This window comes from Dactylosporangium salmoneum, from assembly GCF_039532525.1.
Classification (GTDB): domain Bacteria; phylum Actinomycetota; class Actinomycetes; order Mycobacteriales; family Micromonosporaceae; genus Dactylosporangium; species Dactylosporangium salmoneum.
This window is the reverse complement of the sequence record NZ_BAAARV010000025.1, coordinates 326044-380678: the sequence shown is the minus strand read 5'-3', so window position 1 is coordinate 380678 and position 54635 is coordinate 326044. Positions and strand designations below refer to the sequence as shown.

Below are 54635 nucleotides of genomic sequence, written 5' to 3'. Positions count from 1 at the left end.
CCAGCCTGCGCAGATACGCGCAACGCGTTGTTAACATTGTCGTAAGTTGATGTTACTCGACTTCGGACAAGGCTTACTCAAGAGGGTTGACGCGAACCATTCGGTCCCGCAAGATCGCAGGCGATCACTTCCCCGAATTGCCGAAGGGACGTCAGTATCGTGACCGAAACCCCCCTGTGGCTGCAGGGCCGTTCGGCCGTTGTGGATGCCGCGGACCCGCAGGACTGGCGCGACGGCACCCCCGATTACCACCTGTCCCACACCGTCATGCCCGGACAGCGCACGCACCAGTTCGCGCCGGATTCGCTCGAGGCGATCGTCGAGAGCATCGTGCAGGTCTTCGAGATGGAGGTCTCGCACAAGAAGGACCCCGCGACCTGGGTCTCCATGGTGACGGAGCACTTCCGCACCAACGTCAACGGCGGCCCGTGGGCCACCGCCCAGGACATCGCCGACATCGGCAGCTACAACATCCTGATCGGCGACAGCGCCTTCTACAAGGCGGGCGAGGAATCGTTCGAGTCGTCCCACCACATCTTCCACAAGGCCTTCCCCGGCGGTTTCTACTGGGAGGTCCTGGAGGTGCTCAGCCCGCCCCCGGTCGTCACCTTCAAGTGGCGCCACTGGGGCGCTTTCACCGGCGAATACCACGGTTTCGCGCCGAACGGCGAAACCGTGGAGATGTTCGGCATCAGCGTGGCCAAGGTGAGCGACGACCTGAAGCTGCTCGAGGTCGAGCACTACTACGACCCGAACGCTTTCCTGGGCAAGCTGACCGGCGGCTGCCCGGTCGCGCACTAACGCATTTGCGAAACGACGAACGGCGTCATTCCAGCTCGTGTCCGGCCGTGCGGTCGACGTGGGCGGGGATGGCGCCGTCGGGCACGTCCCCGGTGCTCAGGGTGCCGGACGGCTCGAACATGAGGATGGAGCCGCCGGGCGAGGACGGCTTGTGCTCGGTGCCGCGGGGCACGACGAAGGTGTCGCCGCGGTACAGCACCACCGTGTGCTCGTGGCCGTCGGCGTCGCGCAGGGCGATGTCGAAGCGCCCGTCGAGCACCAGGAAGAACTCGTCGGTGTCGGCGTGGGTGTGCCAGACGTGCTCGCCGCGGGTGTGGGCCACCCGCACGTCGTAGTCGTTCATGCGCGCCACGATGCGGGGGCTGTACACGTCGGTGAAGGACGCGAGCGCTTCGGTCAGGTTCACGGGCTTCGCAGTCATGATGCCGATTCTGCGCGCCCGGGCGGCCGTCCGCCTTGTACGAAGCTGATCCTCGCCCGGTGCCCACTTCGCAGGTAGCCTCGCGCGGGTGACCGATCGCTGGCTGCTCGACCCCGACCTCTCGCTGCGCCCGGCCGCCAGCACGCCCGAGGTGCGCTTCGACAGCGCCGGGGAGACGCTGCTCGGCGTCCTGCACGTGCCGGCCGGCCCGGGGCCGCACCCGATCGCCGTGCTGCTGCACGGCTTCCCCGGCAACGAGCGCAACTTCGACCTGGCCCAGGCGCTGCGCCGGGCCGGCTACGCCGCGCTGGTGTTCCACTACCGCGGGTCGTGGGGCGTCGGCGGCACCTACTCGTGGACCGGCGTCCTGGCCGACGCCGCCCGCGCGGTCGCGGCCGCCCGTGATCTCGCGCCCGCGCACGACCTCGACCCGGACCGGCTCGCGCTCGTGGGCCACAGCCTGGGCGGGTTCACCGCCCTGCACACCGCCGCCGCGGACCCCTCCGTGCGCGCGGTGGCCGCCCTCGCCGCCTACGACTTCGGCGCCGTTTCTCAGGCCCCGGATGCGGTACTGCGCCAAGCCCACGCCATGTTCGGCTCCGACCTGCTGCCGTTGCGCGGCACCTCGGCCGACGCCCTGTTCGCGGAGATGCTGGCGGCGGGCGCGTCCTGGCGGCTGGACGGGCTGGCCGACGCGCTCGGCCCGCGGCCGGTGCTGCTGGTGGCGGCCGCGGATGACACCGTGGCCCCGCCGGCGCTGCACCACGAGCCGGTCGTCGCGGCGTACGGCGCCCTGCCCCGGTTCTCGCACCTGGCGCTGCCGGCGGACCACGCGTTCTCGGGCCGGCGGGTCGCGCTGACCCGCGAGGTCATCTCATTCCTGGACCGAAGCTTGGCGTGAGGCGCGCCGGCACGCGAGGTGACCTCGTCCCTGGACCGAGGCTTGGCGTGAGGCGCGCCGGCACGCGAGGTGATCTCGTCCCTGGGCCGAGGCTTGGCGTGAGGCGCGCCGGCACGCGAGGTGATCTCGTCCCTGGGCCGAGGCTTGGCGTGAGGCGCCCGAGGCGCGCCGGCACCCGGCTCCTCACTGCGCGGGCAGGTCCGCGCGGTGCCGGGTAGGCCGCTCCACGGCCAGCGTGCCGTCCGGGTTCTCCGCCGCCGGGGCGTACCCGGCGTGCCGCAGCGCCGCCAAGGTCTCGGCCGGCGACAGCGCGCTGGACAGCACCGTCGGGGCGAGCTCGGTCAGCTCCAGCCGGGCCAGGCTGCGCACCGACCGGATCTCGCCCAGCAGCGCGGTGTCGTCGCTGCGCAGGACGCAGCCGACCGTGCGGACCCGCACGACGCCGTGCTTGCGGCCGAGGTCGCCGATCATGTACTCCAGCGCCTGCGGCACCCGCCCGCCGGCCGCCGCCGCGCGGACCCGGGCCAGCAGCTCCTCGGCGGTCGAGCCGGCGTCGAAGGCGCGGCGCACCGAGGACTCGGTGAACCGCCAGGTGTAGCCGCCGCCGCGCGACTCGCGGTCGGCGGCCAGGTCCAGCAGGGCGCTCAGGGCGCCCGAGGGGGCTCCGGTGGCGACGGCGGTCAGGTCGCTCTGGAGCAGTACCGTCTCCTCGGCAGGGGGAAGGAAGCCGCGCAGGGCCTCGGCTAATCGCTCGCGATCGGCCGCGGCCAGGGCGTGGCACAGCGTCGTCGGGGCGTGGTGCGCGCCCACGCCCATGAGCTCGTACTCCCGCCAGAGCGCCGCCATCATCGGCATGACCTCGCCGGCGTCGCCGGCCACGAGCGGGCGCAGGTACGCCACCATGGCCGCGAGCCCGTCGAGGCCGGCCGCGCCCCGGCCGGTGCGCAGCGAGGACAGCACCCCGGCGAGGGTCACCCGCAGCAGCGCGCTGCCGGCGTCCTGCTCGCTGCCGACGAGGGCCGCGCGGCCGTCGAGCAGCAGCGGGGCGGCCGGCATCTGGAACCACCCGTCGACGAGCCAGCCGAACTGCTCGGCCGGCTCCAGCTTGAGCCAGTTGTCGAACTCCGCCGACGGGGCCACCCTGTCGCCGGCGATGCCGATCAGCCCGTTCATCCCCGCGACGGTGAGCCAGAAGCGCACGCCCTCCTCGTCCGAGCCGACGAGCCGAGCCAGCTTGCGTACCTCCCGCAGCCCGATGCCGCCCGCCTTGAGGATCGGCACCGGGGTCCGCCCGCACTCCTCCAGCAGTGCGGTGACCGACGACAGCGCGGCCCGGGCCGCGGCCGAGCCCTCCCGGTCCACCGTCTCGGCGCTGATCGTCACCGACGGCGGTGCGGGCGGCGACGGGTCGAACTCGGCCCGGAAGTCCGGCCGCAGCGCCACGCCGACCTCGCTCGGCATGGAGATCGCGGCGCCGTAGTAGGCGTTGAAGACGAGCAGCCCGTGGTCGACGGCCCAGCGCAGCGGCGAGGACTTGTTCCCGGTGCGCAGCGCCATCATCGCGTGCGGGTCGGCGTAGAACGGCTCGCCCACCGCCATGTCCAGCATGATGTCCCGGGCCGCCCGCGGCGCCGACCGGAAGAGGTCGCGCACCCGGTCGGGGTCGGCCAGCGCCGCGCCGATCGCCCCGAGCAGCCGCCGGTGCTCCCGCCCGACCGGCGCGCCGAGCCCGTAGGCGATGCGCTGCAGGTGCTCCACCGGCAGGTACTGCAGCTCGTGCTCGGCGGCCCGGCCGAAGCCGTAGCTGTTGGCCAGCACCTGATGCAGCGCGACCGTGCGGATCCACTCCGGGTCGTCCTCGTCGGGCTGGGCCAGCCCGGCCTCGTGCAGCGCGCGCAGCGCCGCGGTGAGCCGGCGGTCCTCCACGCCGACCCCGATCGCCCGCGCCAGGTCCCGCAGGCGCGTGCCCGCGGCGCGCAGCGACAGGACCTCGGCGACCTGTAGCTGCGGCAGCGTCAGCAGCGACGCGGCCTGCAAAATCTGGGGCGACTCCACCGGCGCGAATCTACCGCTCCGGGGTCTCCATCGGCTGTGTCCGCCGTCGCAAGCGTTGCTACGTAACGGTGTCGCTGCAGTCGGTGACAGGCGAAAGCATCGATCTTCATTATTTTTTCGGATGATTCGGTCATATCCGGATGTCTCGCGATATCTCGATGGCCGGATGGCTGTTGCACACCTGGCGATCGGCTCTATGTTGTGTCGTCGCTTAGTTCCACCCCCGTAGGAGACGACGTGAAAAACACGCTGCTCAGGAGGGTCGCGGTCGGCACGTTCGCCACCGTGGCCGCCGTCGGCCTATCGACCCTCTTCGCTGACGCCGCCAGCGCCCACAGTGCGAACCCGGCGGGTGTCGCGGATTGTCGCAACGGCAAGTACGTCATCACCTGGACGGTCGAGAACGACTACGGCACCAAGGTCACGCTGTCGAACATCCACATCATTCCCGACGGCGGCAAGCACGACGACATCGTGCTGGGCGGCAAGGGCAGCCGCGACAACGAGCCCTCCAAGCAGACCTTCACCACCGAGTACACCACCGACAAGGCGACCGACCTCCAGCTGAGCGTCGACGGCCTGTGGCAGGACGGCCCGCACAAGACGTGGCCGGAGGACGGCAAGCCGCACACCTTCGTCAGCAGCAAGGTCCACCTGGACGGCAAGTGCAAGCCGGAGACCCCGCCGCCGACCACCCCGCCGCCGACCACGCCGCCCGCGACCACGCCGCCGGCGACCCGCACGCCGACGCCGGAGGCCTCCTCGCCGACCCCGGGCCTGCCGGTGACCGGCTCCGACACCACGTGGCCGACGGTGGGCACGGGCGCCGCCCTCGTCGCCGCCGGTGCCGTGCTGGTCGTGACCCTGCGCCGCCGTCGCCGGGTGACCTTCACCGCCGAGTGACCCTAACCGCCAGGTGACCGAACCGCCGAGCGGCCTTCACCGCCAGGTCACCGAACCGCCAGGTGACCGAACCGCCGAGCGGCCTTCACCGCCAGGTCACCGAACCGCCGGGTCACCGAACCGCTGAGTGACCGAACCGCTGAGTGACCGAACCACGACGAACACGGCGTCTGTCCCATGTGGACAGACGCCGTGCTCGTTCACAGCCCCGCGGCCCGCTCCAGCAGCTCCTCGCCGACCAGCTCGAGCGGCTCCAGGCTGCGCTCGGCCCGGCACAGCACGACGGCGCCCTCGGTCGCCGCGATGACCGAGGTCGCGAACCGCGCCGCGGCCGCCGGCTCCACCCCCGCCGCGGCGTAGAGCTCGGTGAGGCGCGCCCGCCAGGCCCGGAAGATCGCCGCCGCCCGGTCGAGCAGCGGCTCGGAGTCGGCCGCCACGGTCACCGCGAGCACGGCACATCCGGCGCGCAGCCGCGAGCGGTCGAGCACGAATCGCCAGGCCCCGATGACGTACCGCGTGATCTCCACCGCCCCGCGCCCGTCCAGCTCCCCGAGCCCGGCGAGCATGCGCCCGGCCACGAGCTCGAGCGCCGCGTCGACCAGCTGGTCCTTGCCCTCCGGGAAGTGATGGTAGATCGACCCGCGGGGCGCCCCGGTCGCCTTGAGCACCTCCGAGAACGACGTCGCCTGCAGCCCCTGCTTGGCCAGCAGCAGCGCCGCGCCCTCCACCATCTTGCCCCGCACTTCGCCCGCCATCTGCGGCTCCTTGACTATGACGGTCAGCATAATCTACGTTCTATGACGACCAGCATAGTTCCCGCGAACGGAGCCTGCCGCCATGCCCATGATCGACGTCTACGCGCCCGCCGACCTCTTCCCCGCCGGCTCCGACCGCGAACTGGCCGCCCGCCTGACCGCGGCCCTGCTGCGGGCCGAGGGCGTGGCCGAGCCGGGCCCGGCCCACACCGGCAACACCGGCGCGTACATCCACCGCCTCCCCGCCGGCGCCGTCCACACGGCCGCGACGGACGCCGCCCGCACGGTGCGCGTCCAGGTCCTGACCCCACCCGGAGTGCTGACCCGCGAGGGCCAGCGGGAGCTCGTCGCCGAGGCGACCCGGATCGTCACGGAGGTCAGCGGCGACCCGACGCAGTCCGCCCGCACCTGGGTCCTGCTGACCGAGGCCGCCGAGGGCGGCTGGGGCATCGCCGGCACCGCTTTCGGCCGCGCGGAGTTCGCGTCCCTGCTCGCCTGACCGACGCGACCCGCGAGCCCTGGCCGGCGCTACCCGCGAGCCCTGGCCGGCGCTACCCGCGAACCCTGCCCGACGCGACCCGCGAACCCTGACTGGCGCGAACCGGGCAGCGCGCACCCGACCGCCGCACGGCCTCGGTACCGTGTCCGACGATGACCACGATCCCACCGCTGCACGTCGGCTGCGCCATGTGGACCCACCCGGCCTGGCCGTGGCGCTCCGGCGATCGGCTGCGCGCGTACGCCGAGCACTGCGACGCCGTCGAGGGCAACACCACGTTCTACGCCACCCCGTCCCACGACACGGTGGCGTCCTGGGCGAGGCAGACCGGCCCGGACTTCCGCATGGTGCTCAAGCTGCCCCGGGCCGTCACGCACGAGCAGCGCCTGCGCGACGGCGGCGAGACGCTCGCCTTCCTGCGCACGATCGAGCCGCTGGGCCCGCGGGTGCACGCCCTGTGGATCCAGCTCCCGGCCTCGTTCGGGCCGCCGGACGTCCCCGCCCTCGACGACTTCCTGCGCGGCCTCCCGGCGCGGCACCGCTACGCCGTAGAGGTCCGCCATCCCCGGTTCTTCGAGCGCCCGGACGAGCTCAGCGGCGTGCTGGCCCGCCACGGCGCCGAGTGGATCCCGTTCGACACCACGACCCTGTTCAGCAGCCCGCCGACCAGCGAGGCCGAGCGCGACGCCTGGGCCAAGAAGCCGCGCAACCCGCTGCGCACCGAGGCCCTCACCGAGTTCCCGATCGTGCGGTACATCGGCCGCGACGACCCAGCCGAGACGGTCCAGGGCTGGCAGCGCTGGATCGCCGTCACCAAGGCCTGGCTGCTCGAGGGCCGCTCCCCCACCGTCTTCGTGCACACCCCGGACAACGCGGACGCCCCGAGGCTGGCCCGCGAGTTCCACGCCGCCGTGCGGCGCGAGGTCCCGGACCTGCCCCCGCTGCCGGACCCGGAGCCCCTCACGCTGTTCTGACCCGCACCTCGGTCCCGTCCGGCAGCTGCAGGAACGCGAGCAGCCGCAGGGCCTCGGCGTGCACCGCCGCGGCGTCGGGCAGGTCGCGAAACGCCACGACCTCCAGGGCCCCGGGCCGGATCGACCAGGTGCCGGCCACGAAGCCGTCGACGAGGAACGTGGGCCGCACGATCGAGTAGCCGGGGCAGACCACCGCGCGGTCGGCGTCGGACAGGATGATCCGGCCGCGGTCCGCGTGGCTGAGCACGGCGTTGTCGAAGTCCGGCAGGAAGCGCACCGGCGCGGGGAGGTCCGGGTCGGCCAGCTCGAGCTCCGGCAGGTCGTAGAGCTCACGGCCGGTCGCGTCGCGGTACACCCGCAGCCGCATCGAGTCGAGCACCGGCCGCTGGCGGCGAAGCCCCGACCACGCCTGCAGATCGGCGGCGGTGGCCGGCCCGCACGACGCGAGGTACCGCCGCACCAGCTCTTCCGGCGAGGGCGACGAGGACAGCGGCCCGCCGAGCCAGTCCGTGGCCAGCGCGACGTGGACGTGCCCGCGCCGCCGCCAGATCCCGGACGGCGGCGGATGGATGAGCGAGAGCTGGTGCTGCGCGGCCCACGCCAGCGCGATCGACTCCCGCCCGGGGAACCGCTCGCCGAGCGCCTTGGCCAGCTGCGGCCGCGTCATCGTGCGCCCGGCCAGCGCGGCGGCGGCCGCGGCGGCGATGTCGTCCAGCTCCAGCCCCGCGATCTGCTTGCGGAACGCCGACAGCCCGGCGGCGCCCATGCCGGCCCGCAGCAGCGGCCGCAGCCACCGGTAGTCGGCGCCGGTGGTCAGGTGCTGGGTGCCGCGCAGCAGTCCGCCCCGCACCACCGAGCGGTCCTCGAGCGCGGCCGTGAGCCGCTCGTGCGTGAACCCGGGCAGCCGCGTCCACAGCCCCACGTACGGCGCGTCCACCTCCTGCGCCTGCACCGCCACCAGGTGCCCCACCGCCTCCGGAACGGTCAGGGCGACGTCGTCGAGCAGCAGTTGCCGGCGCAGGTACGTCCGGTTCAGGGTCCTCGCGGAGATGTTCACGCCGCGACGGTACGGCGAGTTGCGGTCAGAAACGGTCCGCAAAGGGCCGGCGCCCCGAAAGGACGCCGGCCCGGTTTGCGAAAGCGACTCAGCAGTGGCCGAGGTCTTCCCAGTTGGCGGTCCAGCCGGGCTCGGAGCCCTGGGTCCACCACTTCGCGCGCCACAGGTGCTTGCCCTGGCCCGACGCCGGGCCGTTGGGGTCGCCGTTGGCGCTCTTCTCGTGCTTGACCGTCTGGCCGGTCGTGTAGACCGCGCTGATGGACCACTCGGGGGCCTGGGCGCAGTTGGTGGCCGGCGGGGTGGACGTCGACGGCGTCGGCGACGCGGTCGGGGACTTGGACGGCGACGCCGAGGTGGTCGGGGTCGCGGAGCCGGTCGGCGTCACGCACGGGCCGGACGAGTCCACCGTGTCGGTGAACGCGTTGCCCGCGCTGCGGTAGGCGGCCGCCTGTGCCGTCGCCTGGCTCGGGGTCAGGACCTGGTTCTTCGCGTACAGCACCCAGTCGACCTGCTCGATGTACGTGCTCAGGCCGCCGGAGTGGGCCGCGGTGTCGATGAACCACAGGTTCCAGTTGATGGTCATCGTCTGGCGCGGGTAGAACTTGCCGGAGTGGTCGCCGACCTGCTGGCCGTCGATGTAGTAGATGACGTGCCCGCCGGAGACGGTGATGACCAGGTCGTGCCAGCCGTCGAAGCTCTGGCGCTCCTCGGAGTGCACGTTGTCGGCGTACCACGGGTCGTTGCGGTAGGTGTACCAGGTGGTCTGGTAGTTGATCGGGCCCGTCTCACCCCACCCGCCGTTGGGCAGGTACTCCGAGAAGTCCAGCTCGCTGTACGTCGGATCGAGGTCCCCGTTGAGCGGGCTGATGGTGAAGAACGTCTCGTTGATGTGGTCGCCGTCGTTGCCGCTCTGCGGCGCGTCGGTGAAGCGGATCCGGCTGGCGTAGGTGCCCTCGAGGTACCGCTTCTGGCTCGTGTAGAGCTCGGCCTGGTTCGTTCCCCCGCTGGTGCCGTCGGTGGACGCGGTGAGCTGCATGACCTTCTGACCGCCGTTGGTCGGGAAGGAGATGCTGTTGGCCGACCAGGTGGCGCCGGGCACGCCCGGGCCGCCGGAGTAGGTGCGCGGCACCCACCCGTGCGAGGTCAGCGACGCGTCGGCGGACGAGCTGTAGTTGAAGTCGTCGAACAGGTACCCGCAGTTGTTGGCGGCGGCACTGGCGGTGCCGACGGTGGCCGCGGTGATGGCGACCGCCCCGACCGCGCCGGCCAACGCGACGGCGGACGCGATGCCGATAGATCGACGTTTACCGATGGACATGAGCAGGGTCCTCCTTGAGGGGGATCAGGAGCGCATGGACCTCTTACTTGACCGCGCCGGCGGTCATACCGGCTCGGATGTGCCGTTGGAACGCGACATAGGCGATGAGCACCGGCAGCATGGCGATCGTCAGGCCGGCGAACAGTCCGCTCCAGTCGCTGCGATACCCCTGGCTGACCGACAGGGAGGCCAGGCCCTGCGCCAGGACGTACCGGTCCGGGTCGGGGTTGAGAACCAGCGGGAGCAGGTACTGGTTCCAGAGCCCGAGGAAATTGAAGATGCCGACGGCGACCAGGCCTGGGCGGGCCATCGGCAGCATCACGCGGAAGAACACGCCCGCGTGCGAGCACCCGTCCATGAACGCGGCCTCGGCCACCTCGCCGGGCAGCGTGCGGAAGAACGAGTGCAGGAAGAACACCGTGAACGGCACCGCGTAGGCGGCGTAGACCAGGATCAGGCCCGGGTACGTGCCGAGCAGGCCCAGCTGCTGCACCACGAAGAACAGCGGCACCAGCGCCAGGAACACGGGGAAGAACATGGCCGCGACGAACGTGTAGTAGATGATCCGGTTGCCGCGGAAGTCGTACCGCGCCAGCGCATACGCCACCAGCGCGCCCAGCAGCATGGTCAGGATCAGCCCGCCCCCGACCACGATGAGGCTGTTGAGGAAGTACCGGCCGATGTCGGCCTGGGTCCAGGCCCGCGACCAGTTCTCCACGTGCGGGGTGGTGGGCAGCGACCACGGGTCGGTGAGGATCTGCTGGTCGGTCTTGAAGGAGCTCAGCACCGCCCACAGCAGGGGCAGCGCGGTGACCACGCCCCAGCAGAGCATCGCCACGTGCGGCAGGACGCGCTTCACGCGAGTTCGACCCTCTCCTTGCGGCCCGCCCGCAGGGCGAGCACGGCCAGCGTCAGCGTCGCGAAGAACAGCGCGACCCCCATCGCCGAGGCGTAGCCGAACTTGCCGTAGGTGAAGGCGTTGCGGTACAGCGACAGCCCGATCACCTCGGTGGCCCCGTCCGGACCGCCCGGCCCCGCCGTCATGACCTGCACGACCGCGAAGCCGTCCAGGGCGGTGATGCCGAGGTAGACGAACCCGACCTGCACGGTGTCGCGCACCAGCGGCAGCGTCACCCGCCGGAAGGTGGCCCACCCGCTCGCCCCGTCCAGCAGCGCGGCCTCGAAGAGCTCCTTGGGGATCGCGTCGATCGCCGCACTGAACAGCACCATGTAGAACCCGGCCGAGGACCACACGAGCACGGCCATCACGGCCGGCAGCGCGAGGTCCGGATCGCCCAGCCAGCTGCGCGCGAGCGAGCCCAGCCCGACCCCGCGCAGCACCCCGTTGAGCAGACCGGTGTTCGGGTTGTAGATGAACGACCACAGCACCGCGATGATGACCAGCGACAGCAGCTGCGGGAAGAAGTAGACGATCTGGTACACCTTCGAGCCCGCGATGCCGGAGCGGCCGTCGCGCCCGCCCAGGTGCAGCATGCTCGCCAGGAACAGGCCCAGCGCGATGGTGACGATCGGTACCACCACGAGCATGACGGCGTTGTTGCGCACCGCGTCGAGGAAGAGGGAGTCGCCGCCGAGGCGGGCGTAGTTGCCCGCCCCGACGTAGTGCGCCTCGCCGGCCACGCCGGTCCAGTCGGTGAGCGAGAGGTAGAACGCCTGCGCGTACGGCGACAGCACGAACACGACGTGCAGCACCAGGGCCGGCACGAGCGCACCCAACAGGAACCGGAGCCGACCGTGCTTCATCAGCGGGTGTACTTCTTGACGCTGGAGTCCTTGGCGAGCGCGTCCGCCGCCTTCTGCACGCGGTCGGCCCACTCGGCGGGCGTGGCGCGCTTGTTGACCAGCTCCCCGGTCGCGTCGTCGACGGCCTTGGCCAGCGGCGCGTACCAGGTGCGGAAGCGGTACGTGAAGGTCTCCTTGCCGGCCGCGGTGACCGCGTCGCGGGTCGAGCCCAGGCCGCTGGACAGGGTCAGGCCGTCCGTCGCCCCGGCCACCGCCGGCAGCGTGCCCGCGCTCTGCGCGAAGGCCTTCGCCGACTGCTTGGAGAACAGGATGCGCAGGTACTCCAGCCCGCCCGCGGCGTTCTTGGCCTTCGACGGCACCAGGAACGACTCGGAGCTGGCGGCCTGGACCGCGGTCTGGGCCATCTTGTCACCGGAGGTGCGCGAGGGCACGGCCCCCATGACCATGTCGAAGCCCTTGGGGGCGACGTCCTTCTGCTCCGCCTCCAGCCACGAGCCGGACGGGATGAACGCGGCCTTGCCCTGGCACCAGGCGGCCTGCGCCTCGGTGTGCGACAGCGCCTCGGAGCCGCTCATGATGTAGCCCTTGGCGGCCAGCTCCGCGAACGCCTCGGCGGCGGACTTGAGCCCGTCGGCCTTCCAGGCGTTGGGCTCCAGGTTGTCGACGGCCTTGATCAGGTCGACCCCGCCGATCTTGGCGGCCATCGACAGCATCGGGTCGTTGATGTACTCCGGGTACTTCCCCTGGTAGGTCCAGGGCGCGATGCCCGAGGCCTTGATGGTCTCGCACAGCGCGAGCATCTCGTCCCAGGTCTTCGGGTAGGCCCAGCCCTTGCTGGCGAAGAGCGGCTTGGAGTACCACAGGCCCCAGGCGGTGTAGGTGAAGTTCAGCACCAGGGGCGCCTTGTCGAAGGTGCCGTCGTCGACCACGCCCGGCAGCAGCGTGTCGCGGAACTTGGTGTTCGGGTCGTCGAACGAGGGCGCGTCGAGCAGCTCCGAGAGGTCGGTCAGCTGCTTGGTCCCGACCAGGGCGGAGATGTCCAGCCGGCCGGCGCCGGTGTTGTCGACCACGTCCGGCGGGGTGTTGGCCACGAACCGGGGCTGCAGCGCCTCGCCGACCTTCTGGATGCCCTTGTGGTCGATCGTCGCCTTCGCGTACTTGCCCTTGTAGAGGTCCTCGGCGTGCTTGGCGTAGTCGTCGCCGTAACCGCCCTTGAAGATCACGACCTCGAGCGGGGCGTCGTCCTTGACCCCGAGCGGGTTGTCGGCGCTCTTCGCCCCGGCGTTCGCGGCCGGCTTGCCGTCGTCCTTGCCGCTCGTCACGCAGGCGCTGAGCAGCGGCACCGCGGCCGCCGCCCCGAGCGCGGTCTTCAAGATCGTTCTACGGTTGGGGTACGTTGAAGTGGAAGGTGAGGGGTTCATATCGGGCCTTCTCTCTTTATGCGGTACGCCGGATGCGCCCGGCGTACCGCGCCTCGAGTGCTGCGTTGTGCTCCCGCCCGCCAGGCACGTTGTCGGACAGGTAGACCGGCGGCGTGACGCCGAGCGCCAGCAGGCGCGCCACCACCTCGGTGACGATCTGCTGGGCCAGCAGGGCCGCGGTGATCGAGGAGACTGCCCCGACGGCGCCGCCGCCGGGCAACGGCAGCGACGCGTCGCCGTAAGGGGCCCCGTTGTCGAGCACCACGTCGGCGAAGTCGCCGAGCTTCATGCCGCTGGGGTGGCGCGAGTCGACGCGGGAGGAGTGCTCCAGCGACGTGATCGCGATGAGCGCGTGCCCCCGCTGCTTCACCAGCTGCGCCATCTCCACCACGGCGCCGTTGACGCCGGAGTTGGAGGCGATGACGAACGTGTCGTCCGGCTTGACGGGGGCCAGGTCATAGAGGCGGTGCGCGACGCTCGCGGTGCGCTCCAGCTGCGGGTCGGCCAGGGCGCTGAGCGGCTCGCCGCCGTAGAGCACGATGTCGCGAAGGGCGATGCGGCTGGTCGGGACCAGGCCGCCGGCCCGGCCGGCGATCTCCATGGCGAGCGCCTCGGAGTGCCCGCAGCCGAACGCCTGGATCACCCCGCCCGCCTGGACCGTCGCGGTCATCAGGTCGGCGGCGTGCGCCACCTTGTCGCCCTGGGTGGTCCCGACCCGGTCGATGGCGGCGCGGATCACCTCGACGTAGTCGGCACTTCTGATGGTCACAGCGGCTTTTCCCTCCGTGGTCGCTTGCGGATGTTGGTCGTGTCGGGCACCCGGTGCGCGTCCACCGCGCGCACGGTGAGCTCGAGGGCCTCGGCGGTGCGCTCGTAGGTGCGCTGCGCCACCGCGACGTAGATGAGGTCCAGGACCAGCAGCTGCGAGTGCAGCGCGGAGAGGGCCGCGACCCGGAAGGTGGTCTCGTGCACCGACGTGGTGAACACGACGTCGGCCACCTCGGCCAGCGGCGAGCGCCCGAACGACGTCACCGCGACGGTCGTCGCCCCGTGGTCGGCCGCCTCGGCGAGGGTCTCCAGGACCTCCCGCGTGCGGCCGGAGTGCGACAGGCCGATGGCGACGTCCCCGGGGCCCAGCAGCGCGGCGTTGGTGAGCGCGGTGTGGCTGTCCGAGCGGTACCAGACCGGGACGCGGATGCGCTCCAGCCGGAACGCCATCTCCCGGCCGGCGGTGCCACTGGAGCCCAGCCCGAAGATCTCCACCCGCCCGGCCCCGGCGATCGCCTCGGCGACCCGCTCGACCGCGGCGACGTCGAGCCCGGCCGCGGTCGCCTGGATCGCCCGGGTGTCGGCCGCGGTGATCACCCCGAGGACGTCGCCCAGGGGGTCTCCCGGCGCGATGTCACCGCTGATGTCGGTCTCCCAGCGGGCCTGCTCGGCCCGGCCGGTCTCGGTCGCGATCGCCACCCGCAGGTTCGCGTACCCCTTGAAGCCGAGCGTGCGGCTGAACCGGGTGACGGTCGCCGTCGACGTGCCGGAGCGCTCGGCGAGGTCGACGATGCTGGCGTGCGCGGCCGTCTCCGGGTCGCCCAGGATCGTCTCGGCGATCTTCGCCAGGGCGTCCGGCATCGTCGGCGCCTCTATGCGCAGCCGCCCGAGCAGCCCACCACTCTCACCCGTCACGCCGAGCCACCTAACACCGTAGTCATCCTTTTCATCGTCCCGCCTTGGCGATGAAAATTACGACCACTTCAACTTCTAGTCAATAAGAACTTTCTATGTTTCCATCGACGCCATGGCTGTGGTGGTAGGTGTTGATGCCGGCGGTACCGCGTCGAAGGCCGTGGTCACGGACCTGGACGGCACCGTGCTGGGCCGCGGCTCGGCCGGCCCTGGCAACCCCTCGGCCACTGGAGCGCCGGCCGCACGCGCCATCGGGTCGGCGCTGCGGTCGGCGCTCGGCACCATCGACCCGGCGTCGGTGACCGCGGGCGTCGTCGGCGTGGCCGGCGCGAGCGCGGTGGCCGACCCGGCGATCCGGTCCGCGTTCGACGAGGAGTGGGCCGCGCTGGGCCTGACCTGCGAGATCCCGATCGTCGGGGACGCGGTGACCGCCTTCGCGGCGGGCGGGGACTGGACCGCGGGCGCGGTGCTCATCAGCGGCACGGGCGCGGTGGCCGCGCTGGTCGACGACCTGGAGGTCACGCGGGTGGCCGACGGGCTGGGCTGGCTGCTCGGCGACGAGGGCTCGGGCCTGTGGCTGGGCCTGCAGGCGGTCCGCCGGGCCGCGCGGGCCTGGCACACGCCGCTGGCCCGCGAGGTGGCCGCCCACGCGGGCGCCGCCACCCCCGACGACCTGGTGCACTGGGCCCAGGCCCTGCCGCCCTTCGGCACCCTGGCCCCGCTGGTCTGCGAGCTGGCCGGCGGCGGTGACCCGGACGCGGCCGCCATCGTGTCCGACGGCGCCGCGCGCCTGGTCGCCACCCTCGACGAGCTGGAGGCCCCGGACGCCCCGGTGGTGCTGGCCGGCGGCCTGCTGACCGCCGACACCCCGATCCGCCGGGCCGTCGCGGCCGGCCTGCAGGCGCGCGGCACGGCCCTCGGCACGGCGGGCGACCCCGCGCTCGGGGCCGCCCGGCTGGCGCTCAGAAGGAGGTGAGGAAGTCCCGGGTCGCGAGCGCGGCCGCGGTGATGCGCACGTCGCCGATCCAGCCGTAGAAGCCCTGGCCGAACTGCTCGGCGAACTGGGTGGCGCCGATGACGAACGGCTTGCCCAGGGTGGAGATGCGAGTCATGTTCCGGCCTCTTGTCCGGAACTGACCGTCAGGTGCCGCCCAGCGAAACACGCCGGTACCGTCGCGAGACATCGAGGGCGACCAGCGCGAGCACCACCGCGTTGAGGCAGTGCCAGCCCCAGTGCAGGCCGATGGGAATCCGGTCGCACAGCGGTTCGTCCAGCGTGCGCAGGGTGAGCGAGACCGTGAACACCGCGGCGGCGACGATCAGCGGCCGCGACCGCAGCGCGATCGCGAAGCCGGCCAGCCCGAGCAGGGCCGGGAGATAGCCGCCCAGGGTGTACTGCCGCCCCGCGACCGCCAGCAGCACGTCGACGAGCGCGGCGAACGCCACGAACGCGGGCGCGGCCAGCCAGGCCCGGCCCGGGCGCACCCCGAGCCCGTCGCGGGCCAGCAGGACCACGGCGACGAGCACGAAGACGAGGATGGACAGCGAGTCCAGGGCCGCGGTCGGGCCGGTGGCGAACGTGTGGAACGACAGGCTGCACAGCCCCACCACGCCCAGCAGGATCGGCAGCGTCCGCGGGCCGCCGCGCACCAGCAGCCAGGCCGCCGCGATCAGGAACGCCGCGTTGGAGACCGCGTTCAGCGGCTCGGCCCACAGGCCCGGCCCGAGGCGCTCGCAGTAGCCGTCCATCGCGGCGACGCTAGCCCGCCCACGTGTCCGGCCGCTGAACGGCTCGTCACCCGCAGGCGGCGGCCCGGCCCAGCAGCAGCTCGCGCTCCTTCTCGTTGCGGGTCATCGCGGCCGCCCGCTCGAACTCCGCCCGCGCCTCCCCGGTGCGCCCGAGCCGGAACAGGAAGTCCCCGCGCACGGAGGGCAGCAGGTGGTACTCCCGCAGCGACGGCTCCTCGAGCAGCGCGTCGAGCACGGCCAGGCCGGCCTGCGGCCCGTCGGCCATCGACACCGCCACGGCCCGGTTGAGCTCCACGATCGGCGACGGGGCCAGCTCGGCCAGGCGCGCGTACAGCCCGGCGATTCGCGCCCAGTCGGTCTCCGCGGCCGTGCGGGCCCGGGCGTGGCAGGCGGCGATCGCGGCCTGGAGCGTGTAGGTGCCGCCGCCGAGCTCCTCGGCGCGGGCCAGCGCCGCCAGGCCCCGGTCGATGAGCAGCCGGTCCCAGCGGCGGCGGTCCTGCTCCAGCAGGGTGATCGCGGCGCCGTCCGGTCCGGTGCGGGCGGCCGAGCGGGAGGCCTGGATCTCCAGCAGCGCGACCAGGCCGTGCACCTCCGCCTCGCCCGGGGTGAGGCCGGACAGGACGCGGCCGAGGCGCATCGCCTCCTCGCACAGGGCCGGGCGCATCCAGTCGTCGCCGGCGGTGGCGGAGTACCCCTCGTTGAAGATCAGGTAGATGACCTCGAGCACCGAGGTCAGCCGGGCCGCCCGGTCGGGCCCGGCGGGCAGCTCGAAGGGGACCTTGGCGTCGGCAAGGGCCTTCTTGGCCCGGCTGATGCGCTGCCCGACGGTGGCCGACGGCACCAGGAAGGCGCGGGCGATCTCGTCGGTGGACAGGCCGCCGAGCAGGCGCAGGGTGAGCGCCACCCGGGCCTCGGGCTTGAGCACCGGGTGGCAGGCGGTGAAGATCAGCCGCAGCAGGTCGTCCTCGATCGCGTCCTGCTCCAGCACCGCCTCGAAGCCGGCCTCGTCGGTGCGCTCGTCGATCGCCAGGGCGGGCAGGTGCTTCTGCAGCACCTGCTGGCGCCGGATGGTGTCGATGGCGCGGCGCTTGGCCGTGGTCATGAGCCACGCCCCGGGGTTACGCGGGACGCCCTCGGCCGGCCACTGCTCCAGCGCCGCCACCAGGGCGTCCTGCGCCAGTTCCTCGGCCAGGCCGACGTCGCCGACGAGCCGGGCGACGCCGGCGATGACCCGCGCCGCCTCGATCCGCCAAACCGCCTCGATGGCCTTGCCGGCGTCGGTAACCGTGGTCACCGACCCAACATAGCGGCCTACTCGAACTCGGAGACCCTGCGCACCTCGATCTCGACGTTGTCGAAGAGCGCGGCGAAGCGCTTGGCCCACTCGACCGCCTCGGCGTGGTCGCGCACCTGCAGGATGCCGAAGCCGCCGATGACCTCCTTGGCCTCGGCGAACGGCCCGTCGGTGACCGTGGCCTGGCCGTCGGTGACCCGGATGATGGCCGCACCGGCGGAGCTGGGCCGCAGGCCCTCGGCGGCCAGCAGCACGCCGGCCTTGTTGACCTCCTCCATGTACTCGCCGAACTTGGCGATGAACTCCGGGTCGGCCTCCCACAGCGCCGGGTTCGAGTCGTCGAGCTTGTGCATCAGCATGTACCGCATCGCGGTTTCCTCCTCGGTAGGGTGGCTGGCCGTTGCCCAGCCTCTACCACCGCGTCGAGCGGCGCCCGGCCTCTTCGACAGCCGCGCCGGATTTTTTTTCCAAGGAGATTGCGATGCGCATCCTGTTCGCGTTCGCCGGCGGTGCCGGCCACCTCCAGCCGATGCTGCCGCTGGCCCGGGCCGCCGCCGCGGCCGGCCACGCCGTGGCGGTGACCGGGCGCCCCGGCGCGCTGCCCAAGGACTTCGAGGGCTTCCCCGCCGGCGCCGACGAGCCGCCCGGCGAGCGCCGCCCGCTGCTGCGCCTGGACCGGGACCGGGAGGCCCGGGAGTTCCGCGACGGCTTCGGCGGCTGGATCGCCCGCGAGCGGGCCGCCACCACGAAGGCGGTCGCCGAGCGGTGGCGGCCGGACGTCGTCGTCTGCGACGAGGCCGACTTCGGAAGCATGATCGCGGCCGAGGCGCTGGGCATCCCGCACGCCGTCGTGGTGGTGCTCGCCGCCGGCACCTTCGGCCGCCCCGACGGACTGGCCGCGCTGCTGGACGAGGCCCGGGCCGCGCACGGCCTGCCCGCCGACCCGGACCTGGCCATGCTCGAGCGGCACCTGGTGATCTCGCCCGTGCCGCCGAGCTTCCGGGCCCGCGGCGGCGCGCGGTTCATGCGGCCGATGCCGCTCGTCCCGCCGGCGCCGACACAACCGCCGCAGGTGTACGTCACCCTGGGCACGATCTTCAACACCGAGTCGGGCGACCTCTTCACCCGCCTCCTCGCCGGCCTGCGGGAGCTGCCGGTCGAGCTCGTGGTGACCGTCGGGGCGGCCATCGACCCGGCCGAGCTCGGGCCGCAGCCGGGCAACGTGCGCGTCGCGCGGTACATCCCCCAGGCCGAGCTGCTCCCCCGCTGCTCGGCCGTCGTCTCGCACGCCGGCTCCGGCACCGTCGTCGGCGCGCTGGCCCACGGCCTGCCGATGGTCCTGGTGCCGATGGGCGCCGACCAGCCCGACAACGCCGATCGGGCCGTGGCCCTGGGCGCCGGCGTGGTCCTCGACGCCACCGACGCCACCCCGGCCGATGCCGCCGAGGCGCTGCGCGCGGTGCTCACCGAGGACTCCTACCGGGCCGCGGCCGAGGCGCTGCGGACGGAGGTGGCCGCCATGCCGGCCCCGGAGGAGCTCGTGGCGAGCCTGGCCGGCCTTCGCTGACGCGCGTCCCGGCGCGGGCGGGTAGCGTGCGGATCATGCCGAGCCTGACCCGCGCCGAGGCGGTCCAGCGCGCCCGATTGCTGCGCGTGCACTCGTACACCGTCGAACTCGACCTCACCGGCACCGAGCGGTTCACCTCCCGCACGGTCGTGGACTTCGCCTGCACGGACCCGGGCGCGGCCACCTTCGCCGAGGTCAAGGGCGCGGAGACGGTGCGCGCGCGGCTGAACGGCCGGCCGCTGGACCTCGCGGCCGGCCCGGCCGGCGACCGGCTCCCGCTGGCCCCGCTGGAGGCCAGCAACCGGCTGGAGGTGGAGTTCTCGGCGCCCTACTCGGGCACCGGGGAGGGCCTGCACCGCTTCGCCGACCCGGAGGACGGCGAGGTCTACCTGTACGGCCAGGCCCCCATCGACGACGCCCCGCGCATGTTCGCCTGCTTCGACCAGCCCGACCTCAAGGCGCCGATCGCGCTCACCGTGCTCGCCCCGCCGGCGTGGACCGTGCGCGCCAACGCCCCGCTCCGCGCGCGGCTCGACGGCAGGTGGGAGTTCGAGGCGACGCCGCCGCTGTCGACGTACCTCTTCAGCCTGATCGCCGGCCCGTGGCACGTCCTGTCGCGCGAGCACGACGGGATCCCGCTGGGTCTCGCGTGCCGGCGCAGCCTGGCGGCCGCCCTCGACGCCGACGCCGACGCGCTGTTCGCGGCCACGGCGGCGAGCTTCGACCGCTACCACGAGCTGTTCGGCGTGCGGTACCCGTTCGGCAAGTACGACCAGACGTTCGTCCCCGAGTTCTCCGGCGGCGCGGTGGAGAACCCGGGGCTGGTCAACTACCGCGAGGAGTTCCTCTTCCGGGCCCGTGCCACCGACAGCGAGCGGCAGCGCCGGTTCGTCGTGATGGCCCACGAGATGGCCCACATGTGGTTCGGCGACCTCGTCACCCTGCGCTGGTGGGACGACATCTGGCTCAACGAGGCCTTCGCCGAGCTGATGGGCTGGCAGGTGGCGGCCGACACCGGCCGGCACCCGGCCGCCGCGGCCGACTTCGCCATCTGGCGCGAGCGCTGGGGCTACCTCGCCGACCAGCGGCCCTCCACCCACCCGGTGGCCCCGGACGGGGTCACCGACACCGCGGTCGCCACGCAGAACTTCGACGGCATCTCCTACGCCAAGGGTGCGGCCGCGCTGCGCCAGCTCGCGGTGCACCTCGGCGAGGACGTGTTCCTGGCCGGCCTGCGGGAGTTCTTCCACCGGTACCGCTTCGCCAACGCCGAGCTGACCGACCTGCTCGCGGTGCTCGGCGCCGCGGCCGGGCGGGACCTGACCGGCTGGGCCGAGCTGTGGCTGCGCAGCAGCGGCGCCAACACGCTGCGGCCGCTGCCCTCGCGGGCGACCGGCGCACCGGCCGGGCTGACCATCGAGCAGACCGGGCGGCCGCTGCGCCCGCACCGGCTCACCGTCGCCGCCTACGCCTCCGACGGCTCGGTGCGCCGGATGCCGTTCGCCATCGACGGCGCGACCGCGGTCGTGGCCGGGCCGGCCGCCCGCCCCGGCACGGTGCTGCTGCTCAACGACGGTGACGAGACCTACGCCAAGATCCGCTTCGACCCGTCGAGCCGGGCCGCCCTGCCGGCCGTGCTGCCCGACCTCGATGAGCCCCTCGCGCGGGCCGTGGTGTGGACCGCGGTCATCGACGCCGTGCGCGACGGCGAGCTGCCCCCGGCCGAGTTCCTCGCCCTGGTGGTGGCCGCGCTGCCGACCGAGCACCAGGAGGGCGTCTTCGAGGAGGTGCTCGCCTTCGCCCGCGACGCCCTGGGCCGCCGCGGCCTGGTGCCGCTGCCCCAGCTGGCCGAGGTGTGCGCGGCCGCGCTGGCCGGCGCCGCCCCCGGCAGCGGCCGCCAGCTGGCCGTGGCTCGGGCCCTGGTGAGCGTGGCCGGCGACGCGCCGCTGCTGCGCTCGTGGCTGGCCGGCCCGGGCGCCCCCGAGGGGCTGGAGATCGACCCGGACCTGCGCTGGGCGGTGCTGCTGCGGCTGGCCGGGCTGGGCGCCGCCGGGCCCGACGACATCGCGGCCGAGGCGCGGCGCGACCCGAGCGCCATGGGGGCCGAGCGGGCGGCCGCCTGCCGGGCCGCGCTCCCCGACCCCGGGACCAAGGCCGAGGCCTGGGAGACGCTGGTGCACCACCCCAACCCGCGGCTGGCCATCGCCAACGCCTCCGCCTTCTGGCAGCCGGGGCAGGAGGCGATCACCGACGCCTACGTCGAGCGCTGGTTCGCCGACGCGCCGGCCATGCTGGAGGGGCGCTACCTGCCCGCGGCGCTGCAGGTGGTGCGGCTGAGCTTCCCGCAGTACAGCCGGAAATCGGTGGAACTGACGGCGGACCTGCTGGCCCACGCGGACCTGGACCCCCGGCTGCGCCGGGAGCTCATGGACGGCGCGGACGAGCTGCGGCGCTGGGCCTGAGCCGCCCGCGGCGGATCACCCACTCGGCCACCCCCAGGTTGATCACCCAGGCGGCCCCCATGGCCACGGCCCGCCAGGCCGGGTAGCGGGGGTCGGAGGAGCTCAGCGCGATCGCCAGCGGGATGCTCGTGAGCGCCTGCGTGCCGGCGCCCAGGCCGATCGCGTAGGCGCGCAGCATCCAGGCCCGGTGGGTGCGGATGTCGCGCCGCAGCGCCGCCCGCAGGCCCAGGACGAGCGCGACGAGCATGAGGCTGCCGAAGACGTACCGCTGGGCGTTGAACGCCGCGTTGTCGCTGTCCGGCAGCGCGTACGTCGCCGTCATCCACAGCCCGGAGAGGGCGACCGCGGCGCCGGCCCCGAAGACCACCCGGCCGGCGAGGCGGTGCCAGCGGCGGTGCCGGGCCCGCACCCCCGGCGCCAGCTGGAAGGCGCCGAGCACGGCGAAGAGCACCGCGCCGAGCACGTGCACCAGCACCGGGACCGGGGCGTCGACGAAGCGGGCGTTGTCCGGGGTGCGGGCGGCGCCGCCGGCCAGCGTGGCCACGCGCACCGCGCCGGCCACCGAGGGGACGAAGGCCAGCAGGAGCAGGCCGGTGACGATCGGCCAGTCTCGCGTTCTCATGTCCACCGATGGTGGGCATCGGGCCCGGCCGGCTCATCCGACCAAAGTTCAGCCGCCGGGTCTGATTCTTCCCGTCTCGTACGCCCACATCGCGATCTCCACCCGGTTGCGCACGCCGAGCTTGAGCATCAGCGCGGTCACGTGCGACTTGACGGTGCTCAGCGTGATGAACAGCTCGTCGGCGATCTCATTGTTGGTCCGGCCCCGCGCCACCCGGGCCAGGACCTGCTCCTCCCGGTCGGTGAGCGGCTCGATCGGCTGGCGGGGCGGCGCCTTCGGGCCGGTGTCGGCGAAGGCGCGCAGCAGCCGGGTGGTGACGCTGGGCGCGATGAGCGCGTCGCCGGCCGCCGCGGCGTGCACGGCCTGGGCCAGCAGGGCGGGGCCGGCGTCCTTGAGCAGGAAGCCGCGGGCGCCGGCCCGCAGGGCGGCGTAGACGTACTCGTCGAGGTCGAAGGTGGTGATGACGACGACCGCGAGCGGGTCCTCGACGGCCGGCCCGGCCAGCTGCCGGGTCGCCTCCAGCCCGTCCATGACCGGCATGCGCACGTCGAGCAGGCACACGTCGGGGCGCAGCCGCCGGGCCAGCTCCACCGCCCGGCGCCCGTCGGGGGCCTCCCCCACGACCTCGATGTCCGGCTGGGCGTTGAGGATCATCGTCAGCCCGGTGCGGACGATCTCCTGATCATCCGCGACCAGCACCCGCACGCTCACCGGCCAATGCTATTGGCGTCCCCGTACCGTCAGATCCGCCGAAAGTACGACCGGCGACCCGACCCGCGACCCGGCCGGCGACGAGGATGCCGGCGAGCGCGGGCAGCAGGGCGACGCCGAACGCGGCGGCGTAGGCGACCGGGCCCGCGTCGACCAGCGCGGCGAACAGGGAGCCGCCGACGGCCAGCGCGGTGGTGGTGAGCAGCGCGTCGGACACCTGCAGGGCTGAGCTGTTGGCGCCCTGGTCGGCCGGGGTGGAGTAGCGCAGCACGAGCGCGGCCGACGCCGGGGAGGCCAGGCCCATGCCGAAGCCGCCGAGGCACCAGCCGGCGACGACGACGGCCACCGGTACCGCCGGAATCGTCAGGGCCAGCGCGGACAGCACCCCCGCGGTGATGCCGGTCAGGCCGAGCCGCAGCCTGGCCCGGTCGGACAGGCGCTGGCCCTGCCGGGCCTGGACCCAGCTGCCGGCCGACCATCCCAGCGCGCCGAGGGTCACCGTGAGCCCGGCCATCGCCGGACTGAACCCCCGCTCGCGGGTGAGCATGAGCGGGATGAACACGTCGGTCTGCATGAACGCGGCGCCGGCCAGGCCCCTGAGGAGCACCACGCTTGGCAGGCCTCTCGCCGCCGTGAACGTGCCCTTCGGCAGCAGCAGCACGGCGGACACCGCCGTGATCGCCGCCCCGACGAGCTTGATCACCGGGGTGCCCGTGTAGAGCAGGGCGGCGCCGGTCGCGGCGCCCAGGGCCGGGGCGATCCGGATCTTCGCGGAGGTGCCGGACGCGCCGCCCCGGATCGCCCTGATCCGCGGCCAGATGAGCAGCATCGCCGGCGCCGCGGCGATGACCACCAGCAGGAAGACCCACCGCCAGCCGAGGTACTGCACGATCACCCCCGCGGCCGCCGGGCCCACGATGGCCGGCAGCACCCAGGCGGCCGACAGCGCCGAGAACACCCGGGCGTGCTGTTCGGCGGGGTAGGCGCGGCCCACGACCACGAACAGCGCCAAGTTCACCAGGCCGCCGCCGAACCCCTGGACCAGCCGCCCGGCCACCAGCACCCACATCGCCGGGGCCAGGCCGGCCAGCAGCAGCCCGGCGCCGAACAGCGCGACGCCGGCGGCGGCCGGGCCCGCCGGACCCGCGCGGTCGCACCACGCGCCGGCCAGCACCATGCCGACGATGCCGGTGGCCAGGGCGCCGCCGAACGCGAACCCGTAGAGGGCCAGGCCGTCCAGGGCGCGGGCCACGGCGGGCATCGCCGAGGTGATGGCGACCGCCTCGAAGGCGACCAGTGTGACCAGGGTGACCATGCCGAACGTGAGCGCGCGTCTGTTCTCCACCGGCCGAACCATCGCACCTCAACAAGGCTTCAGGTCAAGCCCGGCGAATATTTCAACAGTCGTTGACATTCGCCGCGGCGGCCCGTTGTATTGGTAGTCATGAAGACCGTCATCGCCGGGGCCGGCCCGACCGGCCTGCTACTGGCCGGGGACCTCGCCGCCGCCGGGGCCGACGTGACCGTGCTGGAGCGCCGGCGCGAGGAGTCGAATCTCACCCGGGCCTTCGCGGTGCACGCGCGCACCCTGGAGCAGTTCGACGCGCGCGGGATCGCCGAAGAGGTCATCGCCACCGGCACGAAGGTGTCCGCGCTGCGGCTGTTCAACCGGATCGCGCTCGACCTGGGCTCCCTGCCGTCGCGCTTCCCGTTCGTGCTCATCACGCCGCAGTACAACGTGGAACGGGTCCTGGAGGAGCGGGCCCTGGGCGCGGGCGTGCGGATCGTGCGCGGGGCCGAGGTGACCGGCGTGCGCCAGGACGACGGCGGCGTCGAGGTCGTCACCGAGGACGGCGGGCGGCACGAGGCCGACTTCGCCGTGGGCGCCGACGGGGCGCACAGCGGCGTGCGCCGGGCGCTCGGCCTCGGCTTCCCCGGCAAGGCCGTGGTCCGCTCCCTCATGCTGGCCGACGTGCGGCTGGCCGAGCCGCCGGAGGAGGCGATCACGGTCGCCGCGGTCGGCTCGGCGTTCGGCTTCGTGGCGCCGTTCGGCGACGGGTGGCACCGCGTCTTCGCCTGGAACCGCGAGCACCAGGTCCCGGACGACGCCCCGCTGACGCTCGACGAGGTCCGCGAGACGGTCCGCCGGGCCTTCGGCACCGACTTCGGCATGGGCGAGTGCCGGTGGATGTCGCGCTTCCACAGCGACGAGCGCCAGGTCGAGCGGTACCGCACCGGCCGCGTCTTCCTGGCCGGCGACGCCGCCCACGTGCACTCGCCGGCCGGCGGCCAGGGCATGAACACGGGCCTGCAGGACGCGGCCAACCTGGGCTGGAAGCTCGCCGCCGCGGGCGCCGGCTGGGCGCCCGCCGGCCTGCTCGACTCCTACCAGGACGAGCGGCACGCGGTCGGCCGGCTCGTCCTGCGCACCAGCGGCGGCATCATCCGGCTGGCCCTACTGCACTCCCGCGCCGCGCGGCTGGGCCGCGACGTCCTGGCCGGCCTGGCGATGCACCTCCCGGCGGTGGCACACAAGGCCACCGGCACGGTCTCCGGCCTCGGCATCGACTACCCGCACGCGCCCCGCCAGCAGGACGTCGACCTGGGCGGGACGCGCCTGTACGAGCTACTGCGGGCCGGGCGGCACGTGCTGCTCGGGCCGGGAGCGCCGGAAGGGTACGCGGACCGGCTGGTGTGCGCCCCGTTCGAGCGTTGCGTCCTGGTCCGGCCCGACGGTCACACCGCCTGGACGGGCACCGAGGGAGACGTCCCCGTCGCGCTCCGCGCGCATCTCGGCACCCCCCGGTGATCCCCGACACCCTTCCCTTGACACGACAGCGTCGATCGATGTGTCATGCCGGTCACGGAGCGGTTCTCGTTGGGTTGCGGCCGGCAGACGGTGCACAACACGGGGACGACGAAACGCTTGCGAGACGTGCCGGGCCCCGCGCCGCCACGGGGGGCCCGGCACCCTCTCATGGCCTTTTCACGGCTTCTCCACCACGATGAACTGGCCCATCATGCCCTCGTCCTCGTGCCTGAGCACGTGGCAGTGGAACATGTAGGGCGTGTCCGGGTCGGCGTAGTCGGCGAACCGGGCGATGATCCGGTACCGCTGCTTCGGGGCCATGAACAGCGTGTCCTTCCACCCGCCCAGCTCCGGCGGCGGCGCGCCCCCGTCCACGGCCAGCACCTGGAACTGCACGTCGTGGATGTGGAAGCTGTGCGGGGTGTCGTGCCCGTTGGCGACGTCCCACACCTCGACGGTGTCCTTGACGACGACGGCGTCGTTGCGGTGCATGTCCATCTTCCGCCCGTTGATCTCGCGCCCCTGGAAGGTGAACGACCGGGTCTGCGCGGCGCTCGCGGGGTCCAGCCGCGGCGTGGCGACCAGCGTCCCGGGCAGCGTGGCCGGGGTCAGGCTCGCCGCCGCCCGCAGCTGCAGCACGTCGAACGCGTCCTGCCCGCCGTTGAGCTTGGCGTCGAGGTCCCCGCCGAGCGATTTGACACTGCGCAGCGTGGCCCGCTCGCCCGGCCGCACCGAGACCACCACCTCGGCCCGCTCCCCGACCGACAGCCGGATGTGGTCGGTCGCGTACGGCCGCTCGAGCAGCCCGCCGTCGGTCCCGACCAGTGCGAACTGCCGCTTGTCGGCGAACTGGAAGTTGTAGATGCGCGCCGTCGAGGCGTTCAGCAGGCGCAGGCGGACCAGCTCGGAGCGCACGTCGAGGTACGGCCCGGGCGTGCCGTTCACCAGCAGCTCGTCCCCCAGCACCCCGATGCTGGAGCCGAACCGGTCGGACATGCTGAGCTGGTCGCCGTCGAACACCCTGTCCTGCACCATGACGGGCACGTCGTCGACGCCGTAGTCGTGCGGCAGGGCCCGCTGCGCCGGCTCGTCGTCGTCGACGATGAACATCCCGGCCAGCCCCCGGTAGACCTGCGTCTCCGTGCGTTCGCCCGGGTGGGGGTGGTACCACAGCGTCGCCGCCGGCTGGTCGACCGTCCACGCGGCCCGGTAGGACCCGCCTACCGGGATCGGGCGGTGCGGCCCGCCGTCGACCGCGGCCGGCAGGTGCATCCCGTGCCAGTGCACGGTCGTCGGCTCGGGCAGCGCGTTGCGTACGTCGACGACGACCTGCTCGCCGCGCGCGGCCCGCAGCGTCGGCCCGAGGTACGCCCCGTTGTACCCCCACGTGCGGGTCGCCGTCCCGTGCCCGAGATCGCTGTCCCCCGGCCGCGCCTGCAGCTCGAACACCCGCTTGCCGTCCCGGACCGTCGACGCCGCCAGCGGCGGCACCCGCAACGCGTGCCGGAAGTCCGCCTTCTTGTCCAGCGGCGGCCGCGCGAGGAACCACACGAGCGTCGCCGCCCCTCCCCCGCAGCACAGCACCAGCAGCACCAGCCCGCCGAGCAGCCACTTACGCACGCCCCGACCCTCCTACATGTAGTTCAGCTACATGTAGGCTCGCTGCCGCCGCGTCGGCCGCGCCAGACCCGGCCGTCGAACCGGGGGAAACCTCAGGGTCTCCCCGGACCCCCGCGCCCGCCGGGCCCGCCGATACTGGGTTGGTGGTAATCGCCGGCCCGATCGACGCCTACGTCACCTCGCTGCGCGGCGCCCTGCGCGGCCCCCGGTCCGCCAAGGCCGACCTGCTGACCGAGGCCCGCGACGGCCTGACCGACGCCGCGGAGCACTACGAGTCCACGGGCCTGCCCCGCCTGGCCGCCGAACGGCTGGCGGTCGCGGACTTCGGCCCGGTGGCCGACATCGCCCCGGAGTACCAGCGCGAGCTGGCCCTGACCCAGGCCCGCCGCACCGCCGCCCTGGTGGGCGCCGCGGTCGCCGCCCAGTCCCTGGTCTCGGAGCTGGCGTGGCGCCACGAGTCGACGTCGTGGACCTGGCAGCCGAACAACCTGTACGCGCTGCTGGCCAACACGGTGGACTACGCGGCGTACGCGGTGGTGGCGGCCGCCCTGCTGGCCGCCCTGGCCTGCGGCATCGGCGCCCGCTACGTGACGGTGGGCCGCTCCTTCGCCCGGGCGACGGGCATCGCGGCCATCGTCGTCGTGGCGTTCTTCATCGCCGGCGGCATCCTGTTGTCCGCCTTCAGCCCGGCGTGGACCTCCCACTCGGGCACCGGCATCTCGGCCTGGAACGCGGCCGCCTCGGCGGCGACCATGACCCTGCCGGTGTGGATGACGGTGTCGGGGCTGCGCTGCGTGCGCGCGGCGGCCGCGTGACCGGGCCTCAGGGCACCTGGTCGACGGTCCCGCGGGGCGTGGACGGGTTGCAGCGGCGGATGCGGGCGGCGGTCAGGCGGGAGCCCTCGACCAGGCCGTAGCGCTGGACCGCCTGCAGGCCGTAGTTGCTGCACGACGGCACCTGGCGGCACCTGGTGGGCAGGTGCGGGGAGAGCCAGCGCTGGTAGCCGCGGATCGCCACCATGCCGGCCCGGCCCGGGCCCGACGCGGCGCGCCTCGGCGGGCGGCTCGGGGCCGACAGGGCCATCAGGGACAGCAGCGGGGCGATCATGAACGGGCCGCAGTCGCACGCGCCGCAGTCCCAGTCCGGGCCGCAGTCGTTGTCGCGGCGGCGGCGATCCCGGCGGGCCTGCCGGTTCGCCTGTTTTTTACCGATTCGCATGGCGGAATTGTCGACGCCGGGCCTCGCGGTGATCAAGGATTCGGTCATGGTTCCGACGGCCGGCACCGGCTTCGTGCCGGCGCCCGGTCACAACAGAACGCACCCGAGGCCGACTTCGTGCCGGCGGCCGGTCACGACAAAAACGCACCCGAATGGCCGACTTCGTGCGGGCGGCCGGGAACGTCCGGACGCTCCCGGACACCCGCACGAAGTCGAACAAACGAGTGCGTTGCCATGACCGTGCTGAGCAGGGCCGTCGGTGGCCGAACCGGCCGGCGGGGCTGAACCGCCGGCCGTCGCGCGAGCCACACCATGAACGGCCGGGCTTACTTGGACGCGATCTCCGCCTCGCCGCCGTGGAACTCGGTGCCGTTCATGAACGCGGAGTCGAAGCGCGCCTGCAGGGCGTCCATCTCGCCGAACTCGGCCTGGTGCGCGTTCTCGCTGCCCTCGGCCGCGAAGACGTGGTCGTCGACGTTCGCGTCGTGGCTGTAGTTGGTGTACTCGTCGGCCTCGTAGTGCACGGCCGGCCCCTGGTCGAACTCGACGTGGGTGCCGTGCTGGAAGGCGGTCGCCTCGTTCGCGTGGTGGTCGGCCTCGTACACGCCGTACTGGTTGTTGTAGTCGGCCTCCGAGCCGTGGGCCTGGTGCAGCTGGTCCAGGGCGCCGTGCTCCTGACCGGCCTCGTAGTGGCCGTAGTCGACGTCGCCGTGGCCGCCGTCGTAGCCGGTGTCCATGTCGCTCATGGTGCTCTCCTTCGGTGGGATCTGGTGTGTGGCCTTGCGATGCATCAAACGTTACGGGCGCGCCCGACCCCCCGAATCCCGGAAACGTGCCACGCGGCGATGGGGCACTTCTGGCCGGAGGGTGCGCGGGGATGAAAGACTTCCTTGCCGTGGACAGCGATACCTTCTGGTCGATCATCGACGGGTCCCGGGCCGCTGCCGGGGAGAAAGTCACGCCGGGCTTCGCCGAGCGGTTCACCGCCGCGCTGCGGATGCGGCTGGCCACGCTCGACAGGAGCGAGCTGCTGGACTTCGACGCGCACCGCACCCGGCTGCAGGCGCGGGCCAACTCCTCGGCGATGTGGGCGACGGGCCGGGTGGTGGCCCGCTACGCCGACGCGTTCGTCGACGGGCTGATCGCGCGGGGCCGGGAGCACTACGAGCGGGCGGTGCTGAGCCCGGACGACCTGGCCGACGACCCGGTGGTGCGGGCCGTGGCCGCGGGCGAGCTGGCCGCGCACGAGCTCGCCCCGCGGGAGGTCGAGGACCTGGCCGAGGAGTTGTACGGCGAGACCGACGACTATCCGATGCTGCTGCGCGCGCGGACCGGCCAGGTCGCCCCGCTGGTCGAGGACGACTGGGACGACGATGACGACCAGGCCGTGCGCCAGCACCTACCGAAGATCGCCGCGCTGTTCCTGAAGTGACCGGGCGAGCTCCTCGATCCCGGCGGTGACCTTCCTGGTCTGCTCGACCTCGTCCCCGAGCGCCTGGACGACGGTCCCGCCGCGGGACAGCGGCATCGCCGCCCACGTGTCCGACCGCCCCGGCAAGCCGGGCAGGTCGGCCGTCGTGATCAGTGTGGACAGCACGCGAGCGCCGTGCAGGATCGCGGGTCCGTCCGGGTGCGACGGGCCGACGGCGACCTCGGAGCGATACCAGGGCCGGGCGTTTCGCACGATGCTCGCCGAGAGGCGCAGGTCGCCGCCGGGCTCGCCGTGGCGGCCGAAGACCGCCTCCTCGCGCCACACGAGCGCCGCGCCGCCGGCGAGCGCGACCGTGGCCGCGTTGTGGTGCCGGCAGCGCGCGGCCGCCACGATCGGCTCGGGCAGGAACGCCAGGAACCCGCCCTCGGCCACCGTGGCGTGCACGGCCAGGCGCGACTCCGCCCCGTCGCGGCCCGGCAGGGCGATGCTCGCCGCGACCGTGCGCACCCACAGCTCGGCCCCCGGCCCGACCTCGATCTCCAGGCTCAGGTCGTCGCCGCCGAGCGGGCCGGCCGCCCCGCCGACGATGTGCACGGCGCACGGGCCGGTGCGCCGCGGCAGCAGCGGCGCCTCGCCCTTGAGCACGCGCAGCACCGAGCGGTGCCCCTCCCGCTCGGCGACGATCCGGGCGGCCGCCCTCACGGGACCAGGCCGCGGATCCACTCCTGGACCGGCTTGGCCGCGCGGTCCTCGACCAGCGACAGGAACACCGTCGGCAGGTCACCGCGGCGGGCCGCGGCGTCGCGCTGCATGACGCCGAGGTCGGCGCCGACCAGCGGGGCCAGGTCGGTCTTGTTGATCACGAGCAGGTCGGCGCTGGTGACGCCGGGGCCGCCCTTGCGCGGCACCTTGTCGCCGCCGGCCACGTCGACCACGAAGATCTGCCGGTCGACCAGCCCGCGGCTGAACGTGGCGGTGAGGTTGTCGCCGCCGCTCTCGACCAGGATCACGTCGAGCGGGCCGAGGCTCTCCTCCAGCTCCTCGATCGCGTCGAGGTTGGCCGAGATGTCGTCGCGGATGGCGGTGTGCGGGCAGCAGCCGGTCTCCACCGCGCGGATGCGCTCGGCCGGCAGGACGCCGTTGCGCAGCAGGAAGTCGGCGTCCTCGGTGGTGTAGATGTCGTTGGTCACCACGGCCACCCGCAGGTCCTCGGACATGGCCCGGCACAGCGCCGCGACGAGCGCGGTCTTGCCCGACCCGACCGGGCCGCCGATGCCGATCCGCACCGCCCGCCGGGTGTCCGGCAACGGGTTGTGGGGGTCGTCGTGCGGGTGGGGATGCGTGTGTTCGTCCTCAGCTGGCAAAGAGTCTTACCTCCCATGCGGCGTGGTCCTCGGCGGAGACGTCGAGCAGCGGCGCCGATGCCGCCGGCAGGTCCGCCGCGGGCCCACGGGCGTGTGTCGCGGCTTCCCGGGCCACCTCGTCGCACTCGTCGCCGAGCTCGGCGAGGAGGGCGTGGACGTGGTACGGGTCGAGGCCCAGCAGGCGGACCGCCGCGCTCGCCGGGCCGGAGATCGCGTGGTACGCGGCCAGCAGCGCCGCCTCGTCCGGGGTCAGCCCGGCCGCCCCGGCGGCGACGCCGAGCGCGATGGGCTGGCAGACCCGGGCGCGGGCGGCCCGGGTCACGTGCTCGCCCGGCCAGACCACCTGCGCGGCCCGGCACAGCGAGCGGCCCTGCCGGCGGGCGGCCAGGCGCAGCGCCGGCGAGGGGGTGCGGGCGTCGAGCTCCTCATCCAGCTCCTCGATCGCCTCTGGCCGGGCACAGGCGGCGGCCGCGAACGCCGCCGCCACCAGGCCGCCGGTGCGCAGCCGGCCGCGCAGGAACGCGCGCAGCCCGCCCAGGTCCCGCACCCTTCCGCGGGCGACGGCCGCCTCCAGCCCGGACGAGTGCGCGTGGCCGCCGGACGGGAACCGGCCGTCGGCCAGCAGCAGGAGTTGGGTGAACGCGCGCATCTAGAACAGGAAGTACCGCTGGGCCATCGGCAGCTCGGTGACCGGGTCGGGCTCGACCACCTCGCCGTCGACGCGGACCGTGAACGTGTCGGGCTCGACCTCGATGCGCGGCAGGGCGTCGTTGCCGGGCAGGTCGGCCTTGCCGCGGGAGCGGGTGTCGGCCACCGCGGCGAGGCGCCGGTGCAGGCCGAGCCGGTCCGCCAGCCCGTCGTCGATGGCGGCCCGGGCGACGAAGGCGAGGCTGGTGGCCGGGGCGGTCCTGCCGTACGCGCCGAACATCGGACGGGACAGGATCGGCTGCGGCGTGGGGATGGACGCGTTGGCGTCGCCCATCGCGCCCCACGCGATCGCGCCGCCCTTGACCACGACGTGCGGCCGCACCCCGAAGAACGCCGGGTCCCACAGCACCAGGTCGGCCAGCTTGCCGACGGCGACCGAGCCGACCTCGTGGTCGATGCCGGAAGCCACGGCCGGGCAGATGGTGTACTTCGCGACGTAGCGCTTCGCCCGCTCGTTGTCCGCCCGCCCGTCGCCGGGCAGCGGGCCCCGCCGCCGCTTCATGACGTGCGCGGTCTGCCAGGTGCGCAGCACGACCTCGCCCACCCGGCCCATCGCCTGGGAGTCCGAGCCGATGATCGAGATCGCGCCGAGGTCGTGCAGGAGGTCCTCCGCGGCCATCGTGGACGGCCGGATCCGGCTCTCCGCGAAGGCCAGGTCCTCGGGCACGCTCGGGTTGAGGTGGTGGCACACGATGAGCATGTCGAGGTGCTCGCTGAGCGTGTTGCGGGTGTACGGCCGGGTCGGGTTGGTCGAGGACGGCAGCACGTTCGGGTGCGAGGCCACGGTGATGATGTCGGGGGCGTGACCGCCGCCGGCGCCCTCGGTGTGGTACGCGTGGATGGACCGCCCGGCGATGGCGCGCAGGGTCTCCTCGACGAAGCCGGCCTCGTTGAGCGTGTCGGTGTGGATGTTCACCTGCACCCCCGAGGCGTCGGCGACCCGCAGGCAGGCGTCGATCGCCGCCGGGGTGGTCCCCCAGTCCTCGTGCAGCTTGAAGCCCCCGGCGCCCCCGCGCAGCTGCTCCCACATCGCCTCCTCGGAGACGGTGTTGCCCTTGCCCAGCAGCAGCACGTTGAGCGGCCACGGGTCGAGCGCCTCGAGCATGCGGGCCAGGTGCCAGGCGCCCGGCGTGACGGTGGTCGCCTTGCTGCCCTCGGCCGGCCCGGTGCCGCCGCCGACGATCGTGGTGATGCCGCTGGCCAGAGCCTCTTCCAGGATCAACGGGGCGATGAGGTGCACGTGGCAGTCGATGGCGCCGGCGGTGAGGATCCGGCCGTTGCCGGCGATGATCTCCGTGCCCAGGCCGATGACCAGCGCCGGGTCGACGCCGTCCATGATGTCGGGGTTGCCGGCCCGGCCGATGCCCACGATCCGCCCGTCGCGGATGCCGACGTCGGCCTTCACCACGCCCCAGTGGTCCAGGATGATCGCGCCGGTGATGACCGTGTCCGGGGTGCCCTCGGCGCGGGTGGCCCTCGACTGGCCCATCGACTCGCGGATCACCTTGCCGCCGCCGAAGACGGCCTCGTCGCCGCCCGCGCAGTGGTCCCGCTCGACCTCGATGAACAGGTCGGTGTCGGCCAGCCGGACCCGGTCTCCGGTGGTGGGGCCGTAGAGGTTGGCGTACCGCCGCCGGTCGAGCTCGCTCACAACCGCCCTCCCGCCTTGCCGCGCAGCCCCGGCACGATGCGGTTGCCCGCCAGGGGCACCAGGGCTACCTCGCGGGCCACGCCGGGCTCGAACCGCACGGACGTGCCCGCGGGCACGCCCAGCCGGTGGCCCCAGGCGGCCTCGCGGTCGAAGTCGAGGGCCTCGTTGGCCTCGGCGAAGTGGTAGTGGGAGCCGACCTGCACCGGCCGGTCGCCGGTGTTGCGCACGGTCAGCACCAGCTCCGGGCGGCCGGCGTTGATGAGCACCGGCCCGTCGCCGGGGACGATCTCGCCGGGGATCACGGGATCGGGTGGTGAACGGTCACGAGCTTGGTGCCGTCCGGGAACGTCGCCTCCACCTGCACCTCCGCCAGCATCTCGGGGACGCCCTCCAGGACGTCGTCGCGGCCGAGCACGTGGCGCCCGGCCTCCATCAGGTCCACCACGGTCCGCCCGTCGCGCGCGCCCTCCAGCAGGAAGGCGGTGATGATCGCGACGGCCTCCGGATAGTTGAGCTTGAGCCCGCGGTCCTTGCGGCGTTGCGCCACGTCGGCCGCGACGTGGATCAGCAGGCGCTCCTGCTCGTGGCGGGTGAGAAACAAGGGTCACCTCATCGGGGGACGGTGGAGGCGCACTCTGCCACCTGGATGTTTCACTCCGATTACCTCGCTGCGCGGCCGGATCGGCGCCGGAGCGCGGCCGGATCGGCCCGCAACACGCCCGTGTTAGGCTCGCGACGCCCACTACCTGGAGAGTTGCGCATGAGCAATCACCGGTCCGTCGTCATCAACGGGGACCTCGGCAGCGGCAAGTCGACGGTCTCCGTCGAGCTGGCGAGCCGGCTCAACCTGCGCCGCATCAGCGTCGGCGACATGTACCGGGAGATGGCCCAGCGCCGCGGCATGACGGCGCTGCAGCTCAACCTGCACGCGGAGCTCGACGACGCGATCGACAGCGCGGTGGACAACCTGCAGAGCGAGATCGCGAGCTCCGGCGAGCAGCTCATCGTCGACAGCCGCCTCGCCTGGTTCTTCTTCCACGAGGCGTTCAAGGTCCACCTCATCACCGAGCCGAACGAGGCCGCCCGCCGGGTGCTGTCCCGCCCGCACAGCGAGGTGGAGAACTACGCCTCGCTGGAAGAGGCGAAGAAGAACCTGCACAGCCGCAGCGAGAGCGAGCGGATGCGGTTCCTGACCCGCTACGGCGCGGACAAGTACCGGCTGCGCAACTACGACCTCGTCGCCGACAGCACCCGGGCCAACCCGACCCAGGTGGTCGACGCCGTCCAGGCCGCCTTCGAAGGCCGCCTCGGGGCCGAGATCCTGCGCGAGCGGGCGCCGCTGCTGCTGCTCGACCCGATGCGGATCTACCCGACCCGCGAGATCGACTTCGCCGACGAGACGCTCGCCCAGGAGCTGGCCGGGGCGGGCCCCGCGGACCTGGAGCCGCTCACCATCGGCCACAGCGGCCAGGACTACTACGTGATCGACGGCCACCGCCGGCTGAGCGCGGCCGTGCAGAACGGCCTGCACCTCGTCCCGGGCCTGCTGCTCGCGGAGAACGAGGAGCCGGTCACCAACCGGTCCAGCGCCAACGACTACTTCCGGGCCCACGTGACCCCCAGGGTGATCGGGGCGTGGGAGCGGGTCCACAACACCGAGCTGCACAGCCCGTCTGAGGTGCGTGCCGGTCAGTAGTGAGTAACGGTACTCAGGCGGCCGGGCCCCGGCCGCCCGAGACTCATCTCATGACCGCACCCGTGCCGCAGAAGACCACCGCGGCCTTCTTCATCCAGTCCGCCCTGTCGTTCGGCATCTCGATCGTCGGCGTCGGGGTGGGCATCGCCTACCTGCCCGTCGACGCCTGGATGCGGGCGTTCCTGGGGCTGGGCCTGCTCTACACCGTGACGTCGGCGTTCACGCTGGCCAAGGTCATCCGCGACCAGCAGGACTCGGCGACGGTCGTGCAGCGCGTCGACCAGGCCCGCCTGGACCGCATCCTGACCGAGCACGACCCCTTCCGGGGCTAGCCCCCTACCTCCCTACCGCCCTGGTACCGCTCTTTTGCGGGCGGCCGCTTACCCCTCACCGCCCTCTTGCGGGCGGCCTCTAACCCTCACCGCCTTTTGCGGGCGGCCTCTAACTGGTTACTGGGCGGCCGACTCCAGGCCGTTGACCTGCACGACGACGTGCTCGGCGGCGGCCACCGCCTCGGCCGCGACCATGACCTCGATCGCGGCCAGGGGCTCGGCCGCAGCGAGGGTCTCCATGGCGCTGCGCCGGCAGATCCGGACGGGCTTGCGCTTGTTCACCAGGCCGAGCAGGGGCGCCCCGGCCACGAAGAGCAGCGCGCCGGCGCCGACCAGGGCCAGCGGCAGCCAGGCCGAGTCGGCGATCGCCTCGCCGCCGAAGTGGCCCAGCAGCGCCCCGTAGGAGGCCCACAGCGTCGCCGCGAGCACGTCGTAGGTGGCGAAGCGGCGGGTCGAGATGCCGTTGCGGCCCGCGTACACCGCGGTGATCATCCGGCCGGCCGGGACGAACCGGCAGAACAGCACGGCCAGGAAGATGTGCCGCTGCATCGCCTCGCTGAGCTTGGCGGCCACCTTCGCGGCCCGGCGGGGCAGCGCCCGCTGGGCCCGGTTGCGGCGGGCGAGCCGCCGGCCGACGAGGAAGGCGAGCAGGTCGCCGGCGACCACACCGGCGGCGCCCGAGAGCACGAGGAGGAACAGCTGGGCGTGGCCCGAGGCGGAGAGGATGCCGCCGCCGATCATGAGGGCCTGCGCGGGAACGACCGGGATGAAGGCGTCGACGGTGAGCAGCACGAGCACCGTGGCGTAGAGCACAACGGGCGCGGACACGAGGTCCAGTACTGCGCTCACCATCTCGGACACGCCATGGTCCGGCCCCCAACCCTGCGAATCGGCTTTCCCCCGTTGACCATGGCAACACGGTCGCACCGAATCGCATGCCCAACTCGACACGATTGTGTCCCGCATCTCCTTCGAAATACCTGAGAAACGCAGGGGTTAGCAGGTGAAGGTCACCCGACGGTCTCGTGGATGTAACACCAGCGCCAGACCTCACCCGGCTCGATCGACTGCATCACCGGATGGTGAGTCACCAGGAAGTGCTGGGTGGCGTGCCGGCGCGGCGACGAGTCACAACAGGCCACATGGCCGCAGGCCAGGCACTGCCGTAGGTGCACCCAGTCGGTGAACCCGCCCTCCACGCACTCCGGGCAGCCTTCCACCACCGGCGGCTCCCGCTTCTCGGCCGCTTCCAGATGCGTGCAGGTCACAGATCCCCCCGCTCGAGCAGTGACTCTTCCAGGTCCATGTCGCGCTGCGCCTGCCGCAGCGTCTCCTCCGGGATGCGCCCGGTGTCGCGCGCCGTGCGGAACACCTCACGCTCGGCGTTCAGCATCTCGCGGCGCAGCCGGGCGTAGGCGGCGGACGGCGTTTCCCGGTCCGCCCTTCCCAGCCGCTCCCACGCCAGGTTGGAGCGGCTCTGCGCCACCTGCCGCAGCCGCTCGACCACGCCCTCGGGGGCGTCGCCGGCCATCTCCTCCAGACGCTCCTTGCCGGCCCGGGACGCCTCGTGCTGCACCGAGGCCTCGGCCAGCGCGTCCTCCTTCTCGTCGTCCGGCGGGACCTTCAGCCAGCGGGCGACGGTGGGGAGGGTTGCTCCTTGCAGTACCAATGTGGCCACAATGACCCCGAATGCCAGGATCACGAACAGGCCTCGCGGATACGACTCGCCGTCGGCGAGGTGCACGGGCAGCGAGAGCGCGGCGGCCAGGGTGACCGCGCCGCGCATGCCGGCCCACGAGATCACCGCCGGGGCGGCCAGCGGCGGGGACGGGTCGCGGCGGCGGATCCGCGGCACGAGCCGGGTGAAGTACGTCGTGGGGAACAGCCACACGATCCGCGCCACGATCACCACGCCGACCACCGCGGCCAGGGCGCCCATGGTGAACGCGAACGAGCGCTCCACGTTGGCGATGAGGCTGCGCAGCTGCAGGCCCACGAGGAGGAAGACCACGCCCTCCAGCAGGAACTTCACCATCCGCCAGAAGGCGTCCATCTGCAGCCGGGAGGCGGCGGACATCAGGGTCGGCATCCGGTGCCCGAGCGACAGGCCGCAGACCACGACCGCGACGACCCCGGAGGCGTGCACCGCCTCGGCCGGCAGGAACACCAACCACGGCGTGAGCAGCGACACGGCGTTGTCGATGAGCGGGTTGCGGATCCGCTTGTGCACGAAGCCGATGAGCAGGCCGCCGGCCACGCCGAAGGCGACGCCGCCGACGACCGCGATCGACGCCTCACTGGCGATCGACCAGCCGTCGACCGCCTCGCCGACCGCCGCGGCCACCGCGACCCGGAGCGTGACCAGGGCGCTCGCGTCGTTGATGAGGCTCTCGCCCTCCAGCACGGTGACCACGCGGCGCGGCAGGCCGATGCGGCGGGCGACCGCCGTGGCCGCCACCGCGTCGGGCGGGGCGACGACCGCGCCCAACGCCAGGCAGGCGGCCAGCGGTACCGCCGGAAGCAATGCGTGCAGCGTGAACCCCACGGCCGCTGTGGTGAACAGCACCAGCCCGATCGCCAGGAGCAGGATCGGACGCAGGTTGAACTTGAACGCGGGCACCGAGGTCTCCAGCGCCGCGACGTAGAGGATCGGCGGCAGGATGCCGGTGAGCACCACCTCGGGTTCGAGCTCGATCTCCAGCAGCCCGGGCACGAACGACACGACGATGCCGACGACGACCAGCAGGATCGGCGACAGCACCCCGATGCGGCGCGCGACCACCGAGGTGGCGACCACGACCGCGATCAGTCCGACGATGTTATCGAGCCCGTGCACGCGCGAAGCTTATCCACGCCATGTTTCGATCGCGCGCGGCCTGCTGGTGGACGGCCCGCTCCGCCCGAGTGACCGGCGCGTGCGCAAGACGGGCCGAGCCTGAGAGACTGCACCCGCACATGCGCAGAGCCGTCACGTAGGGGAGGATCGTCCTCATGTGTGCTGCACGGCAAATACCTGTGCCCCTTGGGCGGGTCTAGGCATGGCTGACTTCAGCACGACCGTGGATCTGCGCAGCCGACGGATCGGACCATTCGCCGGCGAGCGGATCCGCGTGCTGCTGGTCGAGGACGATCCGGGCGACGCGTTCCTGGTCCGCGAGCTGCTCGCGGAGGCCGACGCCCCATTCGACGTGGACATCGCGCAGACGATGCGGGAGGCCCGGCCGCGCTTCCGCGACGTGCACTGCATCCTGCTCGACCTGGGCCTGCCCGACGCCAGCGGCCTCGACGGCCTGCGTCAGGTCCTGCAGCACGCGGCCGGCGCCGCCGTCTGCGTGCTCACCGGGCTGGAGGACGAGCACCTGGGCACCGCCGCGGTGGCCGAGGGCGCGCAGGACTACCTGGTCAAGGGCACCGTGGACGGGGCCGGGCTGTCGCGCGCGGTGCGGTACGCGGTCGAGCGCCGGCGCGCCGACGAGCAGGCCCGCCTGCTGCGCGAGTCCGAACTGCGCCAGGCCGAGTCGTCCCGCCTGGAGCGCGGCCTGCTCCCCCAGCCGCTGATGCGCGACGTGGCCGCCGAGCTGTACTCCATCTACCGCCCCGGCCGCGACCGCGCCCTGCTCGGCGGGGACTTCTTCGACGCCATCGGGGTCGACGGCGGCGCCCGCCTGCACCTGCTCATCGGCGACGTCTGCGGCCACGGCGTGGACGAGGCGCCGCTGGGCGTGGCCCTGCGCGTGGCCTGGCGGGCCCTGGTGCTGGCCGGCGTGCCCGAGGAGCAGATGCTGGACTCCCTGGAGCAGGTGCTCGTCGCCGAGCGGCGCACCGACGAGCTCTTCGCGACCGTCGCGGTGGCCACCGTCGACCTGACCACCGGCACCGCCCGCATCCGCCTGGCCGGGCACCCGCCGCCGATCCTGATCCGCGACGGCCGGGCCGAGCCGTGCGACGTGGACCCAGGGCTGGTGCTGGGCGTCGTGCCGGGCATGCCGCGACCGGCGGCCGAGATCGGGCTGGGCACCAACGACGACTGGGCGCTGCTGCTGTACACCGACGGGCTCATCGAGGGCGCGGCCGGCGCCGACGCCGGGGCCGGTGAGCGCCTCGGCGTCGACGGGCTGTGCCAGGTGCTGCGGGAGCCCAACCGGGCCGCCCCGCGGGACCTGCCCGGCTGGCTGGCACTGCAGGCCGAGGCGCACAACGGCGGCCCGGTGCCCGACGACATCGCCGTGCTCCTGCTGACCCCATCGAGGACGTCATGAACCCCCCAGCCTCCTGGTCGCTGTGGCGGCGCATCATCGCCCTGTGCGCGGTCGTCGCGGGCCTCCTCGGCCTCATCGCGGTGAGCGCCGCGATCACCGCCACAGCCAACCGCACCGACACCAACCAGGTGATGGACCACCTCACGCCGGCCCTCGTCAATGCCGAGCGGCTGTACTCCCAGTTGCTGCGCCAGCAGTCCAGCGTCCGGACGTACGCGTTGACCGGCAAGGACTCCGATCTCGACAACTACCGCGACAGCCAGGCACAGGAGGCGCAGATCCTGGCGGAGACCCAGCGGCTCGTCGGGGACGACCCGGTCCTCGCGGAAACGCTGCGCCAGGTGGCGGCGGGCACGGCGGCGTACCGCAGCCAGGTCACGGAACCAGTGATCCAGCAGACGAAGTCCAGCGGCGTGGACCCGGAGCGGGCCGCGCCCACGGACAGCTCGCGCGCCATTTACAACGACGCCGCCGGCCGCATCACCAAGCTGTCGCAGCAGCTCATCGCCCGCCGGGACGCGGTCTCCGTCGAGGTGCGCCAGACCGGCAACGTGCTCGTCCTCCTGCTGATCTTCGCCGCCGTGGTCGTGGTGGTGGCCGGCGCAATGCTCGCGCTGCTCCTGCGCCGCCTCGTCACCCGGCCGGTGACCAACCTGGCGGCCGAGGTGCGGCGGGTGGCGGCGGGCGACTACGACTACGAGATCCACAGCCTCGGCCCACCGGAGCTGGCCGACCTCGCCGGCGACGTCGACACCATGCGCCGCCGGATCAACGCCGACCTCACCGACGTCCAGGAGGCCCGCCGCCAGGTGGAGGAGGCCAACCGGATGCTCGAGCAGCAGGCGGCGGAGCTGACCCGCTCCAACCGGGACCTCGAGCAGTTCGCCTACGTGGCCAGCCACGACCTGCAGGAGCCGCTTCGCAAGGTCGCCAGCTTCTGCCAGCTCCTGCAGCGGCGGTACTCCGGGCAGCTCGACGAGCGCGCGGACCAGTACATCGGCTTCGCCGTCGACGGGGCCCAGCGCATGCAGCGGCTCATCAACGACCTGCTCGCGTTCTCCCGCATCGGCCGGCTGACCAACGGCTTCACCGAGGTCGACCTCAACAAGGTGGTCCTCGACGCCGCCGCGCAGTTCGACGCCCAGCGCGAGGCCACCAACGCCGAGATCATCTTCACCGACCTCCCCGCCGTGCGCGGCGAGGAACCGCTCCTCGGCGCCCTCTTCAGCAACCTCATCGGCAACGCCATCAAGTTCCGCCGCCCCGACGTCCCCCCGCGGATCATCATCGACGGCCACCCCACGGAAACCGGCGAGTACGAGATCAGCGTCGAGGACAACGGCATCGGCATCGAGCCCGAGTTCGCCGACAAGGTCTTCGTGATCTTCCAGCGGCTCCACGCCAAGGAGACGTACCCCGGCACCGGCATCGGCCTGGCCATCGCGAAGAAGATCGTCGAATACCATGGCGGCCGGATCTGGATCGACCCCGCGCACCGCGAAGGTACGCTGTTCCGGTTCACGCTCCCCGTTCCAGCCGTCGTGTTAGAGGAGTCCGCTTCATGAGCGCACCCGTGGAAGCATCCCTGCCGATCGAGGTGCTTCTCGTCGAGGACGACCCGGGCGACGTGCTCATGACGCAGGAGGCGTTCGAGGAGCACAAGGTCCGCAACAAGCTCAATGTGGTGCAGGACGGCGAGGAGGCCCTGGCCTACCTGCGGCGCGAGGGCCGGTTCGCCGACGCCACCCGGCCGGACCTCATCCTGCTGGACCTCAACCTGCCACGCGTCGACGGCCGGGAGGTGCTGCAGGTCATCAAGGAGGACCAGGACCTGCGCCGGATCCCGGTGGTCGTGCTGACCACCTCGCAGGCGGACGAGGACATCCTGCGCAGCTACTCGCTGCACGCGAACGCCTACGTGACCAAGCCGGTCGACTTCGACAGCTTCATCGCCGTGGTGCGCCAGATCGACGAGTTCTTCGTGAGCGTCGTCAAGCTGCCGCCGCGTAGCTGACCCTTGTAGCGGATGAGTCCGGACATCCTCGATGTCCGGACTCATCCGACGTATCACCGCTAGGCGGGGAGCTGCGCGACCTTCGCCAGCAGCAGCGCCTCGGCCGTGCACACCCGCTCGAACTCGCCGAGGTGCAGGCTCTCGTTCGGCCCGTGCGCCCCGGTCTCCGGGTCCTCGACCCCGGTGACGAGGATCGCCGCCTTCGGGAACAGGTCCTGGAACGTGGCGATGAAGGGAATCGAACCGCCGATTCCCATGTCTACCGGAGCGGCACCGTCCCAGGCCGCCGCGAAGGCCTCCCGCGCCGCGTCGTACGCGGGCCCGGTGGCATCGATCTGACAGGGCTCCCCGAGCTGCTCGAGCTCGATGGTCACCTTGGCCCCCCAGGGCGCGCGCCGGTTCAGGTGCTCGACCATCGCGTCGTACACCTGCTGCGCCGAGTCCCCGGGCGCGATCCGCACGCTGAACTTCGCCTTCGCCACCGGCACCAGCGCATTGGGCGCCCCGGACGTCGGCGGCGCGTCGATGCCGAGAATCGAGATCGCGGGCCGCGTCCACAGCCGCTCGACCAGCCGCCCGCTGCCGATGAACTGCACCCCGTCGAGCATCCCGGCCTCTTCCCGGAACCGCTCCTCGGGATAGTCCAGCGGCGCCGAGGGCGTGCGGAGCAGCCCCTCCACGGCAACGTCCCCGTTGTCGTCGTGCAGGCTGGCGATGAGCCGCGAGAGCGTGATCAGCGCGTCGGGGACCGCCCCGCCGAACATCCCGCTGTGCACGGCCTGCTCCAGCACCCGCACCTCGACGAACCCGTTCACGATCCCGCGCAGCCCGGTGGTGAGCGCCGGCTGCCCGATGTCCCAGTTCCCGGAGTCCGCGATGACGATCACGTCGGCCGCGAGGTCGTCGCGGTACTCCCGCAACAGATCCTCGAGCGACTCCGACCCGTACTCCTCTTCGCCCTCGATGAAGACGACCACCCCGACCGGCAGGTCGTCCCCGAAGGCCCGGAGCGCCGCGATGTGCGCCATGACCCCGGCCTTGTCATCGGCCACGCCACGCCCGTACAGCCGCCCGTCCCGCTCGACGGCCACGAAGGGGTCACTCCGCCACTGCTGAAGATCCCCAACCGGCTGTACGTCATGATGCGCGTACAACAGCACGGTAGGCGCCCCGGGCGGCGCGGGCCGACGCCCGATGACCGCGGGCTGCCCACCCTGACGCACGATCCGCACGTCCGGCACCCCAGCCCCGCGCAGCAGCTCCGCCACGGCCTCGGCCGACCGCTCCACGTGACTGTGATCAAACCCGGCGAACGCGATCCCCGGGATCTGAACCAGCCGTTCCAGATCCGCGCGCACGCCCGGCATCTCCCGCCGGATCGCGGCGCGAAGTTCTTCCTCGGTTCGTACTGTCATACGCAGAACTTACTGCGCAGCCCTCTCGAGCGTGCTCTCCGCCCCATTTCCAGCCACCACGAGCAACAGGCCCCCGCTACCCCCTTCGCGCGGTCCGTCTACCCCCGTGCTCGCCCGCTTCAACCCACCAGTCCAAGGCCTCCCGCCCCGGGTCATCCACGCCGGCCTCGCCCGCTCCGACCCAAGGCCCCCTGCCCCGGCCGGGCTCGCCCGGTCCACGCATCAATCCAAAGCACCCCCAGGTCGCTCGGTTCGCCCCCTCTGCCCAGGGGGCGCCTGCTCCCGGACCGCAGCCCCAGGCCCTTCGCCACGACCACGGCCGCCGGGAAGCGGAGTCCCCCTCGGCCTCAGTCCGCCCACGTTCCGCGCCGACGTCCACGCCGGGCCTCTCTCGGCTACATCCACCCACGATCCCCGGCGCAGCCACATCGATCCCCGGCGCAGCCACATCGCCCAACGACAGCCGACGCCCTGCGCCTCCCCACGGCCGGTCACCCGGCGGCCGAGGCGCCGATCATCCGACGGTCGCGACGCCGGCCCGCCCGACGGCCGCGACGCCGGCCCGCCCGACGGCCGCGACGCCGGCCCGCCCGACGGCCGCGACGCCGGCCCGCCCGACCGTCGACGGGCGCCCCGCCCGACCGTCGGTGCCGGGCCGCCCGGCGGCCGCGGTGCCCGTCACCGGGCGGGCCCAACGACGGGCCCGCAATCCCGGTCCTCTGAGGGCGAGCCGCTCTCCTAGGCCTCCGCGGTCCGGCCTTCCCCGCCCTCGTCCGATCCGTTGCCGCGCATCCAGCCACGCATTCGACCGGCCCCGGCGCCGACCCAGCCACCGACGTCCACAGCACCGTCGCCGAGCTTGCGCAGCAGCGACACCAGCGGGTCCTGCGACCGGCTGAACGCCTCCCGGTACGAGGCCGCCGCCGCCTTGATCTCCTCGCTCACCGACGCGTTGCCGTCGTCGTCGCGCCGCGGGTAGTCGCCGGAGAGGATCCGCTGGTACTCCCCGCTATCGATCCAGGCCCGCACCTCGGCCGCCCGCGCCACGGGCATCGGGTGCGAGCGGGCCGTCACCATCCGGATCTTGATCAGGCTGTCGCGCAGGTCCCCGGCCCGGTCGAACTCGGCCGCCTGCTCCAGGAACGCGGTGGTGTCGACCTCAGACAGGTCGCCGCCGCCGGCCAGCTTCATCGCGAGCCGCAGCGACGCCGCCGGATCCTGGCAGGCGAGCAGCCCGGCCCGGTCCGCCGACAGCTCGGCCTTGCGCCACCACTCCATCAGCGCCGCGACGATCGCCCGCAGGACCATCGAGCCGACCGGCAGCCAGGCCAGCCGCACCGCCCAGTCGGTCAGGATCATGACCATCGTCCGGTACACCGCGTGCCCGCTGACCAGGTGCCCGAGCTCGTGCCCGAGCAGGCACCGCAGCTCCTCGTCGTCGAGCAGCTCCACCGCACCGGAGTTGACCACGATGAACGGCTTCGACATGCCGATGCACATGCCGTTGATCGACCGGTCCTGCTGCACGAACAGCTCGGGCAACTCGGCGACGTCCAGCGAAGCGCCGGCCTCCGCCAGCAGCCGATGGACCCGCGGGTACTGCCGGTGGTCGACACGAATCGCGTTGCCGAGGAACTGCAGCCGCCAGGCACGCTCGTTCCAGAGCGCGTGCAGCGACTTCAGCACGTCGTCGAAGCCGCGCAGCTCCCGCAGTGCGACCAGTGCTCCCCGGTCGGCCGGATGCTCCCAGGCCCGCGAACTGATCCCCGTCAGCACGACCCGTCGCCGCGCCGGAGGATTCCCGCTCTGCGCCTCGTCAGTGGTCATCCGCTCCGCTCCTCCCCGTCCGGCCCCTTATCCGGATCGTCCTCCAGTGTTGCGCCGGCCGTCCACCCGCTCGGGCCGATGATGTACTCAATTTCCGGGTCGTGCGGCTCCACCGGATCCCCGTCCACCAGCACATCGGCGGCGGCGGAGGGCTTGTCCTCGGCGAAGTGCCCGTCCTCGGACGCCATCCAGCGCATCCACTCGTCGCGCAGCGCCTCGCCGTCCCGCTCGATTCCGCGCCGAATCCGCAGCTCGCGAGGCGCGTGGACCAGCACGCCGAGCGTCAGGTCCGGCCGCATCCCCACCGAGGCGCTGCCAACGCCCTCGACGACCAGCACGTCCGGCGGCTCGATGCTCGTCCATTCGTCGCCGAGCCGTTCCCGCTCCCAGTCGTACTGCCGATATGCCCCCGCCTCCCCGCGCCGGAACGGCTCGAACACCCACTCCCGCAGCCGCTGCTGCCAGATGAGCAGCTTCGACCACCCGTCGAGGTAGTCGTCCGTGTGCAGCACGGTCACCCGCCGGCGCGTGCCCAGCTCCGCCGCCAGCCGCCGGGCGAACGTCGTCTTCCCCGATCCGGCCCGCCCGTCGACCCCGATGAGCCGCACTGCGCCCAGCCGCGCCGGCCGCGCCAGCACCAGGTCGGCGAGCTCTCGATACGTCCCTTTCACCGCTCCCCCGTCTCTACACGCGCACCATCGCTGCACGGCGACCGTCTCGGCCCACGTCGTACCCGCGGGCCTATCGGCGTTGCCGAACTCACCCGCAGTACGAACGGCTCATCATGCTCTTCATCCCCTCCTGGCCGTGATCGTCGGCAGCCCTTCCGGCGCGCCCCCCTCGATGAGCCGCCACAGGGCGTCGGTGTCGAGGTGCTCCTCCACCAGGTCCCCGAGCACGTCGACAGTCCGCTCCCGCAGTGCCGCGAACGAGGTGTCCGGCGCCACCTCGAAGCCCGTGCGCCCGGCGAGCCGGGCCGCCTCGGTCAGGAACGCCCGCCGGAACCGGTCCGACTCGAAGGCCCCGTGCCAGTGCGTGCCGAAGACGTTGCCCACCACCGCACCCTCCCCGGTCCCGTCCGGCAGCCTGATCAGCGGCCGTTCGGCGCCGCGGACGACCCGGCCGTGATGGATCTCGTACCCCTGGACGGGCACCCCGTCGAACGCCGTCCCCTTCGGCAGGGCCAGCGTCTTGCGCGCCGCGAACGCGATGTCCACCGGCAGCAGCCCCAGCCCCGAGACCGTGCCGCGCCCGCTCTCCACCTCGTCGTCGATGCGCTCGGCCAGCATCTGGAACCCCCCGCAGATCCCCAGCAGCGGCCGCCCCGCCTTCGCGTGCCGGACGATCGCGTCGGCCAGGCCGCGCACGCGCAGCCAACCCAGGTCGTCCACAGTGGACTTGCTGCCGGGCACCACCACGAGGTCGACGTCGGCCAGATCGGCGGGCTCGACCGTGAGCCGCACCTGCACGCCGGGCTCGCACGCGAGCGCCTCGGCGTCGGTGGCGTTGGACAGCCGCGGCAGCCGGATCACGGCCACCCGCAGCCATTGACTGCCCCGCGCCGGCGCCGGCCGCCCCAGCACCCGCCCGTCGTAGGCGAGCGAGTCTTCGGCGTCCAGCCACAGGTCGTACGACCACGGCAGCACCCCGAACGTGGGCCTCCCCGTCAGCTGCGTGAGCGAATCCACCCCCGGCTGCAGCAGCCCCGCGTCGCCCCGGAACTTGTTGATGACGAACCCGCTGACCAGCGCCTGGTCCTCGGCGTCGAGCAGCGCCAGCGTGCCGAACAGCGCCGCGAACACCCCGCCCCGGTCGATGTCCCCCACCACGATCACCGGAAGGTCGGCGGCCCGCGCCAGCCCCATGTTGGCCAGGTCCATCGCCCGCAGGTTGATCTCCGCCGGGCTGCCCGCCCCCTCGCAGATCACCACGTCGTGGCGGCCCCGCAGCTCTTCGAGCGTGTCCAGCACCGTCGTCCGGAGCCGGTCCTTGATCTCGGCGTAGTTCGCCGCGCCGATGTGCCCGACCGCCTGCCCGAGAACGATGACCTGGCTGCGGCGGTCCGAGCCGGGCTTCAGCAGCACCGGGTTGAAGCGAACGCTCGGCGCCAGCCCGCACGCGACCGCCTGCAGGGCCTGCGCGCGCCCGATCTCGCCCCCGGTGCCGTCCGGCTCGATCGCGACGGCCGAGTTGTTCGACATGTTCTGCGCCTTGAACGGCGCGACGTTGACTCCTTGCCGGTGCAGCCACCGGCAGATCCCCGCCGTCAGCAGACTCTTGCCCGCGTCCGACGTGGTTCCCGCGACGAGCAAACCACCCTTGCCTCTCACGCCGCCCATTCTGCCGTGGGGGTACGACACGAATTTCGCCCGACCACGAAACGTGCTCGCCGAACTACGTTCCGCAACCTCATCGCCACCCACCCGGAAACTGTCACAACCCCCCGGTACGTTCGCGGCATGAATCTCTCGGCTGGCAGGCGAGCGGACGCCGCCGGCATCCTGCTGGGTGCCGCGCTCGACGCGATCTTCGGCGATCCGCGCAGGTGGCACCCGGTGGCCGGCTTCGGCCAGTTCGCCGGCGCCCTGGAACGGCGCCTGTATGCCGACGACCGCCGGGCCGGCGCCCGGTTCGCCGCGGTCGCCGTCGGGGCGCCCGTGGCCGCCGCGGTCGCCGGCGCGTGGCTCACCCGGCGTCACCCCGTGGCCCGCACCGCCCTGATGGCCGCCGCGACCTGGTCCGCGCTCGGCGGCGCGAGCCTCGCCCGCGAGGGACGCGTCATGGCCGGCCGCTTGGCCGCGAACGACCTGCCCGGGGCCCGCGACCAGCTGCCCAACCTGTGCGGCCGCGACCCGGCCGCACTGGACGCTCCCGAGCTGGCCCGTGCCACCGTGGAGTCGCTGGCCGAGAACACCTCCGACGCCGTGGTCGCCCCGCTGTTCTGGGCGGCCGTGGCGGGCGTGCCCGGCATCGTCGGATACCGCGCAATCAACACGCTCGACGCCATGGTCGGACACAGATCGGATCGGTACCGCAGGTTCGGCACGGCCAGCGCCCGCCTCGACGACGCGGCCAATCTTGCCCCGTCGCGGCTCACCGCCGCGCTGACGGTCGCCGCGGCCCCGCTCGTCGGCGGCCGCCCGTCCGAGGCGCTACGGATCTGGCTGCGCGACGGTTCCCGGCACCCGAGCCCGAACTCGGGCCAGTGCGAGGCGGCCGCGGCCGGCGCGCTGGGCATCAGGCTTGGCGGCCGCAATGTCTACGGCTCGCGCGTCGAGGAGCGTCCGCACCTGGGCGACGGCGGCCCGCCGGCCCCTGCCGACGTGCGCCGCGCCGCCACGCTCTCGCTCGCGGTCGGCACCGCCGCGGCGGTGCTGGCCGCCGGCGCCCGCCTCCTCATCGCCCGGCGGCGCCGGAAACGGTAGGCCCCGGACGCGCGCCTTCACCACGCCGAGTAACCAGCCCATCGACGGGATGAATCTGCAGGAAGGGAGGGCAGAACCATCGACGGCCTTTGGCGCCGCCTAGCAAGCAGATGGCGCAAAAACAAGAGCTTGTCTCGTATCCGTCGCAGACTTAGTTTGCTGTCGTGCAGCTCGCGCTCCTCCCCGTTCTGGCACCGCTTCGCGAGTTCCGTCGCGACGATGTGCATTCGCCTGTGCTCGATGAGTTCATGGGTGGGCTGGGAGTCGGCTACAGCTACGGACCACCGTTCGGGCAGCGGCTCGTCACCTGGGCCGACCTGCAACGCATGGAGCTTCCCCGTCGCATGCTGCGCCGACAGGCCGCCCACAACCTCGACGCACGACTCGGTGCCGTTGGCGTCCACGGACAGCCACCGGCGCTCATGCTCACCTTCGAAGGAATCGCCTCCACCCTCCTCCTGGCGGAGAGCCTCTGGGCCGGCCTGGAGCGCTCCGTACCCGGCGAGCTCGTCGTCGGCGTCCCGGCGCGGGACGTCGTCATCGTCACCGGCTCCCACTCCCCGCCCGGCCTCGCCAAGATTAGGCGCGCCGTGGACCGGATCTTCTTCGCCGGCGACCGGCACCTGCTGTCGCGGAAGCTGCTCGTGCGGCGCCGAGGCATCTGGGAGCCGTTCGCGGCGGCACAGGCCCGCACCCCCGAGGCCGCGTTCTGACCGACGCCCCACCGGTCCGCCCGCCCAGCTGAGCAGCCGGGCGGGCGCGCGCCCAAGCGCCGCCCGCCGCCCTCGGGCCGCCCCTCCGGCAGGACCACCGACTGGGCCCACGCCGGCAGCCTCGGCACCGACCCGCACCCAACTCAGCTGGCCCGCGCCCCGGAAACGGCGCCCGCCAACGAGGCTTACGCCAGCACCATCGACACCCCCTACGAGCGCCGGTTCGACCCCACCGCCGCCACCACGCCGGGGCTGCCCAACACACGGCGACCGGTGCACGGGACCGTTGACTCGGCGCCGAAACTCGAGCGCCAAGCCGGCGTTCCCGGCCGCCCACCCTGCGGAAGGAACGACGTGGACAAGCGGGCAGACCGCGGCCGGCGACCTGGAGGCAAGCCAGCCGCAGCGCCGCGCGAGGTCCCGGGCCAAAGAATGGACAAGGGCCCCCGCCCGGCCGGATAGTTCCCGGATTGGCCATAAAATCGATGGCATGCGACGGGATGTCCTACTCGCCCTGGGGTTTGCGGGGTTTGTGGTCCTGGGCGCTTGGCGGGCCGGGCTCTTGCAGGAGCCGCCTCGGGAGCTGGATCTCCTGGGGTACACGCTCGCCGCGGGGGCGGCGTTCGGGCTTGCGTGGCGACGGCGGTCGCCGCTCGTGCCGGTGGTCGGTGCCGTCGGGATCAGCTCCGTGTACCTGCTGGCGGGCTACCCGTTCGGGCCGATCCTGCTGGCCGTCGTGTGGGCGATGTTCGAGTACGCGCGCCGGCGGCCGCTGCGCGAGTCGGCGCTAGCGGCGGGGGTGGCGGCCGGGGTCTCCGTCGCGGCCGTGCTGCCGCGGATGTCGCAGCACCTCGACCTGCCCGCCGTCGGGCTGCTGCTGTGGGGGGCCTGCTGGCTGGCCGTGCCCTGGTCGCTCGGGGCCCTCGTGTCCATGCAGCGCCAGGCCCGGGCACAGAAGGAGATCGAGATCGTGCGGCGGGCGGTCCTCGAGGAGCGGATCCGGGTCTCGCGGGAGGTGCACGACGTGGCGGGGCACGGCTTCGCGGTGGTGGCCATGCAGGCCGGGGTGGCGCTCGTGGTGCTCGACGAGCGACCCGAGCAGGCCCGGGAGGCGCTGCAGGCGATCCGGGCGACGAGCCGCGCCGCGCTCGACGAGCTGCGGGCCGTCATCGAGAACATCGACTCACCGGCCGACATCGGCGGCCTGGTCGAACAGGTGCGCGCGGCCGGGGTCGAGGTGGCACTGGAGCACGACGAGCTGTGGGGCGCCAGCGAGCGGCAGCGGCGGATCGCGTACGAGGTGGTCCGCGAGTCCCTCACCAACGTCCTGCGCCACGGCGGCGGCACCTCGGCGGCCGTCTCCGTCCGCAAGGACGACGGCAGCGTCCTAGTCGTGGTCACCAACGACGGGGACGGGCGCGCCAAGAAGGGCAGCGGGATCGGGCGGGGAATCGAGGGCATGCGCGAGCGCGTCGAGGAGGCCGGGGGTACGTTCGAGGTGCGGACCGGCCGGCGATTCGAGATCCACGCGAGAATCCCCCGATGAGCGAACGCATCCGGGTCGTGGTCGTTGACGACGAGGCGCTCATCCGCAGCGGGCTCCGGATGCTCATCGAGCGGGAGCCCGACCTCGAGCTGGTCGGCGAGGCCGCCGACGGGGCCGGGGCGATCGAGCTCATCCGCCGGCTCCGTCCCGACGTGGCGCTCATCGACATCCGGATGCCGGGCGTCGACGGGCTCGCCGCCCTCCGGGCAATCAACCAGGACCCCAAACCGCCCGATACAGCCCCCGCGCCGCCTGGACGAGACGCGGCGCAGCGCAAGACAGCCCCAGCACGGCCCGGAGCAGACCCGGCAGAGCGTGAGGCAGCCTCCGCGCCTTCCGGAGCAGACCCCGCCCAGCCTGTAGCAGACAACGCTCGGCCCGGGATGGGCTCGGCGGCGCCCAGGACGAAGGTCGTAGTCGTCACCACGTTCGAGACCGACGAGAACGTGTTCGCGGCGCTGCAGGCCGGCGCCGCCGGGTTCGTACTCAAGGACGCCGAGCCGGCCGAGCTGATCCGGGCCATCCGGGTCGTGGCGGGCGGCGAGGCACTGCTGTCCCCGTCCGTGACCCGGCGGGTCATCGCGCGGTTCGGCGGGGGCAGCGGCGCGCCGGTCGCCGTCGATCAGCTCACCGAACGGGAACGGGAGGTGGCCGCCTGGGTCGCCACCGGGCGGTCCAACGACGAGATCGCCGCCGAGCTGGCGGTCAGCCCGGCGACGATCCGCACCCACGTCGGCCGGGCGATGCTCAAGCTCAACGCCCGGGACAGGGCCCAGCTCGCGGTCTTCGCCATCCGAGCCGGGCTCACCACCAAGTAGCCGAAGCCCCGCCGCACCACCGAACCCGCCGCACCACCGCCCCGCACCACGGAAGCGCGCCGCACCGCCAGAGCCGCCACACCGCCGGGCGGCGGCACCGCCGGGCGGCGGCACCGCCAGAGCCGCCCCACCACGGAGCCGCCGCACCACCGCAGCCCACAAGGCCTGCCCAGGTCGCGGTGGTGCTGGTCATCCGCAACGTCGGCGATTTACACGAGGATGCCTACAACGGCCAGGACCAGAGCCGCTGCCGGCCACACACGAAATCGGGTCCCGCCCGGCGCGCCGGTCGTCGGGCGGCGGGCAGCAGGCGCGTACGCAGGCAGTACCGATCAATCGCCTGCCAGCTCGGCCGCGATCCGCTGCAGCACTTCAGTGGCCGGTTCGCCGGTGGTGCGGGTGTGGTCGAGCAGGATGAGGGCGGCCAGGTTCGTCATCCCGGTGAAGGCCCGGCCCACGTCCGCGACCGTGTCCTCCTCGCCGATCATCTGCTGCAGGTACCCGCTGCGCGTCCCCGCGTCCTGCGGCGACTGGAACAGCAGGGTCAGCACACCGATGGCGTTGCGGGTGTCCTCGCGGCGACGCGTATCCATAACCCCAAGGAATAGCATCAACCTCCTATCGTGCACGGCATGACGATCGACGAAGGTCCGGTCGACGGCCGGAACTCACGGGTGGCGGACGTCTGTTTCGCGGTGTTCAGCACGCTCGCCGTCGCGCTCTGGCTGGTCGTGGCGTTCTCGGTGTACCTGATGGCGCCCGACGCCAACACGCAGGAGGGCCTGGCTGCGTTCGCCGGCGGGGTGACGATGCTCGCGGCGGTGCCGCTGGCCCTCGTCTGCACGGGAGCGGCCGCTGTCTCGCGGGCGGCGGGCCGCGGCGGCGTCGGCTGGGTCGTGGTCGGCGTCGTCGCGTTCCTCGCCGTCTGCGCCACGCCATGGATCGCGCGCAGCCTCTCCGCGCTGGTCGAGTAGCAGCCCACCCAAAGCCCGACGCCCAAAGCCCGAGGGTCGAAGCCCGAAACTCGGAGCTCACCCTCCACTCCCCCGCCATGCGCAGCGCCATCCCCGCCGTCGCCAAGCGCACCGGCGCGGGCACCGGACACGTCATCCTCGCCGCGTACGCGGTCGCCCTGTACCGCCGCACCGGCCACAATCCCAGCGTCGCCCAGCTCGTCGTCGGCAACCGCTTCCTGCCCCGGGTGCGCCGACTCGGTCAGCCAGCTCGCCCAGCTCAGCCTATGCGCGATCGACGTCACCGACCGGGGACGCGGAAGCGGCGCCGGACGACGTCATCGGGCGCGCGTTCACCGCCTCCGCGCAAGCTCGACGTCCTCGACGCCGACATCAGCTTCGACGCCGGACCCGACGCGTTCGACGTCGCGATCTGCGCCGACACCCACCGGCTCGCGCCCGCCGACACCGAGGCGCTGGCGATGGAGATCGAGCGGGCGGTCGTCGAAGACTTTTTCGGCGGCGCTGTCGAAACGGCGGAGGCTCGTCCGACGCAGGGGTGAAGGCGCAAGCACACCCTCGACGAAGGAGACACCGCGATGTCGTTCCAGGCCTACCTCGACGCGCTGGAGACCAAGACCGGCAAGACCCCCCGTGAGCTGCTCGCCCTCGCCGCCGAGCGCGGGCTCGAGGGCCCCGCGACCAAGGCCGCCCCGGTGGTGGACTGGCTGCGCGACGACTACGGCGTCGGCCGCGGCCACGCGATGGCGCTGCTGCACGTCATCAAGCGCGGCGCGACGATCTCCACCAAGCACGTCGGCGCGACCGGTACCCACCGCGACGAGTCCGACACGCTCTGGCTCGACGGCAAGAGCTCCAAGCCGAAGGCGTGACCGCGATCGCAGGGCCGGCGCCCGACCATGGTGGCGAGCGCCGGCCGTTGGATGCATTGCAGAGCTACCGCGATGTCCGCCGGGGTACGGACCGTAACTCCCGTGGCCTCACCCTCCGCGGGTAGTCACGGTCCCCCTGGCGGTTGCCGCACTACGCGGCGGAGCACACCGTCCCGTTGAGCGTGAAGGCGGACGGCAGGACGTTCGGCCCGCTGTACGCGCCCACGAAGCCGACGCTCGTGCTGCCGCCGGCGACCAGGTTGGTGTTGAAGTCGGCCGGCGTGACGCGGACCGTGGTGCCGCTCTGGCTCCAGGTGCCGTTCCACCCGCTGCTCACGTTCTGCCAGCCGGTGGGCCAGGTGAACGCGAGGGTCCAGCCGTTGAGCGGCGCCGTCCCGGTGTTGGTGACGGTGATCGTGCCGACGTACCCGTTGCCCCAGTCGTTGTCGTCGCTGAAGTGCACGCTGCACGTACTGGTGGCCGGGGCGCCGGTGGTGAAGGTCAGCGGCGGCGAGGACCAGCTCACCCGCCCGGCGCCGTCGCGGGCCAGGACGTTCACGGTGTACCGGGTGCCGGGCGTGAGGTTCGTCGCGGTGAAGCTCGTCGAGGTGGTCTCCCCGAGCTGCTCGCTGCGCGCCCCGTACTGCCGGTACACCTCGTACTTCACCCCGGCCTGCGTCGCCGGCCAGGTGAGCGTGGCGCTGCGGTCGGTCACCGCTGAGGCGGACGGCCGCGCCGGGGTGGCCGGGAGCACGCCGGGCGCCGACGCCGGGTGCAGCGTCAGGACCGTGAGCGAGTACGGCGCCAGGGTCTGCGCCGTCGCCGAGCCCGTCGAGGACGACGCGATGCCGGTGGCCCCGTTGAGGTACGACTCGACCTGAGGCGCGGCGGAGGACGGCGTGTAGCCGTCGTAGCCGATCTTCACGGCGTGCGGGTTGGCCGGGTCCAGGTTGACCAGCAGCACGGTCAGGTCGCCGTTGGCCCG

Annotated in this window: 60 protein-coding genes (2 of these 60 only partly in view); 24 read left to right on the top strand and 36 right to left on the bottom strand. The window is 72.9% G+C overall.

Features of this window, described 5'->3' with window-relative positions; genetic code table 11:
- Together ABD352_RS17985 and ABD352_RS17980 are read left to right on the top strand one after the other, a co-directional pair.
- Positions 1–50 carry the 3' portion of a hypothetical protein gene (locus tag ABD352_RS17985; RefSeq protein WP_344613533.1) on the top strand. The gene continues 937 nt to the left of window position 1, outside the view, so the window shows 50 of its 987 coding nt (coding positions 938–987); its start codon lies beyond the left edge, outside the window; its stop codon occupies positions 48–50.
- 109 nt (positions 51–159) lie between these two features.
- Positions 160–801, top strand: a complete 642-nt coding sequence (locus ABD352_RS17980; RefSeq protein ID WP_344613532.1) for a SnoaL-like polyketide cyclase — start codon at positions 160–162, stop codon at positions 799–801.
- Positions 802–826: 25 nt separating this feature from the next.
- On the opposite strand, the gene ABD352_RS17975 is transcribed toward ABD352_RS17980, so the two are convergent.
- The gene (locus tag ABD352_RS17975) at positions 827–1222 is read right to left on the bottom strand and encodes a cupin domain-containing protein (RefSeq protein WP_344613531.1); all 396 of its coding nucleotides are present in this window, start codon (positions 1220–1222) and stop codon (positions 827–829) included.
- An 88-nt stretch (positions 1223–1310) separates the two neighbouring features.
- On the opposite strand from ABD352_RS17975, the gene ABD352_RS17970 reads away from it, so the two are divergent.
- Positions 1311–2123, top strand: a complete 813-nt coding sequence (locus ABD352_RS17970; RefSeq protein ID WP_344613530.1) for an alpha/beta hydrolase family protein — start codon at positions 1311–1313, stop codon at positions 2121–2123.
- Between the two features lie 183 nt (positions 2124–2306).
- Here ABD352_RS17970 and ABD352_RS17965 read toward each other — a convergent pair whose 3' ends face one another.
- Positions 2307–4178 carry a helicase-associated domain-containing protein gene (locus tag ABD352_RS17965; RefSeq protein ID WP_344613529.1) on the bottom strand — a complete coding sequence of 624 codons (1872 nt, stop codon included), beginning with the start codon at positions 4176–4178 and terminating at the stop codon, positions 2307–2309.
- 237 nt (positions 4179–4415) lie between these two features.
- Here ABD352_RS17965 and ABD352_RS17960 point away from each other — a divergent pair, with 237 nt between their 5' ends.
- A complete protein-coding gene (locus ABD352_RS17960; RefSeq protein WP_344613528.1) occupies positions 4416–5081 on the top strand; it encodes an LPXTG cell wall anchor domain-containing protein in 666 nt (221 codons plus the stop codon).
- Between the two features lie 200 nt (positions 5082–5281).
- Here ABD352_RS17960 and ABD352_RS17955 read toward each other — a convergent pair whose 3' ends face one another.
- The gene (locus ABD352_RS17955) at positions 5282–5836 is read right to left on the bottom strand and encodes a TetR/AcrR family transcriptional regulator (RefSeq protein WP_344613527.1); all 555 of its coding nucleotides are present in this window, start codon (positions 5834–5836) and stop codon (positions 5282–5284) included.
- An 82-nt stretch (positions 5837–5918) separates the two neighbouring features.
- Between ABD352_RS17955 and ABD352_RS17950 the strand changes: the two genes are divergently transcribed.
- On the top strand, positions 5919–6335 hold the full coding sequence (locus ABD352_RS17950; RefSeq protein ID WP_344613526.1) for a tautomerase family protein: 417 nt from the start codon (positions 5919–5921) through the stop codon (positions 6333–6335).
- 188 nt (positions 6336–6523) lie between these two features.
- Positions 6524–7309, top strand: coding sequence for a DUF72 domain-containing protein (locus ABD352_RS17945; protein ID WP_344613559.1), 786 nt, complete (start codon positions 6524–6526; stop codon positions 7307–7309).
- Here ABD352_RS17945 and ABD352_RS17940 read toward each other — a convergent pair.
- The 7 genes from ABD352_RS17940 to ABD352_RS17910 all read right to left on the bottom strand — a co-directional run bounded on the left by ABD352_RS17940 (position 7296) and on the right by ABD352_RS17910 (position 14552).
- Positions 7296–8366, bottom strand: a complete 1071-nt coding sequence (locus ABD352_RS17940) for a winged helix DNA-binding domain-containing protein (protein WP_344613525.1) — start codon at positions 8364–8366, stop codon at positions 7296–7298. The two genes, ABD352_RS17945 and ABD352_RS17940, sit on opposite strands and share 14 nt — an antisense overlap.
- 88 nt (positions 8367–8454) lie before the next feature.
- Positions 8455–9684, bottom strand: a complete 1230-nt coding sequence (locus tag ABD352_RS17935) for a glycosyl hydrolase (RefSeq protein ID WP_344613524.1) — start codon at positions 9682–9684, stop codon at positions 8455–8457.
- A 43-nt stretch (positions 9685–9727) separates the two neighbouring features.
- Positions 9728–10516, bottom strand: a complete 789-nt coding sequence (locus ABD352_RS17930; RefSeq protein WP_344613558.1) for a carbohydrate ABC transporter permease — start codon at positions 10514–10516, stop codon at positions 9728–9730.
- Between the two features lie 23 nt (positions 10517–10539).
- Positions 10540–11448 (bottom strand): carbohydrate ABC transporter permease, encoded by a 909-nt coding sequence (locus tag ABD352_RS17925; RefSeq protein WP_344613523.1) that lies wholly within the window; start codon positions 11446–11448, stop codon positions 10540–10542.
- Complete coding sequence (ngcE, locus tag ABD352_RS17920; RefSeq protein WP_344613522.1) at positions 11448–12821, bottom strand: N-acetylglucosamine/diacetylchitobiose ABC transporter substrate-binding protein; 1374 nt, start codon at positions 12819–12821, stop codon at positions 11448–11450. Before ngcE ends, ABD352_RS17925 begins: the two co-directional genes overlap by 1 nt.
- Before the next feature lie 64 nt (positions 12822–12885).
- The gene (locus ABD352_RS17915; RefSeq protein ID WP_425553561.1) at positions 12886–13632 is read right to left on the bottom strand and encodes a sugar isomerase domain-containing protein; all 747 of its coding nucleotides are present in this window, start codon (positions 13630–13632) and stop codon (positions 12886–12888) included.
- A 2-nt stretch (positions 13633–13634) separates the two neighbouring features.
- Positions 13635–14552, bottom strand: coding sequence for a MurR/RpiR family transcriptional regulator (locus tag ABD352_RS17910; RefSeq protein WP_344613520.1), 918 nt, complete (start codon positions 14550–14552; stop codon positions 13635–13637).
- A gap of 112 nt (positions 14553–14664) precedes the next feature.
- On the opposite strand from ABD352_RS17910, the gene ABD352_RS17905 reads away from it, so the two are divergent.
- On the top strand, positions 14665–15528 hold the full coding sequence (locus ABD352_RS17905; RefSeq protein ID WP_344613519.1) for an N-acetylglucosamine kinase: 864 nt from the start codon (positions 14665–14667) through the stop codon (positions 15526–15528).
- Here the strand turns inward: ABD352_RS17905 and ABD352_RS17900 are convergent.
- From ABD352_RS17900 to ABD352_RS17885, 4 genes are read right to left on the bottom strand one after another with little or no spacing between them, the layout of a single operon-like run.
- Entirely contained in the window at positions 15515–15664 is a 150-nt protein-coding gene (locus ABD352_RS17900) for a hypothetical protein (protein WP_344613518.1), read from the bottom strand. The two genes, ABD352_RS17905 and ABD352_RS17900, sit on opposite strands and share 14 nt — an antisense overlap.
- 28 nt (positions 15665–15692) lie before the next feature.
- Entirely contained in the window at positions 15693–16301 is a 609-nt protein-coding gene (locus ABD352_RS17895) for a hypothetical protein (RefSeq protein WP_344613517.1), read from the bottom strand.
- 46 nt (positions 16302–16347) lie between these two features.
- Positions 16348–17595: an RNA polymerase sigma factor gene (locus ABD352_RS17890; RefSeq protein WP_344613516.1), complete on the bottom strand. Its 1248-nt coding sequence runs from the start codon at positions 17593–17595 to the stop codon at positions 16348–16350.
- A gap of 17 nt (positions 17596–17612) precedes the next feature.
- Positions 17613–17963, bottom strand: coding sequence for a YciI family protein (locus ABD352_RS17885; RefSeq protein WP_344613515.1), 351 nt, complete (start codon positions 17961–17963; stop codon positions 17613–17615).
- Between the two features lie 113 nt (positions 17964–18076).
- Between ABD352_RS17885 and ABD352_RS17880 the strand changes: the two genes are divergently transcribed.
- Together ABD352_RS17880 and pepN are read left to right on the top strand one after the other, a co-directional pair.
- On the top strand, positions 18077–19162 hold the full coding sequence (locus ABD352_RS17880; RefSeq protein ID WP_344613514.1) for a glycosyltransferase: 1086 nt from the start codon (positions 18077–18079) through the stop codon (positions 19160–19162).
- Positions 19163–19197: 35 nt separating this feature from the next.
- Entirely contained in the window at positions 19198–21624 is a 2427-nt protein-coding gene (pepN, locus tag ABD352_RS17875; protein ID WP_344613513.1) for an aminopeptidase N, read from the top strand.
- Here pepN and ABD352_RS17870 read toward each other — a convergent pair.
- From ABD352_RS17870 to ABD352_RS17860, 3 genes are read right to left on the bottom strand one after another with little or no spacing between them, the layout of a single operon-like run.
- Positions 21587–22246, bottom strand: a complete 660-nt coding sequence (locus tag ABD352_RS17870; protein ID WP_344613512.1) for a DUF2306 domain-containing protein — start codon at positions 22244–22246, stop codon at positions 21587–21589. The genes pepN and ABD352_RS17870 overlap by 38 nt on opposite strands.
- A gap of 48 nt (positions 22247–22294) precedes the next feature.
- Complete coding sequence (locus tag ABD352_RS17865; RefSeq protein ID WP_344613511.1) at positions 22295–22957, bottom strand: response regulator; 663 nt, start codon at positions 22955–22957, stop codon at positions 22295–22297.
- On the bottom strand, positions 22929–24302 hold the full coding sequence (locus ABD352_RS17860) for an MFS transporter (RefSeq protein ID WP_344613510.1): 1374 nt from the start codon (positions 24300–24302) through the stop codon (positions 22929–22931). The genes ABD352_RS17865 and ABD352_RS17860 overlap by 29 nt, the downstream gene beginning before the upstream one ends.
- A 99-nt stretch (positions 24303–24401) precedes the next feature.
- Here ABD352_RS17860 and ABD352_RS17855 point away from each other — a divergent pair, with 99 nt between their 5' ends.
- Positions 24402–25766, top strand: a complete 1365-nt coding sequence (locus tag ABD352_RS17855; RefSeq protein WP_344613509.1) for an FAD-dependent monooxygenase — start codon at positions 24402–24404, stop codon at positions 25764–25766.
- 177 nt (positions 25767–25943) lie between these two features.
- Here ABD352_RS17855 and ABD352_RS17850 read toward each other — a convergent pair whose 3' ends face one another.
- Positions 25944–27386, bottom strand: a complete 1443-nt coding sequence (locus ABD352_RS17850) for a multicopper oxidase family protein (protein WP_344613508.1) — start codon at positions 27384–27386, stop codon at positions 25944–25946.
- Positions 27387–27529: 143 nt separating this feature from the next.
- Between ABD352_RS17850 and ABD352_RS17845 the strand changes: the two genes are divergently transcribed.
- The gene (locus ABD352_RS17845; protein ID WP_344613507.1) at positions 27530–28201 is read left to right on the top strand and encodes a permease prefix domain 1-containing protein; all 672 of its coding nucleotides are present in this window, start codon (positions 27530–27532) and stop codon (positions 28199–28201) included.
- 7 nt (positions 28202–28208) lie between these two features.
- On the opposite strand, the gene yidD is transcribed toward ABD352_RS17845, so the two are convergent.
- Positions 28209–28604, bottom strand: a complete 396-nt coding sequence (gene yidD / locus ABD352_RS17840; protein WP_344613506.1) for a membrane protein insertion efficiency factor YidD — start codon at positions 28602–28604, stop codon at positions 28209–28211.
- A gap of 326 nt (positions 28605–28930) precedes the next feature.
- On the bottom strand, positions 28931–29350 hold the full coding sequence (locus ABD352_RS17835) for a hypothetical protein (protein ID WP_344613505.1): 420 nt from the start codon (positions 29348–29350) through the stop codon (positions 28931–28933).
- A gap of 131 nt (positions 29351–29481) precedes the next feature.
- Between ABD352_RS17835 and ABD352_RS17830 the strand changes: the two genes are divergently transcribed.
- Positions 29482–30036, top strand: a complete 555-nt coding sequence (locus ABD352_RS17830; RefSeq protein ID WP_344613504.1) for a DUF4240 domain-containing protein — start codon at positions 29482–29484, stop codon at positions 30034–30036.
- Here ABD352_RS17830 and ABD352_RS17825 read toward each other — a convergent pair.
- The 6 genes from ABD352_RS17825 to ABD352_RS17800 are packed head-to-tail and all read right to left on the bottom strand — an operon-like array spanning position 30004 to position 34360.
- A complete protein-coding gene (locus ABD352_RS17825; RefSeq protein WP_344613503.1) occupies positions 30004–30738 on the bottom strand; it encodes an urease accessory protein UreD in 735 nt (244 codons plus the stop codon). The genes ABD352_RS17830 and ABD352_RS17825 overlap by 33 nt on opposite strands.
- Complete coding sequence (ureG, locus tag ABD352_RS17820) at positions 30735–31400, bottom strand: urease accessory protein UreG (RefSeq protein WP_344613502.1); 666 nt, start codon at positions 31398–31400, stop codon at positions 30735–30737. The genes ABD352_RS17825 and ureG overlap by 4 nt, the downstream gene beginning before the upstream one ends.
- Positions 31390–32049, bottom strand: a complete 660-nt coding sequence (locus ABD352_RS17815; RefSeq protein ID WP_344613501.1) for an urease accessory protein UreF — start codon at positions 32047–32049, stop codon at positions 31390–31392. Before ABD352_RS17815 ends, ureG begins: the two co-directional genes overlap by 11 nt.
- A complete protein-coding gene (locus ABD352_RS17810; RefSeq protein WP_344613500.1) occupies positions 32050–33759 on the bottom strand; it encodes an urease subunit alpha in 1710 nt (569 codons plus the stop codon).
- Complete coding sequence (locus tag ABD352_RS17805) at positions 33756–34061, bottom strand: urease subunit beta (RefSeq protein WP_344613499.1); 306 nt, start codon at positions 34059–34061, stop codon at positions 33756–33758. The genes ABD352_RS17810 and ABD352_RS17805 overlap by 4 nt, the downstream gene beginning before the upstream one ends.
- Positions 34058–34360, bottom strand: coding sequence for an urease subunit gamma (locus tag ABD352_RS17800; RefSeq protein ID WP_344613498.1), 303 nt, complete (start codon positions 34358–34360; stop codon positions 34058–34060). Before ABD352_RS17800 ends, ABD352_RS17805 begins: the two co-directional genes overlap by 4 nt.
- A 159-nt stretch (positions 34361–34519) precedes the next feature.
- On the opposite strand from ABD352_RS17800, the gene ABD352_RS17795 reads away from it, so the two are divergent.
- Both ABD352_RS17795 and ABD352_RS17790 read left to right on the top strand, forming a co-directional pair.
- Positions 34520–35455: an AAA family ATPase gene (locus ABD352_RS17795; RefSeq protein WP_344613497.1), complete on the top strand. Its 936-nt coding sequence runs from the start codon at positions 34520–34522 to the stop codon at positions 35453–35455.
- A gap of 50 nt (positions 35456–35505) precedes the next feature.
- A complete protein-coding gene (locus ABD352_RS17790; RefSeq protein WP_344613496.1) occupies positions 35506–35787 on the top strand; it encodes a YiaA/YiaB family inner membrane protein in 282 nt (93 codons plus the stop codon).
- Positions 35788–35904: 117 nt separating this feature from the next.
- Here ABD352_RS17790 and ABD352_RS17785 read toward each other — a convergent pair whose 3' ends face one another.
- From ABD352_RS17785 to ABD352_RS17775, 3 genes are all read right to left on the bottom strand, one after another.
- Positions 35905–36639: a DedA family protein gene (locus ABD352_RS17785; RefSeq protein WP_344613495.1), complete on the bottom strand. Its 735-nt coding sequence runs from the start codon at positions 36637–36639 to the stop codon at positions 35905–35907.
- 158 nt (positions 36640–36797) lie between these two features.
- Positions 36798–37055 (bottom strand): UBP-type zinc finger domain-containing protein, encoded by a 258-nt coding sequence (locus tag ABD352_RS17780; protein ID WP_344613494.1) that lies wholly within the window; start codon positions 37053–37055, stop codon positions 36798–36800.
- On the bottom strand, positions 37052–38623 hold the full coding sequence (locus ABD352_RS17775) for a Na+/H+ antiporter (protein ID WP_344613493.1): 1572 nt from the start codon (positions 38621–38623) through the stop codon (positions 37052–37054). The genes ABD352_RS17780 and ABD352_RS17775 overlap by 4 nt, the downstream gene beginning before the upstream one ends.
- 202 nt (positions 38624–38825) lie before the next feature.
- Here ABD352_RS17775 and ABD352_RS17770 point away from each other — a divergent pair, with 202 nt between their 5' ends.
- From ABD352_RS17770 to ABD352_RS17760, 3 genes are read left to right on the top strand one after another with little or no spacing between them, the layout of a single operon-like run.
- Positions 38826–40046, top strand: coding sequence for a PP2C family protein-serine/threonine phosphatase (locus ABD352_RS17770; protein ID WP_344613492.1), 1221 nt, complete (start codon positions 38826–38828; stop codon positions 40044–40046).
- Entirely contained in the window at positions 40043–41611 is a 1569-nt protein-coding gene (locus ABD352_RS17765; protein ID WP_344613491.1) for a sensor histidine kinase, read from the top strand. The genes ABD352_RS17770 and ABD352_RS17765 overlap by 4 nt, the downstream gene beginning before the upstream one ends.
- Positions 41608–42060: a response regulator gene (locus ABD352_RS17760; RefSeq protein ID WP_344613490.1), complete on the top strand. Its 453-nt coding sequence runs from the start codon at positions 41608–41610 to the stop codon at positions 42058–42060. The genes ABD352_RS17765 and ABD352_RS17760 overlap by 4 nt, the downstream gene beginning before the upstream one ends.
- 59 nt (positions 42061–42119) lie before the next feature.
- On the opposite strand, the gene ABD352_RS17755 is transcribed toward ABD352_RS17760, so the two are convergent.
- From ABD352_RS17755 to ABD352_RS17735, 5 genes are all read right to left on the bottom strand, one after another.
- On the bottom strand, positions 42120–43475 hold the full coding sequence (locus ABD352_RS17755; RefSeq protein WP_344613489.1) for a dipeptidase: 1356 nt from the start codon (positions 43473–43475) through the stop codon (positions 42120–42122).
- A gap of 514 nt (positions 43476–43989) precedes the next feature.
- Positions 43990–44184: a hypothetical protein gene (locus tag ABD352_RS17750; protein WP_344613488.1), complete on the bottom strand. Its 195-nt coding sequence runs from the start codon at positions 44182–44184 to the stop codon at positions 43990–43992.
- A gap of 29 nt (positions 44185–44213) precedes the next feature.
- On the bottom strand, positions 44214–45302 hold the full coding sequence (locus tag ABD352_RS17745; protein WP_344613487.1) for a M48 family metallopeptidase: 1089 nt from the start codon (positions 45300–45302) through the stop codon (positions 44214–44216).
- The gene (locus tag ABD352_RS17740) at positions 45299–45973 is read right to left on the bottom strand and encodes a uridine kinase family protein (RefSeq protein WP_344613486.1); all 675 of its coding nucleotides are present in this window, start codon (positions 45971–45973) and stop codon (positions 45299–45301) included. The genes ABD352_RS17745 and ABD352_RS17740 overlap by 4 nt, the downstream gene beginning before the upstream one ends.
- Before the next feature lie 120 nt (positions 45974–46093).
- Positions 46094–47632 carry a cobyric acid synthase gene (locus tag ABD352_RS17735; protein ID WP_344613485.1) on the bottom strand — a complete coding sequence of 513 codons (1539 nt, stop codon included), beginning with the start codon at positions 47630–47632 and terminating at the stop codon, positions 46094–46096.
- Between the two features lie 129 nt (positions 47633–47761).
- Here ABD352_RS17735 and ABD352_RS17730 point away from each other — a divergent pair, with 129 nt between their 5' ends.
- The 4 genes from ABD352_RS17730 to ABD352_RS17715 all read left to right on the top strand — a co-directional run bounded on the left by ABD352_RS17730 (position 47762) and on the right by ABD352_RS17715 (position 51804).
- Complete coding sequence (locus tag ABD352_RS17730) at positions 47762–48727, top strand: cobalamin biosynthesis protein (RefSeq protein WP_344613484.1); 966 nt, start codon at positions 47762–47764, stop codon at positions 48725–48727.
- 248 nt (positions 48728–48975) lie between these two features.
- Entirely contained in the window at positions 48976–49440 is a 465-nt protein-coding gene (locus ABD352_RS17725) for a DUF1444 domain-containing protein (protein WP_344613483.1), read from the top strand.
- Between the two features lie 490 nt (positions 49441–49930).
- Entirely contained in the window at positions 49931–50986 is a 1056-nt protein-coding gene (locus ABD352_RS17720; RefSeq protein ID WP_344613482.1) for a sensor histidine kinase, read from the top strand.
- Positions 50983–51804: a response regulator gene (locus tag ABD352_RS17715; protein ID WP_344613481.1), complete on the top strand. Its 822-nt coding sequence runs from the start codon at positions 50983–50985 to the stop codon at positions 51802–51804. The genes ABD352_RS17720 and ABD352_RS17715 overlap by 4 nt, the downstream gene beginning before the upstream one ends.
- A 332-nt stretch (positions 51805–52136) precedes the next feature.
- Here ABD352_RS17715 and ABD352_RS17710 read toward each other — a convergent pair whose 3' ends face one another.
- Complete coding sequence (locus ABD352_RS17710; protein WP_344613480.1) at positions 52137–52397, bottom strand: hypothetical protein; 261 nt, start codon at positions 52395–52397, stop codon at positions 52137–52139.
- 39 nt (positions 52398–52436) lie between these two features.
- Between ABD352_RS17710 and ABD352_RS17705 the strand changes: the two genes are divergently transcribed.
- From ABD352_RS17705 to ABD352_RS17695, 3 genes are all read left to right on the top strand, one after another.
- Positions 52437–52778: a hypothetical protein gene (locus ABD352_RS17705; protein WP_344613479.1), complete on the top strand. Its 342-nt coding sequence runs from the start codon at positions 52437–52439 to the stop codon at positions 52776–52778.
- A 77-nt stretch (positions 52779–52855) separates the two neighbouring features.
- Positions 52856–53320, top strand: a complete 465-nt coding sequence (locus ABD352_RS17700; RefSeq protein ID WP_344613478.1) for a hypothetical protein — start codon at positions 52856–52858, stop codon at positions 53318–53320.
- A 36-nt stretch (positions 53321–53356) separates the two neighbouring features.
- Positions 53357–53650: a DUF4287 domain-containing protein gene (locus ABD352_RS17695; RefSeq protein WP_344613477.1), complete on the top strand. Its 294-nt coding sequence runs from the start codon at positions 53357–53359 to the stop codon at positions 53648–53650.
- Positions 53651–53801: 151 nt separating this feature from the next.
- Here ABD352_RS17695 and ABD352_RS17690 read toward each other — a convergent pair whose 3' ends face one another.
- Positions 53802–54635, bottom strand: the final stretch of a protein-coding gene (locus ABD352_RS17690; RefSeq protein ID WP_344613476.1) for a cellulose binding domain-containing protein. Its footprint extends 1218 nt past the window's final position; only the last 834 of its 2052 coding nucleotides appear in the window; its start codon lies off the right edge, out of view — the gene reads right to left on this strand; its stop codon occupies positions 53802–53804.

Bases quoted from the DNA above. Each gene is read 5' to 3' on its own strand.
- ABD352_RS17730 (WP_344613484.1), top strand. From the start codon at position 47,762: ATGAATCTCTCGGCTGGCAGGCGAGCGGACGCCGCCGGCATCCTGCTG.
- ABD352_RS17930 (WP_344613558.1), bottom strand. From the start codon at position 10,516: ATGCTCTGCTGGGGCGTGGTCACCGCGCTGCCCCTGCTGTGGGCGGTG.
- ABD352_RS17815 (WP_344613501.1), bottom strand. From the start codon at position 32,049: ATGCGCGCGTTCACCCAACTCCTGCTGCTGGCCGACGGCCGGTTCCCG.
- ABD352_RS17880 (WP_344613514.1), top strand. From the start codon at position 18,077: ATGCGCATCCTGTTCGCGTTCGCCGGCGGTGCCGGCCACCTCCAGCCG.
- ABD352_RS17755 (WP_344613489.1), bottom strand. From the start codon at position 43,475: ATGACAGTACGAACCGAGGAAGAACTTCGCGCCGCGATCCGGCGGGAG.
- ABD352_RS17790 (WP_344613496.1), top strand. From the start codon at position 35,506: ATGACCGCACCCGTGCCGCAGAAGACCACCGCGGCCTTCTTCATCCAG.
- ABD352_RS17870 (WP_344613512.1), bottom strand. From the start codon at position 22,246: ATGAGAACGCGAGACTGGCCGATCGTCACCGGCCTGCTCCTGCTGGCC.
- ABD352_RS17955 (WP_344613527.1), bottom strand. From the start codon at position 5,836: ATGGCGGGCGAAGTGCGGGGCAAGATGGTGGAGGGCGCGGCGCTGCTG.
- ABD352_RS17885 (WP_344613515.1), bottom strand. From the start codon at position 17,963: ATGCGGTACATGCTGATGCACAAGCTCGACGACTCGAACCCGGCGCTG.
- ABD352_RS17835 (WP_344613505.1), bottom strand. From the start codon at position 29,350: ATGAGCGACATGGACACCGGCTACGACGGCGGCCACGGCGACGTCGAC.
- ABD352_RS17945 (WP_344613559.1), top strand. From the start codon at position 6,524: ATGTGGACCCACCCGGCCTGGCCGTGGCGCTCCGGCGATCGGCTGCGC.
- ABD352_RS17795 (WP_344613497.1), top strand. From the start codon at position 34,520: ATGAGCAATCACCGGTCCGTCGTCATCAACGGGGACCTCGGCAGCGGC.
- ABD352_RS17950 (WP_344613526.1), top strand. From the start codon at position 5,919: ATGCCCATGATCGACGTCTACGCGCCCGCCGACCTCTTCCCCGCCGGC.
- ABD352_RS17705 (WP_344613479.1), top strand. From the start codon at position 52,437: ATGACGATCGACGAAGGTCCGGTCGACGGCCGGAACTCACGGGTGGCG.
- ABD352_RS17725 (WP_344613483.1), top strand. From the start codon at position 48,976: ATGGGTGGGCTGGGAGTCGGCTACAGCTACGGACCACCGTTCGGGCAG.
- ABD352_RS17765 (WP_344613491.1), top strand. From the start codon at position 40,043: ATGAACCCCCCAGCCTCCTGGTCGCTGTGGCGGCGCATCATCGCCCTG.
- ABD352_RS17720 (WP_344613482.1), top strand. From the start codon at position 49,931: ATGCGACGGGATGTCCTACTCGCCCTGGGGTTTGCGGGGTTTGTGGTC.
- ABD352_RS17770 (WP_344613492.1), top strand. From the start codon at position 38,826: ATGGCTGACTTCAGCACGACCGTGGATCTGCGCAGCCGACGGATCGGA.
- yidD (WP_344613506.1), bottom strand. From the start codon at position 28,604: ATGCGAATCGGTAAAAAACAGGCGAACCGGCAGGCCCGCCGGGATCGC.
- ABD352_RS17700 (WP_344613478.1), top strand. From the start codon at position 52,856: ATGCGCAGCGCCATCCCCGCCGTCGCCAAGCGCACCGGCGCGGGCACC.
- ABD352_RS17715 (WP_344613481.1), top strand. From the start codon at position 50,983: ATGAGCGAACGCATCCGGGTCGTGGTCGTTGACGACGAGGCGCTCATC.
- pepN (WP_344613513.1), top strand. From the start codon at position 19,198: ATGCCGAGCCTGACCCGCGCCGAGGCGGTCCAGCGCGCCCGATTGCTG.
- ABD352_RS17760 (WP_344613490.1), top strand. From the start codon at position 41,608: ATGAGCGCACCCGTGGAAGCATCCCTGCCGATCGAGGTGCTTCTCGTC.
- ABD352_RS17695 (WP_344613477.1), top strand. From the start codon at position 53,357: ATGTCGTTCCAGGCCTACCTCGACGCGCTGGAGACCAAGACCGGCAAG.
- ABD352_RS17785 (WP_344613495.1), bottom strand. From the start codon at position 36,639: ATGGTGAGCGCAGTACTGGACCTCGTGTCCGCGCCCGTTGTGCTCTAC.
- ABD352_RS17855 (WP_344613509.1), top strand. From the start codon at position 24,402: ATGAAGACCGTCATCGCCGGGGCCGGCCCGACCGGCCTGCTACTGGCC.
- ABD352_RS17925 (WP_344613523.1), bottom strand. From the start codon at position 11,448: ATGAAGCACGGTCGGCTCCGGTTCCTGTTGGGTGCGCTCGTGCCGGCC.
- ABD352_RS17900 (WP_344613518.1), bottom strand. From the start codon at position 15,664: ATGACTCGCATCTCCACCCTGGGCAAGCCGTTCGTCATCGGCGCCACC.
- ABD352_RS17895 (WP_344613517.1), bottom strand. From the start codon at position 16,301: ATGGACGGCTACTGCGAGCGCCTCGGGCCGGGCCTGTGGGCCGAGCCG.
- ABD352_RS17745 (WP_344613487.1), bottom strand. From the start codon at position 45,302: ATGACCACTGACGAGGCGCAGAGCGGGAATCCTCCGGCGCGGCGACGG.
- ABD352_RS17830 (WP_344613504.1), top strand. From the start codon at position 29,482: ATGAAAGACTTCCTTGCCGTGGACAGCGATACCTTCTGGTCGATCATC.
- ABD352_RS17905 (WP_344613519.1), top strand. From the start codon at position 14,665: ATGGCTGTGGTGGTAGGTGTTGATGCCGGCGGTACCGCGTCGAAGGCC.
- ABD352_RS17710 (WP_344613480.1), bottom strand. From the start codon at position 52,397: ATGGATACGCGTCGCCGCGAGGACACCCGCAACGCCATCGGTGTGCTG.
- ABD352_RS17935 (WP_344613524.1), bottom strand. From the start codon at position 9,684: ATGTCCATCGGTAAACGTCGATCTATCGGCATCGCGTCCGCCGTCGCG.
- ABD352_RS17975 (WP_344613531.1), bottom strand. From the start codon at position 1,222: ATGACTGCGAAGCCCGTGAACCTGACCGAAGCGCTCGCGTCCTTCACC.